Raw genomic sequence first — 49494 nt, 5'->3', positions numbered from 1 at the left:
CCATCCCTCATCGTCACCGCCGTGCCCGTAGCGGCCCGTGATTTCGCGAGCGTTTCTCAAATGAGGCATGCACCCCGTTTCGCGAGCACTATTGGTGAGTCTCGTCGGGATCTGGCTCCCGGATGCCCCAGGTCCTAAGGTGGAGTGGTGCGGTTTACTCGGTCTGCGCTTGATTCGTTCCGCGGCGGGAGCTTGCCGGACCTGCTCGGGGACCAGACGCGACTTCTGTTCGTCGGCATTAATCCCGGTCTGCGCGCGGTCGCGGTGCAGGCGCATTTCGGCGGCGGCGGGAGCAACCGCTTTTATCCTGCTCTCTACCGGGCGGGCATCGTCGATCGGCGGATAGATGCGTCCGCGGGCTTCCTTCCCGAAGACCTCACGCATCTGCATGAGCGTGGCCTCGGCATCACCTCTCTCGTTGCGGGAGCGTCGGCGCGCGCGGACGAACTCACCGCAGAGCAACTCACCACTGGAGTCGAAGCGCTGTCCGAGCGCGTCGAACGCATCGCTCCGGCAGTGGTGGCGGTATTGGGAATCACAGCCTACCGGACTGCTTTCGTCCGGCCGCAGGCGAGGGTCGGACGTCAGCCGGATCCTCTCGGCGGCGCCGCCGTCTGGGTGGTCCCGAACCCGAGTGGCTTGAACAAACACGCGAGCCTCGCTGACCTCGCAAACGCCTACGGAGAAGTCGCAATCGCAGCCGGCATCGAACTCTTCACAGCATCAGACTGACCCGCGCGCCTGCTCACGTCTGATCGTTGATTCTTTTCGACGTCACAAGCCGTCAACGATGCCGTCGACGACGGTGCCGAACTTCCCTGACGGTCCACCTGCCTTGACGAGCACGCTAAGCCCGATCACGGAGGCAAGCAGTTGACTGGCGGCAGTGTCGGCAACCCGATCCACGGCGAATTCTCCAGACTCTTGTCCCTGGGCGATTGCTTGCCGAAACACGGCTTCGATCTGTGTGAAGAGGTCGTCCGCGATGCGATTCACGTCGACGTCGGCGGGGCCGAGCTCCGCGGCAGCATTGACCATGACGCACCCCCGCTGGTGCTCGCCTATGCCGGCAAGGACAGTCATCGCCGCTTTGAGGCGGGGCCCGATCGGCCCAGGCGCTGAGAGCAGGTCGGTCAGGTACTCGAGTCGTCGCTCGCTGTAGCGCCGAAGGGCACGCACGAACAGCGCGTGTTTGCTCTCAAACGTGTTGTAGAGACTGCCTTTGCCGATCCCCAGCTCACTGGCTAACTCCTGCGGCGTCGTTCCGGCGTACCCCTGACGCCAGAACAGGTCCATCGCCTTGTCGACGGCCGTCTCCGTCTCAAACTGCATCGGTCTACCCATGGGAACAGAGTAGCTTGCATGGTATTGTACTTCAAGGTCAATAACCGCTTATGGGGCCACATCGGGTTCCGCTACCTCCTTCAGGAAGGCATTCCTTTGTCCGCTCAACTGCCTTTGGCACACGCCGCCCCTGCGACACGCGCCCGAACGCGTGTCCCCTTGAACACCCTCGCCATCCCACTGGGCCTGGCAGGCCTCGCCCAAGTCTGGACCGTGGCGGCTTCCGCGCTCGGGCTCCCGTTCGAACTCGGACAAGCGTTCTGGCTGATCGCTGCGATCGCCTGGATCTGGACCCTCGCGGTGCACGTGCATCGCGGCACGCGCACCGATCATTCTCTCTCTCATCAGCTCACGCACTTCGCTCAGGGCCCGCTTGCGGCAGTGCTTCCCATCGCCGCGATGCTGCTCGGAGGGGGACTTCACCGCACGTTCCCGCTTGCCGGAACCGTGCTGACATTGATCTCCATTGCCGCCGCTGCCGCGTTCGCCGCATGGATTCTCAGCTTCTGGATGCGCGGGGAGATGCCACTCGAATCCGTTCACGGTGGCTACTTCCTGCCCATCAGTGCAGCCGGTTTAGTCGGTGCACTCACCGCCGCAGAGACGGGCCTTGACTGGCTCGCCGTCGGAAGCTTCGCCGTCGGCATCTTCTTCTGGCTGGTGATCTCCGTGTTCTTCTTTCTCCGGCTCGCGCTCCGTCCAACCCTGCCTGCCCCACTCGTCCCGACTCTCGCGATCATGATCGCTCCCCCGGCCGTCGCGTCAGCAGCGTGGCTTACGATCTCTGGCGGTCGACCCGATCATCTGTTCGAGGGGCTGACGGCGATGACGGCGTTCATGGTGTTGATCCAGGTGATGCTGTTGCCGCGCTACCGCACACTGCCGTTCTCGCTCGGCTTCTGGTCATTCACCTTCCCCGTGGCGAGTGTCGCTGCGCTGGCAATTACCTGGTTGCACCTACTCCAACCGTTTGCCTGGCAAGCCATCACAATTGGAGTGCTCGCCGCCGTTACGATCCTCGTCGTGTTGATCGCGGCGAAATCCATCCTCCTGCACATCGCCACGACCCGCGCGGAACGGCGGCAGCGGTCCGACACCCCTCACCAATCCGTTTAACAAGAAAGAAGAAGGAAATGGAATTCCTGACCACCCTCATTACAAACGTTCCCGACGGAACAGCAGACGCGACCGTAAACGACACCAGATCACGGGAGGCGCTCAGGGCCGCAGAACTGGCCGAGCAAGGCCACCTTCTCCGGCTGTGGAGGCCTCCTGTCGAGCCGGGTGAGTGGCGAACGCTTGGCCTCTGGAGAGCGGACACTGAGACAGAATTGAGGGGCATTCTCGCCACCCTCCCCCTGCACAAATGGATGACGGTGGAAATCACTCCCCTCAATCCCCACCCCAACGACCCGGCAAACAAGAAGTCCTGACAGCCACAAGCCATCCAAAGACCAAGGAACGAACGTAGCGGAAAGCCATGGCCGCACTAACAACAGGTTCAACAGGATCCTTGAAATCCGATTCTTCACCGTGGATCATCGTGGGCCAAGTGGCTGCGGCTCTTGCAGTCGGAATGGGTATCGGTCGGTTCGTCTACACGCCGATTCTCCCCCTGATGGTTGCCCAGGCACACATGACCTCCCAGCTCGGGGGCCTCGTGGCAACTGGCAACTACGTCGGCTACCTTGCCGGCGCAATGGCCGGCATCTTCGTTCCGCGGCTCCTCCATTCAAAGGTCACGCTGCGAATATCACTCGTCGTCGTTGTCTTGACCCTCGCGGGCATGCCGGTCACCGAGCACGGCGCCGTATGGTTTGTGTTGCGACTCATCGCAGGAATCGCCAGCGCGCTGGTGTTCATGGTCGCGGTAAGTTCAATGCTCACGCACCTACGAGCGCATGGTTACCACCTCGCCGGTTGGGCCTTTGGTGGTGTGGGGGCTGGAATTGCCCTCTCCGGAATTCTCGTGCTGGTCCTGCGTGCCGTTTCTAACTGGACTGCTGCCTGGATAGCCTCAGCCATCCTTGCAGCCATCCTTTCGGCCCTGGCCTGGCCGATGAAAACCCAACCGCCTACCGCCCAACCGGACGGCGCCGCGAAACTGACCTACCCACGCAGCCATCGCTGGTTCTCCGCCTTAATGGTGAGCTACTCGCTGGAAGGAATCGGCTACATCATCGCCGGCACCTTCCTCGTCGCAGCGATCGACCAATCCATCCCCGGCTGGATCGGCAGCGGAGCCTGGGTGCTCGTCGGCCTCGCGGCCCTGCCATCCTCCGCGCTATGGGCCTGGCTGGCCCACCGGTTCGCCCGGCCGGTGCTCCTGCTCGCCGCACTCATCATCCAAGCAATCGGTATCGCTCTCCCAGCACTGTTCGGCGGAGTGGTGCCAGCGATCATCTCAGCCATCCTGTTCGGAGCAACGTTCCTTGGCATCGGAACAATCGCCCTCGCTATCGGAGCGCACCTGCGATTCCCGCGCTCAGTTGCCCTGCTCACCACTGGCTACAGCGTAGGCCAAATACTCGGCCCGCTGCTCGTCACTCCAGTCCTGAACCACGGCTACCACGATGCCCTTCTCATCGGCGCGGCCACCGTCAGTATCGCCGCCCTCGCGGCAATCCTTCTCGGGCTCCGTTTCCCACACAAGGTTGAGCCACTTGATGCAGTTGACGAAGACTGAACTTCATTCAAACCCCGGACCCATGCGAAGTTTGGTGACCGACCGGTTCCCAAAGTTGCACTCTGGACCGGTCTGCGCCGGTTTACGGAGAGGGGATGGTCCGGGCTGCTGCCGGGACGGGCCATTCGTATTTCTCCTTGAAGACCTCAAGGTGCATCCAGGACTCGATCTTGACCACATCGTCATCCTGCCTGAGCTGGTCGATTAGATGGCGGAGCGTCGCCGCGGAGTCAGCGGCCAGCGTGGCGACTAGATCGAACCGACCTATGGTCCGGGCGAGGAACTCGATGCCCGGCAGGCTGGCCATGACATCAAGGACGGAGGCCGTGTCCCCCCGCAGGTTCACGCCAAGCCCCGTCGCGACGTTGCGGGTTCTGCCCCGCCGGTTGTGGGCGGCTCCAATGCGGATCACGTGGTTGTCCAGCAGATAGTTGACGCGGTTCCGCACTGCGCTGGGAGAAAGCCCCAGGAGCGGAGCCAGATCCTTGTAGCTCATACGGCCGTCCTGCTCGAGCTGGCGCATCAGCCGTAGATCGACATCGTCGACCTTGACGTTCTCCGGCAGCGCATGCCTCGGCATGAAGATGCCCTTGACCACGTCAACATAGACCAGGGTGTTCACCGTCAAGACCCCCGGCAGGGAGCGGATCCGCCCAATCGTGGCATAAAGGTCCACCTGGTTCGGGAGCCGGATTTCGACCACAAGGTTGTGGATGCCGCCCACTCCCAGCACCAGCACGACCTCCGGCCAGGAAGAAAGCGCCTCAACGACGGGGTCCGACGGTCCGTCTGTCTGGATCGACACGTGCGAGATCGAGTGAAGGCCCAGGAAGTCCGGGTGCGTTGCGGAGACGACGCGAAGTGATCCATCCCCCATGAGCGCATCGACCCGGGCCGTGATCGCGGCCCGCGATACCCCGATCTTGTGCGCCATGGCGGAGTAACTGGCGCGCCCGTCGTCCTGCAACAGGGAGAAGATCTGTTCGTCGATGTCGACCATGGCGCACCCTCCGGAACCGCGAGCGGAATATCTTGAAGAATCTTATCTCAGTCGAGGTGACGAAAAACGAGCAACTATCTGTATATTCAGGCTCAACAGTCACAGTTCTGTCGCATCGCCCAACAAAAGAATCACCAGGTCTCTGAAGTAACAATTCGATTGCTTGCCACGGACTCAACATGGGGCTACCGTCATCTCATCCGCATCTGGTGTGATCTGCACCACGAACTCGAAAGCGAGATGGCCTTGAAGAAAACTGCCAGCCTCCTGGGCACAGCAATCCTCGCACTGTCACTCTCCGCCTGCGGAGGAGGATCCGGTCCCGCAGGCACCACCTCCACGGCCGCAGCGGTAGAGGCCGCACCGAGCGGGCTCATCAACGCCGGCCAGCTGAAGGTCTGCATTGACCCCGAGTACGCCCCGCTGGAGTACTTCAGCAACGGATCCAGCGGAGAAATCATCGGCTTCGACGCCGACGGCGCCCGCGCCCTCGCATCCTACTGGGGCCTCAGCCCGACCTTCCAGCAGACAGCCTTCGACGGTCTTATGCCTGCCCTGCAGGCAAAGCGCTGCGACATCTTATGGTCCGGCCTCTACACGAGCGAGGCCCGCCTTCAGGTTGCGGACGGCGCCAAGTACCTGAACACGGGGCCCGGCCTCATCGTCAGTGCCAAGAACAAGGACAGCATCAAGGTTGCAGACGATCTGTGCGGCAAAACCGTGGCGGCTCAGAACGGCAGCGCCAACGCAGCCACCGTCCGGGCGCTGGGCGAGAAGTGCGTGCAGGGCGGCAAGGACAACATCAACGTCACCGAATACCCCAAGGTTGCCGAGACAGTCCTAGCCGTAACCAACGGCAAGTCCGACGCCCTGGTGGAAACCGACGTCGCGATCGCGGACATCGTGTCCAAGAGCAACTCTGCATTGGTCCCCGTCGAGGGGATCTTCCCCACCGACACCACGTTCGGTGTGTTCACCCTCAAGGGCGGCCCGCTCAGCGAGCCGGTAGCCAAGGCCGTCAAGGCGCTCATCAGTAACGGCACGCTAACCGATCTCGCTAAGAAGTACGGCCTCAACCCCGACAAACTGGTCAAGGGCTAGCCCAGACGTTGAAGGTGAGGCGCCATGCAGTTTGATCCAGCCATATTCTGGCAGCAACTCTTTTCCCTGGAGTACGTGCAGGGCGCAGGCATCGCCCTGGGGCTGGCTGCGCTCTCCCAGGTCCTTGCCATCCTGATCGGCTTCGCCGTCGCTGTCGGCCGCATCAGCAGGAAGAAGACGGCACGGGCCGTCTCCGGCTCCTACGTCTGGTTCTTCCGGGCAATTCCCACCCTGCTGGTGCTGCTGATCGTCTGGAATGCGGGCCCGCAGCTGATTCCGGCTCTGACAGAAAGCTGGTACACACCGTTCCTGGCGGCACTCATCGCGCTGTCCGTCGTCGAGGGCGCGTACATGGCGGAGATTCTGCGCTCGGCACTGCTGAGCGTGGATGAGGGGCAGCCCCTCGCCGCCCGGGCCCTGGGTATGACGCCGAGCCAGGTCATGGTCAAAGTCATCATTCCCCAGGCCACCCGCATCGCGATCCCGCCCACGGGCAACGAGTTCATCGGCCTGGTCAAGTACACCTCCCTGGCCAGTGTCATCTCGCTGCGAGAGCTGCTCACCACGGCGCAGGTGGGCGTCTCGGTGACGTTCCGCTACGCCGAATACTACGCGGCCGCCATCATCTACTATCTCGTCATCGTCTCCGTCCTGATGGTCCTGCAGAGCTACTTCGAGCGGAAATTCCGCTGGACCACCAAGGCGGCCAAAGTAGTCCGGACGCGCCCGGGGAAGGAAGAGGTCATATTGTGAGTGACTCGACTGAGCAGCCAATCCTGCGGGTCAAGAACCTGCAGAAAAGCTACGGCCACAACCCCGTCCTCAAGGGCGTCGATTTCGAGATCCAGCGCGGCCAGGTCAAGGCCGTCCTGGGCCCCTCCGGCTCCGGCAAGTCCACCATGCTCCGCCTGATGGCGCTGCTCGAGACCGCCGATGATGGCGAGATCTATCTGGAGTCCAAGCGCATCGGAGTGGCGGAACGCAAGGGTCATTTTGTGCCGCTCTCCGAACGCGCCATGGCGCACCAACGCGCCGACATCGGCATGGTGTTCCAGAAGTTCAACCTGTTCCCGCATCTGAACGCGCTGCACAACGTGATGGTCGGCATGACCACCGTCCGCAAGACGCACAAAAAGGAAGCCGAAAAGACCGCGCACGAAATGCTGGCCCGCGTGGGCCTGGCCAACCGGGCGCACGCCTTTCCCTCCGAACTCTCCGGCGGACAGCAGCAGCGCGTTGCGATTGCCCGGGCCTTGGTCATGAACCCGAAGGTCCTGCTCTTCGATGAGCCGACGTCGGCCCTGGACCCCGAGCTGGTAGGCGAGGTCCTGGAGGTAATGGAGAGCCTGGCCCGCGAGGGCATGACGATGGTCGTGGTGACGCACGAGGTCAAGTTCGCCCAGCGCGTCGCTTCCGAGGTGCTCATGTTCGACGGCGGCTACATCATCGAGCAGTCGGCTCCGGAACAGTTCTTCGGCAACCCGCAACACGAGCGGACCAGGAAGTTCCTCAGCCACGTCCACTAGCCATCCCGGACGGGCGCGGGGGGTCGAACCCTTCCCCGTCGCTGGCCGCAAGGCCGCGAGGCAGCTTCTGCGCGCCCAAACACGCCCCCTGAACCACCACTCTGACCCCGGAGAAAGCGACATGAAATTCGGACAGGCAGCAGTCAAACTCCTTGAGCACTACGGCGTCGACACGGTCTTCGGGATCCCCGGGGTCCATACGATCGAGCTGTACCGCGGGCTCGACGAGACCGGAATCAGCTCCATCCCGGCCAGGCACGAGCAGGGATCCGGTTTCATGGCGGACGGCTACGCCCGCGTCAGCGGCAAGCCCGGTGTCTGCCTCCTCATCTCCGGCCCCGGGGTGCTTAACGCCCTGACCCCGATGGCTCAGGCCTGGCACGATTCCGTGCCGATGCTGGTGCTCGCCTCCACGACCGAGACGGCGCTGCTGGGCCGGAATCGGGGCCCCCTGCATGACATCCCGGACCAGGCCGGGCTCGTGGGCAAGCTGACATCGCCCTCCGTGACAGTGACGGATCCTGAGCAATACGCCCAGGTGCTGGCCGAAATCTGGCAGGGCTTCCGGACCGGACGGCCGCGGCCGGCGCACATCGCGATCCCCATCGACATCCTGGCCAAGGAGGTCGGGACGATCGCGCCCGTGCTCCTGCCCGCTCCGGCGCCGGGCTGGACTCCGGCCCAAATCCGCGAGGCGGCCGGGCTGCTGCGCACCGCCTCGCGCCCGGTCATCCTCGCCGGCGGCGGCGCCCTGCTGGCCGCGGACCAACTGATCCGTCTGGCCGAACGATTCGACGCCCCGGTCGTCGCCACGACCAACGCCAAGGGCATCATCCCCGAAGGGCACCCACTATCCGCCTCCAACACGCTGCCCTTCACCGGAACGCAGGCTGAACTGCGCGAAGCCGACGTCGTCGTGGCCATCGGCACCGAATTCTCCGAGACCGAGACCATCTACACCGGCAGCCCCGTCCGAATCGGGGGCCGCATCATCCGCATCGACGTGGACCCCGCCCAGCTCGACGCCCCCTTCACCGCCACCGTGGGCCTGGTCGGGCGCGCCGAGACCGTAGTGGCCGCGCTGCTCGACGCGACGGCGGATCTGCCGCCCGCCGCCCACGACGGCGCCGCGAGGGCCGCCGCCATGCGCTCGGCGATCCAATGGACTGAGGCCTCCCGGGCGCACATGCCCTGGCTGGACGCCTTGGCCGCGGCAACACCGCAGGACACCATCACCGTGCTGGACTCCACCCAGCTGGCCTACACGGCGCAACAGTACGTTCCGCATTCCACCCCCGGCACCTGGATCGCCAGCTACGGCCTGGGCACCTTGGGCGCGGCCATCCCGATGGCCGTCGGTGCCCGGATCGCGGCGCCCGACAAGCACGTCCTCGCCATAGCCGGCGACGGCGGCTCCCTCTTCACACTGACTGAACTGGCCAGCGCCGTGGACCGCAGATCCCAGCTGACCGTGGTCCTGTGGGACAACGCCGGCTACGGCGAAATCCGGGACTCCTTCGACCGAGCCCACGCGACCCGGGTCGATACGGAGGTCACCGCCGTCGACCACGTCAGGATCGCCGAGGGCTTCGGCGCCCGCTCCTCGCGGGTCGAGGACCCCGAGGCCTTCGGCCGGGCCCTGAAGGAAAGTTACGAGCACGACGGCGTCAGCGTCATCGTCGCTACCGCCCCTGACATGCCAGCCGGCGTCCGCCGCTAGCCTCAGCCACCCCTACAAAGCGAGGTCTACGACATGCGAAAGCTTCACCATCTGGAAGCATCCCCGCTGGATGCCGTCAGCACCATTTTCACGGGCGCCACGGTCCGCACGATGGATCCGAAGCTGGGCAGCGCCGAGGCGTTCCTGGTCCGCGGCTCGCATGTGGCCGCGGTCGGCACCGAGGCGGAGTGTCGTGCAGAGGCCCGCCGGCTGTGCCCGGCCGAACCCGCAGTAGTGAGCCTGTCGGGGAAGGTGGTGGTTCCGGGCTTCATCGACCCGCACGCCCACCCGCTCATGTACGGGCAAATGATGAGCTGGGTGGACTGCGGCCCCGCGAAGGCCGCGAACATCCCCGAGATCGTGGCTTTGCTGAGCGAGGCCGCTCAGCGTCTGCCCGGCACTGCCCCCGTGCGCGGCTACGGCTACGAGCACAGAAATCTGGCGGAGGGCCGGCACCCGCGCAAGGAGGAACTGGATCAGGTCGCCACGGACCGCGAGGTCTATCTCATGAACGCCAGTGGGCACGGCGGCGTCGTGAATAGCTACACGCTCGCCCTGCATGGCGTGGACCGGGACACCCCCAACCCTGCGGGCGGCGAGTTCTTCCGGGACGCCGACGGCGAACTCACGGGTGAGCTCTCGGATGCTGCCTGCAACATTTTGACGGGCGTCGACGGCGTCAAGGTGGGCCACCACGGCCCGAACTTCCACCTCGAGGATGAGCCTGAGGAGCACCTGCGCCAGCTGCGCGCCGCCCAGGAGAAGTTCCTGCAGGGCGGAGTCACGAGCATCGGCGACTGCCAGGTGACCCGGCGCGAGCTGGACATGTACCTGCGCCTGTCCGCCCGGAACGAGCTCAAGACCCGGGTCAGCATGTACCTGCTGTCCAACCTGCTCGAACAGACCATCGAGATCGGCATCCATGGTGCCTTCGGCAACTCCCACCTGGCCGTGGGCGGCATCAAATTCTACGCCGACGGAACGCTTGGCGGCTGGACGGCGTATTTCCCCGACGGGTATGTGGGCGACCCGTGCCGCACCGGGCAGCTCTACCATGAGCCGGGCGAGTACACCGAACTGATCACCCGGGCGCATTCCGTGGGCCTCCAGACCGCGACGCACGCGCAATCCCCCACCGCAATCGGCATGGTTCTCGATGCGATCGAAGCCGCGCAGGCGGCCTTCCCCACGGAAGCCCGGCACCGGATCGAGCACTGCGGCCTGCCCAGCCCGGAGCAGATTGTGCGGATGAAGCAGCTGGGCGTCTACCCCGTCAACCAGCCGCAGCACTACTTCAACTGGGGCGAAGGCGTGACCGAGGCGATCGGCACCCCCGGGGAACGCTTCAACCCGCTGGGCGAGTTCGTGGCTGCCGGCGTGCCGGTCACGCTCAGCTCCGACGCGCCCGTGGCCGAGCCCAAGCCACTCGAGGCCATCCAGGCGGCGGTGACCCGGGTGACCCGGCAGGGCCACCGGCTCGGGGCGGATAATCTGCGGATCACGCCGGAACAGGCCTTAGCCGCCCACACGATCAACGGAGCCCGGGCCCTGGGCCGCGAGGACGAGCTTGGCAGCATCACCCCCGGCAAGCGCGCGGACTTTGTGGTCCTCAGCGCCGATCCACTGGCCGTGGCGGCAGGGGACATCTCCAGGATCGCCGTCCTGGAGACCTGGGTCGACGGCGCCCGAGCCTACGCCATGTAATTCCCGTCAAACGCGGGCGGCGCGGATCTGACGAGCGCGGGCAAAGCCGCGCCATCGCTGTGAACTTCCATGGATTTGCCTGTGAAGTGTCCGCCCACCCTTGCGCGAGACTGGTTGCCTGCGGCAAGCTGTTGAGCACTTGATGAATCGATCTACTGGGGGTTTATCGGCTTAACCAGGGGTCCGGCGGCGACGTCGCCGCCTGGGCAGGAGCCGCAGAACGGGAGGACACGTATGGCAGGCTTGTTTGAACTGTTCGTTGACGCGCAGTCGTATGTCAGATTCCGGCTCACAGCACCCGACGGAACGGTGATGGCCGTTTCCAGGGCTTTTGACGACAAGTCCGCAGCTGTGGCGGGCATTGCCGCGGTGCGTGAGTACGCCGGCATGGGACACATAGCCGACCTTTGCCCGGCCGACCGATCGAACCCTGCACCGCCGCATTCCGAGTCCGGGCAGCCTGCCCAGGCATACAGGTCAGTGCCGGCAGGTGAAACTGCCACCCGGAACAGGGCACTCCGCGGGGACGCAACCAGACTCCCCTGGTCCGGCGCCGCCTGACCGGGGGCACAGACACCGCCGCCTGCCCGCCGGTGCTTGGGGCACCGCTCGCGTCTTCCGCAGGAACCGGCTTCCGGGTAAGACAGGTATCAGGCGTCCCCGAGACGGGGACCATTTGAACGGGCGAAAGGTGATTGCGATGACCGAACATCAGGAACTGGCCGCGGCACCCATGACGGCCGCACAGGCCGGGCTCATCGTACGCCTGGCGGCGCAACTGCGGGTGGACTCCATCCGGTGCAGCACACAGGCCGGTTCCGGCCATCCCACCTCATCATTGTCGGCAGCAGACCTCATGGCGGTCCTGCTCGAACGGCACCTCCGCTACGACTGGGACGAGCCGTCGCTGACGACCAACGACCACCTCATTTTTTCCAAGGGCCATGCCTCCCCGCTGCTGTACTCCATGTACCGGGCGGTCGGCGTAGTCGAGGAGGACGAACTGATCCATACCTACCGGCAGTTCGGCGGCCGGCTGCAAGGCCACCCCACACCGGTCCTGCCCTGGGTCAATGTGGCGACAGGCTCATTGGGCCAAGGCCTGCCGGACGCGGTCGGGGTGGCACTGGCCGGCCGGTATCTGGACCGGCTGCCCTACCGGACCTGGGTCCTGTGCGGGGACAGCGAACTGGCCGAAGGATCCATGTGGGAAGCCCTGGACAAGGCCGCGTACTACAAGCTGGGCAACCTCACCGCCATCGTGGACGTCAACCGCCTGGGCCAGGACGGCCCCACCGAACTCCAATGGGACATGGACCGCTACGCCCGGCGGGTAGAGGCTTTCGGCGCCCATCCCCTCGTCATCGACGGCCATGACCTTACCGCCATCGACGACGCGCTCACCCGCGCATGCTCCCACGCCGAACAGCCAACGGTCATTCTCGCCAAAACCATCAAAGGCAAAGGCGTTCCCGAGATCGAAGACCAGAACGGCTGGCACGGCAAAGCGCTCCCGAAGGACATGGCCGAACGCGCCGTGGCAGCCCTCGGCGGCCCCGGTAACCTGCGGATCACCACGGCCCGCCCCGAACCGGGCACGCCTGCGGTCACTCCCAATCCGCGGGCTGCCGTCAGCCTGCCCCGATGGGAGGTGGGTGAGGAGGTGGCGACCCGGGCCGCCTTCGGCGCCGCCGTGTCCGCGCTGGCCGCCCGCCCCGAAATCGTTGTTCTGGACGGCGAAGTCGGAAACTCGACCCACGCCGGCGAATTCCAAGACGCGGCCCCGGAACGATACTTCGAAATGTTCATCGCTGAACAGCAACTCATCGCCTCCGCGATCGGGCTCTCGGTCCGCGGCTACATCGCGTTCGCCGCGAGTTTCGCGGCTTTCCTGATCTCCCGGCCCCTCGACTTCATCCGGATGGCAGGAGTCTCCCAGGTCAGCATCCGGCTCGTCGGCACACATGCCGGTGTCGAAATCGGCCAGGACGGCCCCTCGCAAATGGCGCTGGAGGACATCGCCGCCATGCGGGCCGTGCACACCTCCAGAGTGCTCTACCCGGCCGATGCCCCCTCCACCGCCCAACTCGTGAAGACCATGGCCGACACCCCGGGAATCTCCTACCTTCGCGCCACCCGCGGCGCCTACCCGGTCATCTACGGGCCCGACGAAAAATTCCCGCTCGGCGGCTGCAAAGTCCACCACGCCGGACCCAACGACGCCGTGACACTTATCGGCGCCGGGGTGACCCTGCACGAATGCCTCACCGCCGCGGATCAACTCGCCGAAGACGGGATCAACGCCCGCGTCATCGACCTCTACTCCATCAAACCTATTGACGCGGACACCCTGCGCCGGACCTGCCAGGCGACCGGGGGCAGGATCGTCGTCGCCGAGGACCACTACCCCGAAGGCGGCATCGGCTCCGCCGTCCTCGAAGCCCTCGCGGGCACGGACACCCCCGAACTCCACGCCGTCTTGCTAGCCGTCAAAGCACTCCCCACCTCCGGCAAACCCCAGGAACTGCTCGACGCCGCCGGCATCTCCGCCCGCCACATCACCGAAGCCGCCCGCAGCCTCCTACGACCCTGAACCTGCTAACTCCCACTCCGATCATCAAGATTGCACTGCTCCGCGGCCCCGGCCTGCGTCTCAGGCGTGGGCGCGTGCTCGAACCGGTCCGATGACCAGGCTCGGTTCGGCTCGGAGGAAGTCTCCGATGCGTTCGGCCTGGGCCCTCAGTTCGTCCTGCTGTGGCGTTGTCAGGGGCCGGAATAGTTCTGCCGTGATTTCGACTCTGCGCCCGGACCGAACTTGGTGCCACAGCCCGCCGACCACGCCGTCAATCAGCACGACCGGAAAATTTCCGGCCTGTCCCCTGGACAGCCCCCGGCGGGTGGCCTCCCCGGCGAAGAGCCGATCGCGGGGTTGGGAGCCCACGATGAAGGCGTCGAAGTACGGAAGCAGCCGGACGCAGGACGGGTCCCTCGAAGCCTTCCGGACATCCCCTGCGACTATCCAGGCCGGGCCTCCGTCGATCGTTGCCGGCCCCAGCTCGCCGGACAGGGAGTCGAACAGCTCTGTGGCCCAGTGCCGGTCCGCGGAGAGCCACCGCGCGAAGTGCGCCGGAGTCCCGGGTCCGTATGAGAAGAGGTAGGCGCGCACCAACCATGCGAGGGCCGAATGCTGCCTGCGCCAGCGCTGCGCGCCAACGCGGCCACATCCCGTTGAACGCGGGCATGACCGGCTCACTCGCCCACGCCCCCGTTCGTGCGACGATGGCGTCGCCGAGTTCTGCCGCGGTCAGCTCAGCCGCCCGGAGCGCATCGGCTATCGCTAAAATGACGTCGTCCGTCTGCTCGGGAGTCAGAAATCGATGCCGGATCGCTGCAGGGGCAGGAATTGCGCCCAGAGCCGCTGTCCAGAGGGGTAGGTCTTCGGCCGGTAGCAGGTGCACGGTGCCGCGGGGCCCGTAAGTCTTAACCAGGCTTCGCTCTTCCCACACGGCGCGTCGGACCTCCTCCTGCGACAGGCTCAGCGAACGTATCCCGACGGACAGCTCCGCGGCGGAGAAGACCTGGGCGTGCGCCCCGCACATGGCCATGACGATTTCCGCCGGGCGGCCGTGCCCGGCGGGCGGGACAAGCCCGTTCCGCTCCAAGCGCCGGGCGCAAACCTGGGCCCACGAAAAGGCCTCTGGCTGCCGGATGCTCATCCCCGCAGTGTCCCTTCTACTCGTATCCGACACAATGGATGATGCCACCTAGACACCCGTGCCCGTGGACCGGCAGCCGGACGAAGTTTGCCGCCCTCCCGCAGGCCCTCACCGCCGGGCATCAAGTCGTGAATGCGCCGCGACAGCGTGGCCCCGTCCGGCAGGGAACCATTGCCTGGCCAGATGATGATTACTGTTTCAGTTGGCAGGGGCCACGCCGATGCCTTAGTGGCGTGTCCGGACAAGGTTGTTCAGCGAATGTGGGCGCGGGCGCCGGAATAGGAGCGTTCGCCTTGTAGGTCATCGAAGTCGATCCGGCCCAGGGCATGGGCGTTGGAGGAGACTGTGACCACCCGGGCAGGAGCGCTCTGCTGCAACCGGGCGTTGGGCGCGCGTGCTCAGATGGTGATCGCGATTTTCCCGCGGGCCTTGCCGGCGTCGAAGTAGCGCATTGCGTCGGGAACCCGTTCCAGCGGATAGATACGGTCGATGGCAGGGACAAGGGTTCCCTTTTCCAGGAGTCCGGCGAGGTGTTCGAGGTCCGCTGAGCCCTCCGCTCCAATGACCATGGTCAGCCTCTGACGGATGAACGGGGACAGTGCCAGGGCCCGGAATTGCCTGTCCATACTGCCCGTCCAGGACCCACCTTCCTCGCCGCCGGTTATGACGGCCGTGCCGGTAGGGGTGAGCGCCCGGCGGAGGCGCGACAGGGTGGGGTTCCCTGCGATATCCACGATCAGGTCGTAGTGCTCAGTGCCGTCGGCGAAGTCCTGCTTGGAGTAGTCGATGACCTGATCGGCGCCAAGGGAGCGCACCAGGTCAACCTTGGCTGCACTGCAGACGCCGGTGACCACGGCCCCTGCGGCCTTGGCGAGCTGCACGGCGTAGCTGCCGACTCCACCCGAGGCCCCAAGGATCAGCACCTTCTGCCCCGGTGTTACTCGGCCGGCAGCGCGGAGCGCTTGCAGGGCAGTGCAGCCGGAAACCGGAACTACCGAGGCCTGTTCGAAACTGATGTTCGCCGGTTTGCGGGCGAGCTGGCTTTCGCGGGCCGTGGCGTACTCAGCGAAGGAGCCCTTCCCGACGCCGAAGACTTGGTCCCCGGCTGTGAACCGGGTGACTGCCGCTCCGACAGCCGTGACGGTGCCGGCCAAGTCCAGCCCCGGCACAGGGTTTTTGGGGACGCGGATGCCGTAGGCCAGACGTAGCGCGTAGGGCAAGCCCGTGGTCACATGCCAGGTCCCCCGGTCCAGCCCTGCTGCGTGGACCCGAACGAGCACTTCGTCCTCTGCAATCTTCGGCTTGGGAATCTGCGCCATGCGCAGGACATCGGCGGAGCCGTAGGCCTCCTGCACGATGGCCCGCATCGTGACCTCCGCCGCGGGCGAGCCGCCCGGACGAGGAGTCTCCTTAGCTTGCTGACCAGAGGTCATGGCCGTTCCTTTCAAACATTTGGAGTATGCAGCCCACTCATTCGTACGCTGTACTAAAGAGAGTATCGTACAATGTACTAAACCGCCATGGCCGAAGGAGATCCAGTGCCAACCACTACGCCGCCCCTCCCCCGGAAGCGCCTTCCGCTCAGCCGGGAGAAGGTGCTCGAGTGCGCTCTGGATCTCGCCGACGAGTCGGGAATTGCCGCGCTGACCATCCGCTCGCTGGCCCAGAGCATGGGAACCAAGCCCATGTCGCTGTACTACTACGTTGCAAACAAGGACGAGATCCTGGACGGCATCGTGGACCTCGTTTTCAGCGAAATAGAGCTGCCCTCCCCCGCCGGCGAGTGGCGGGAGGAAATGAACCGGAGGGCGCACGGGGTGCGTGCAGCGCTCAAACGCCACCCGTGGGCGGTCGGGCTGCTCGAAAGCCGCGCCTCCCCGGGCGCAGGGACCCTGCGCCACCACGAAGCAACCCTGGGCACCTTGAGGGCAGCGGGCCTTTCGGTTCAGCTGACAGCCCACGCCTACGCCCTGCTCGACAGCTACATCTACGGATTCGCCCTCCAGGAAGCCGCCCTGCCGTTTGACGGCAGGGACACCGCCGCCGAGATCACAACACCGATCGTTCAGCGGTTTTCGACCGGCGAATACCCACACATGGTGGAGATTGCCATGGAACACGTCCTCAAGCCCGGCTACGACTTCGGGGATGAGTTCGACTTCGGCCTGAACCTAATTCTTGACGGTCTCAGTCGGTTGGTTCCCTTCACCGACGGCGGCCCGGAGCGTCATTAGCGCAGTCCCCGACCGCAGAGCATCCGCCCCGCACGTCACTGCAGACCCTGACATCAAGGACGCGCATAGGCAACAGTCGGCCCCGGAGGAGTCCTCGTTCTCGGCGCCGCTGGCCCGCACTCGTGCGATAACGCCGTCGAGGTCAGCCCGCCGACCGGCTCACACTGATGCGGCCTCCCACGCGAACCCGTCCGGATCGGTGAACGGGCCTGCATCGCTGCCGATCGCGAGTCGGTGCGATCCGGTGCCGTCGGGAGAGACGCCGGCGTCCTTGGCGAGCGCGCGGCGCCCGTAAAGCCCCAGCTTGACGGGACTCGACGGCATGGCGAACTCGACGTACTTGCCGAAGCTCTTCCCCACGGCGAGGCCGTGGTCGACGTAGAACCGTTTGCTCGCAGCAACGTCCGTGGCCGCCATCAGGAGCACGATCTGGTCGACCTGCCGGGTAGCCGGACCGGTGTCCTTCTTCGCCGACGTCGCGACCTTCCAGATCGCGCCATCCGGAGCTTGCACGACGCCGCCGTAGCCCCACAGCGACTTCGCGGCCGGCTTCAGCGTCGTGGCGCCAGCCTCCACGGCAGTGTCGATCAGGCTGCTGACGGTGGACGGCTGCGACACTATGAGCGACAGCGTGAACCCACGGAACCCGGTCGTCGGGGCATCCGAGGCTCGCACGCGCACCCGCGTGCCCAATCCGAAGGCGGCAGCGTAGAAGGCGGAGGCGACCGTGGGGTCAGGTACTTCGAGAGTGACTGATTCGATGGAGGTCATGGCAGGTCCTTCAGTGAGGTGGGCAGGTCGTGGTGTTGACTCTATGCTGCGGCCTCCCCGATCGCTCCTCCGATCCTGATCGACCCGTTCCGCACCCTCAGCTACCCCTGCGTCTGGGGTGGCCTCGCCATGATCGGGCTAAGGTGCACTCCCAACAGGAGCCAGCCGCCCTCCTGCTGCCCGGAAACACCGGACGGTACGGCAATCAGCGACACCCTGAAATTCCCGTCATTGCGGTGGCCCTGATACGTAGTCCGCTGGTGCTGGATGCCGATCCCCACTGCGACCCGGTCATGGATGCGCCACCCCAACTCGGCCAGCTCAAAGCTTTCGTTGACCAGGCCATTGGCAAAACGTTCCATCCACTGATCCCGCCGCAGCACAAAGCCCAACGGTCCCACCCCGGTGAAATCCGGTGCCAGCACCGCGTCGAGCTGTTCAACGTTCCCGTCGGCTTCAGACCGTGATACTGCTGCCACGAGGCTGTCCAGCTGCTCTTGAATCGTGCCCATCATCAATTCCTTTCCCTTCCAGCCGGAGGCTACAGCCTCCGGACCACTCCGTCCTTCCCGTAACCAAGCGTTCAACGGGACGCCAATACGTTAAGGCTAGAAATCGAACCGTTAGATGTCAATCGATTAGATGTCTAACGTTCTGGTAGTCTGTGACCATGAAACCGACGCAGGAGCCGCTGGGTATCACCCTCACCGCCGCCGCCCGGGATGCAAGCAGGGCCTTCGATGCTGCGCTGCAGTCCGCCGGGGGATCCCGACCGGTCTGGCTGGTGCTGATGGCGCTCAAACAGCACGCCACGGCCAACCAGCGCGAAATCGCTGAAAAGGTGGGCATCCAGGGCGCGACCCTGACCCACCACCTCAACGCGATGGAATCGTCAGGGCTGCTGATCCGCCGTCGCGACCCGCGTAACCGCCGAGTGCACATCGTGGAGCTGACCGAGGCCGGCCACTCCATGTTCTTCCAGCTCCTGGGCACCGTTACCGCTTTCGACAAACGGCTGCGCACCGGACTGGACGAGGCCGACATTGCCACCTTGCGGCGACTGCTGGCAGTCCTGCAGCATAACGTGGGCAGCTCCGCCGAAAGCCAACAGGAGCCGGCGCTAAATGGCTAGGATTCCCCGGCTGACCCCGACCGGGCGCCAGGCCGTGCTGGTCGTGCACATCGCCGGCGGCGTCGGCTGGATGGGGCTCGATGCCGACCTGCTCATTCTGGCAGCCACCGGCCTGACCACTGATGCCGGCCGGACTGCGGCGTCCTGCTACACAGCGATCGGGCTGGTCGTGCCGCCCGCCGTGCTGACGCTGAGCCTGATGCTTGCCAGCGGGCTCATCCTGGGGCTGGTCACCAAATGGGGGTTGCTCCGATACTGCTGGGTGCTGGTAAAGCTCGCCCTGGGGCTGGTGCTGACCGGGCTGTCACAACCTCGAACACGAAGACATGGCGATCATGGCCAAGTTGGAAACGCATCGGTGACACTTTCGGATCTGTCTCCGGGAATCGGCGCGTCGCGTCCCATGAATCGGGTGGCTGCTGGCCGACATGGCGGCTAAATCGCAGCTTTGAGTGGCGGTTCTGCTGTCACGGTTGGGATCAGTCGATACAAATTTCTCATCTCCTGATGCCGAGGGTGGCGATGAGGCCTTCGTGCAGCTCGCAACACCGGGGCTGACGCCCATTCCGGTGAAAACGTCGTTGGAGATATCCGTGCTTTCTCTTCCCGTCTGGGCCGCCCCCTCTGTCGGCGGGCAGTGAGATCATGCAGGCATGGCATCCATACAGCGCATCCGCCCCGAGGGGCTCATCTCGAGCCCGGCCTTCAGCCACGTCGCTATCGTGCCGCCCGGCGCGACCACCATCTACGTCGGCGGTCAGAACGCCGTCGCCGTCGACGGCTCACTCGTCGGAGAGGGCGACGTGGCCGTGCAGTCTGCCCGCGCCCTCGAGAACGCGAGGACCGCGCTCGCCGCGGCCGGCGCGACCCTCGGCGACGTCGTGCACTGGACGGTGCTCTTCGTCGACGGCGTCGACCTCGCAGCGGGGTACGGGGCGATCGCGTCGGAACTCGCATCCGATGAACCGGCCCTGGTGACTGCGGCGCGTGTCGCTGGGCTGGGCGTGCCCGGGGCGCTCGTCGAGATCAGCGCGGTCGCCGCCGTGCTGCCATGAAAGTTCGGCCGTCACCCGAACGCCGGGGGCGTTGATGCCGTCGTCCGTCGCGTTGGTGCGCGGGATCAACGTGGGCGGCAACAACCTGATTCGCATGCCGGACCTCGTTGAGTGCTTCCGCGACGCCGGATATGGGAACGTGCGTACCTACGTCCAGAGCGGCAACGTCCTGTTCGCGCCGGATCACGCGGGCGGGCCGGAGCTCGAGGACGCGCTCGAGCGCATGCTCGAGGAGCGGTTCAATATCCCGGAGATGACCGTGCGCAGCTGGCGCACGACCACGCGCATATTCGAGATGCTCGAGCGCGGGGGCTGAAGCAACGGCATTGCACCAGATGTCCAGTTCGCTGGCAATCCGATTCGCAGCGCGCGGCCGCGGCCTCACCATGGCTATGACCGCCGTCGACGTCCTCATCTACACGCGGCACAAAGGCGACAACTACTGGACACCCAGCCGCTTCCGTACCCGCGGCTGGTGACTGGACCTGCAGACCGCACCACCGTCGCCCATGAGTGCCTTCCAGCCGCAGTCCAATCCCGTTAGGGTTGGCGCTATTAACCCGTGCTCTCAACAACCCCTCGCCACCACAGGAGGAACTCATGAACAGCGTCACCTGCGATCTCACCATTTCCCTCGACGGATTCCTCGCCGGCCCGAATCAGAGCCTGGCCAACCCATTGGGCGAGGGCGGAGAGGACCTGCACCGGTGGATGTTCGAAGAACCCGAGGCCAACGCGGCGGCGATCGAGGGCATCCTCTCGTCGCGCGCCTACATCATGGGACGCAACATGTTCGCCGGCCCCGGGCAAGGGGCGTGGGATGAGGACTGGCGCGGCTGGTGGGGTGACGAACCGCCCTACCACGCCCCCGTGTTTGTTCTCACGCATTATCCACGCCCTCCCGTGGAGATGGAGGGCGGCACGACGTTCAATTTCGTGACCGACGGGATCGAGTCGGCACTGGCCCAGGCGCGGGAGGCCGCGGCCGGCGAGGACGTCGCCATAGCCGGAGGCGCAGAGACCGTCCGCCAGTACCTTTCGGCAGGGCTGATCGACGAGTTGCGGCTCCACATCGCACCGCTCATCCTCGGAGCCGGCGAGCGGCTCCTGGACGGCGTCGAAAACTTCAAGTTTGAACCGACGGAAGTGAGCGGCACCCGGCTGGTGACGCACGTGCGCTATCGGGTGATCCGCTAAGCAAACTTCGCAGTATGGAGCAGCACGTTCCGCCCCGGCGGTGACGCTTGCGCGTTGGCCCTCACGGTACCGCCCGGACATTCATCGCACCACCGACTGCAGCGTCGACGTCGATGTCTTGTCAATCGGCACAACACCCGTGTTGCACATCGCTTTCAAATCAAAGCCTGAGTCTCGGCCGTACGACCGCTACTCCCCGAATGCCTCCCCTTCCTGACCAAAAACTTCACTGGTGCTATGGAGAACCCAGGGAAGTCTTGATCCAGCGGCGCAATTGTTAACCCAGCAGCACACCATCGGAACCAAACCGCTGAAGCAGACGGCAACAAGCGAAAGACGCGGGAGCAGGAGGAGCCATGAATCAAGCAGAAGCCCTGGAAGAAGCGCCGGTTTCGGCGGTACCATTTCTGGTCACCATAGCTGCCTGACATGAAGCGGATATCAGCATGTCGGGCTCTTAACGGGACCTCACGCGAAGGCACGCAGGTCAAAGTGTCGAGCGGAATCAGTTGCCCGACAACGGGGCGGTGGACTCCATCCGCCATTCAGCAGACATGGACCTCCGGCAACTGCACTCAAGACGAAAGCGGCCAAATCTGGCCCGACTGTCGTGACTGAAAGCCTGCTTCAATGACCCTGTATAGCGGGCAGTGCCTGTGAAAGTTTGGGGCTTGTCTCGTTCCTGCTTCGTCATAAATAGCCAAGAAGCATCTTCGCAGGTGTCATTCTGATCCTCCGTCGTCGCTGAGCGGGCCCTCCGCGCAACCAGGGCGCTGCGCGCCGGCCGCCCTCGCAAGTTTCGTTCGGCGCTCCTGCCTGGCTTTCCCCACGAAATTTCCGTGGATCGGCCGGTTCCCCAACTTGCACTCCGGCCCCTCGGCGCTCGGGCCCATCCAGCTTCTTGGGACCACTCCAGGGGCCACCTATCGAGGGATTCCCCAGGATCGACTCACGTCGGACCGCTGCCCGGCGGACCGCTGAGCACGGTTGGGATGTACTCGAGCAGCTGGAGCCGTCGGTCGAAGGTCCTGCTGTCCACCATCTCGAGCGAGACGTCCGGATAGCCGTCGTAGATCCGCTCCCGCCCGGTGCGGCCGGTGATCACCGGGAAGACGACCACCCGGAACCTGTCCACGAGGCCAGCGGTCAGCAGCGACCGACAGAGGCGGAGGCTCCCGAGGGTGCTCAAGGGCCCGGTCACGGTCCGTTTCATCTCCGTCACGGCCTCGACCGCGTCCCCGGTGACCAGCTCCGAGTTCGGCCAAGTCAGGGGCGCCGGCAGGGTGGAGGAGAAGACGACCTTGGGCACGGCGGCAAGGCCGGTCAGGCTGGTCCCCTCATCCTCGGAGAATCCCGAGCCCCCGGCCGCGGCCTCCTCTGACATGCTGGACATCAGCCGATATGTGTTCGCCCCCAGAAGGAAGGTGTAGCCCTTCTCCCCTCCTGCTCAAGCCAAGCCAGGTATTCCGGCCCCTCCAGACCTCACCAGCCGGGCCATCCCTCGGCCGAGGCATACCCGTCCAGGGAGATGATCAGGTCGACCATCAGCTCCGCTGATGACGCCCCTGCAGTTGTCCCGCCCATGGCCGTCTCCTCGATTTGATCGACGTCAGTGTCCGCTGGGCCCCTCGGCCAGGCACAGCCGGTTCCCGTCCGGGTCTAACCAAGCCACGCCCCACCCCAAGTCCCTGGCCAGCACCCCGCTGTACAGGTGCGCCATCGACGCCGGTGCCGGCAATGCTATCCCTGGAGCTATCAGACGTTCAAGGGGCCGCGTTGACTCGGGGAAAAGGGCGCCCGGCTTGATGATCCGAACCCCCTCACGGTTCCGGGCCAGTCCGAGGTCCGGCGCGGATCAAGCAAGCGCCGGTCCGAGACCTGAGGTTTTTTCGCCGCGGCAGACGTGCCGATCTGTGCTGACTCATTGTCCGCCTGGGCGTGGCGGACCAGAGACGCCCTACTACACCTCCGTTCGGCGGCGCAGCCGGCTGGTTTGCTCCGGGTCCATGGCTGCAGCACATGCTGCCGCGGCCAGGCCGAACGATCCGTCAAGGACCGCCTTGTCCGCACCCGCCGAAGCACCAAAGGCGGCGAACTCTGCGGTGTGGTGCGCGGCGCCCCGCACGTCGTACCCGACCATCGGGTGAATGCTCGGCACGAGCTGAGAGACGTTTCCCATGTCCGTGGAGGCCACCGGCTCGGCGCTGAACGCAACGTCCCTGCCCTTGGCCGTCATCGCAGCCCGGTAGGCTTCCGACAAGAACACGTCCTGACGAAGTTCTGCGTAGTCGTTGCCCGTGGGCGTGACCTGAAGGGTGCTGCCGCTCGCATGGGCACCGGCTTCAAGGCAGCGCCTCACTTTGTCCTGGATCAGCCGGAGGTTTTCGATGCATGCGGCCCGCATTTCAATGTTGGCCCGGGCACGCTCTGGGATGACGTTGACGGCACTCCCGCCTTCCGTCACGATCAGAGACACGATCGAACCCGCAGGCAGTTGCTGCCGCGCCAAGGCAATCGCCGTCTGCGCGACTACGAGCGCATCGAGGGCATTGACACCTTCCGAAGGAGCCGCCGCGGCATGAGCAGAACGACCCTCGAACAGCACGTCCCACATGCACATGGCCAGGGACGAACCACCCACCACGTCCGTTGCCGCAGCGTGCACCATCATTGCCAGCGATACGTCGTCAAAAAAGCCCTCGTCTATCAAGTCCACTTTGCCGCCGGTGGTCTCTTCCGCGGGCGTTCCGAGCACTTTGACGGTGAGGCCCAGTTCATCGGCCACGGCCGCCAGCGCCAGCGCTGCCCCCACTGCGCTGGCCGCGTTCACGTTGTGCCCGCAGGCATGACCGATGGCGGGCAACGCGTCATACTCAACGCAGAGTGCCACCACAAGCTCGCCGGATCCGAAACGCGCGCTGAATGCCGTGGGCTGCGCAGGCTGCGGGGCATCGAAGCTGAACCCGGCCATCCGCAGTACACGGCACACCCGCTTGGCGGCACGGAACTCGTGGCCGCCAAGCTCCGGATCCGCATGGATGGCGTGGCTCAGGTCCAGAATCTCCGGCTTCCAGCGCTTCAGGGCGGCCTCGAGGGCGGTTTCGATGTCGCCCCGGGATACAGGAACGACGGCGGCCCCTCGCCTGTCGCTGTTGAGTCCAGTGATCATGCCGCCACCTCGGCAGCTTGGCGCTTGGGATAGCCTGCACTCGCGGCGGCGGCAATCAAAGCCGTCACTGCCAGGGCGCCCCAGATGGACAATAGTCCGGTCTCTGTGATGTGCCCGGACTCGGCCGAGGCTGAGGAGATGAGCTTGACCACCGCAGCCCCCACGGCGATGCCGACGGACAATGCCAACTCATTGAGCCCTGCCGCCGTCGAGGTCTCCTCCACGGGGACGCCTTCGACGGACAGCGCGCGGGTTCCCGCCTGGTACATCCCCAGGCTCAGGTTGAACATGGCGAAGCCGACGCAGTAGCCCGGGAGCGATCCGTGGGCAACCACCATCACCAGGAAGCCGCCGGCCAGCAGGACACCCGCGAAGACGAGGGTGGCGCGTTCGCCGAACTTTCTGAGTGCCTTGGCCGTCAGCAGTGAGGAAGCCAAGGAAAGAACCGAGGCCAGCGCAAGGACAATCGCGATCATCAGCGGGCTAAGGCCAAATCCGTAACCGGTCTTATCCGGGTTGGAATGCAGGAAAATGCCGTTGGTACCGAAGTAGCTGATGGACGCGAAGCCGAAGAAGAATGTGGCGAGCGAGATAGACCGGATCCGCGGATTCGCCAGCATCCGCAGGTCCATGAACCTGCGACCCCCGGTGGCGCTGAAGTCCCGCTTGGCCCAGTACGCCAGAAGGGCAAGCCCCGCCATTCCGGCCGCCAGGGTCCGGGCGTCGAGCCAACCCCATTCCGGCGCCATCGAGAGCGCCACAACAAAACCAATCAGCCCGAGCGAGCAAGCCGCGAGCGGCGCCAGGGCGATGCCCTCACGAGTCGGGATCCCGGCGTCGGGCAGTACAAACGAGCAGGCGAAGGCGACCACGGCGAACGGTACCGCCACCCAGAAGCCGAGTGTCGGGTCGGTGACGCCGATGATGCCGGCGAGAAGCCCGCCGGCTCCCACCATGATCATGAGCATGCCGATCATGACGCTCACGCCGGTGCGCGTGTGGGCCGGGGTGCTGACCCGCAGGATTCCCATCATGAGCGGGATGAAGCCCACCACGCAGGTGAGCATGACCACGCCCACCGTCACCGTCCACAGCGACGGCCACATTGCCATCTGGACCACGCCGACCGTCACAACACCGGTGGACCAGCGCAGCACCAGCCGGTATCCGTAGCTGTCGCCGAGCCTTGAAATGATCGGGGTGAGGACGGCGAAGCTGACGTTGGAGATGAGGAAGATGCCGTTGATGGTGGGGTCGTCAATCTCGAAGACGGGTCCCAGCGCAGGCAGGATGGGATTCAGGTATCCCTGTGTGACCCCGCTGAGCGACTCAATGAGTGCCATTGCCAGGATCACTCCCGCAATGGTCCTGCGCGTTGTGACCGCCACCGCAGGAGGTGCTGTCTTGCTTGCCATATGATTCCTTCTGGTCCAGGGCGGATTCGCCGGTGGTGATGCGAGTCACAACGCTATGCCCCTCGTTTACACTGACTTTGAGATTGTTCGAAACCCACTTGAGGCAGCAAATATTGAACGAATCAGCCATGATCTCAGAGCTTGACCTTGAAATCGTGAATGCCCTCCAGATCAACCCACGGGCGGAATGGAGCCGGATTGCGGACGCCTTGGGCCTGTCCGGGCCCACGGTGGCAAGGCGCTGGAACGCCCTAGCCGAGCAAGGCCAGGCATGGATCACGCCCGCTCCCGGGCAGCGCTACCTCAGTGCCGGCTGGTCCGCATTCATCCACCTGTCGTCTTTGCCCAGCGAGGGTGAGGCGCTCATCGAGCGGCTGTGCGCCGAGCCGGCGTTCGGCACCGTCTCGCTGGTCACTGGCTCGCACGACCTCTTTGTGGACTGCTTTGCGTCGAGCCACGACGAACTGATGGATATAGTCACCGGTTCCTTCCCGGGGCTGCCCGGCGTCACGCATCGCGAGGTTGTTTTCGTCACCAAGCTGTACCGGCAGGCATCAGAATGGCGCAGCGGGACGCTGGAACCCGCACGCGCCCGGCTCGTGTCAGCGGAACCACTGCCTGAGCAGCCTGCGTACTCACCGGACCGGCTGGATGCGGCACTGTTGGAAGAGCTCGCCAAGGACGGGCGCGCCACTTGGGCGGAGCTGGGTGCCGCATGCGGCGTATCTCCCCAAACAGCACGACGACGCGTGGAACGGTTCCTGGCCACAGGTTACATAGCGCTGCGCTGCGATACGTCGACGGCGGCCCAACAGGGACTGCGGGAAGTCACCTTGGTCCTGAACGTCCCCGCGCACTACGTTGACGACGTCGGCCGCTACTTCGCGGCACTCAGCAACTGCCGCCTCAGCGCCCAGGTTCTCGGCGCACAGAACCTGCTGGTTACCCTGTGGGTCCGTGACTACCTAAAAGTTCAGGCCTACGAGCGCGAACTGGCCGATCGGGCTCCGGGAAGTGCGGTCATCTCCCGACAGGCTGTAGTCCGGACATTCAAGCGCTTGGGCCACGTCCTGGATGAATCAGGATGCAGCCGCAGCGTGGTGCCGCTGCCGCTGTGGACGGAAAGTCTTTAGCCGAAGTCAAAATAAGGATTTCCGCTCGAGACGAGGCGGCGAAGCCACCGGCAGGATCGAGCCATGACTACCTCCATTTTCTTGAACCTGCACGTCTGCGACCTGGAGGCGTCCAAGGCTTTCTACACGGCGCTCGGCTACGCCATCAACCCGAATTTCACCGATGAAACGGCTGCCCATGACCCGCAAAAAAAAGACCCAAGAACCAAACTGAAAGTCATGTCACACAGACCTCGCGGCTGCATGAACGCGTGTCGACAGAAATAGGCAAGGTGAGGGTCACCGATGAGCGACGGCATAATACGCACGAGGGGTGTGGACACACCACCTTTAGCCGGACAAAGCGAAACCAACCTCTCCCCCCAGGCCACCAGTAAACAACGAAGGGGTGGCCACCTTCCTGTGCCGAGCCTACAGGATCAACCTTCACTAGGCGGCCATCGCCGGAGTCGCCGCGTCCTACCGGGAACTTTTCAGCGAAGGAGGCACGAAGTCTCTCCCCACATGATCAGCGAGGCGGCGGAGGCCACCGAAGGCTACCCGTTCCTCATTCAGCTCGTTGGCTACTACCTTTGGATGGAAGCTGATAAGGCCGACTGGACCTTGGGCCAAAACAGCGTTCGCACCGCCGTCGTAGCCGCGCAGCGACGCAACGCCCTAGTGGTCGTCGAGTCCGCGCTGTCGGACATCTCCGACAAAGACCGTGAGTTCCTTGATGCCATGGCCGGGCAGGACGGCCCATCGACAGCTATTCAGATCGGGCAAGCCATCAAGTCCAAGCCCAACGTGGTCTCGAAGTACCGGAACAGACTCATAGCAGCCGGCCTGATCGAATCAGCCGGCTATGGCAAGGTCGACTTCGTCGTCCTGGCCTTCGTCAATACCTTCGAGGATAATTGCCAAGCTTGCAGCGGCGATCTGTCGGCACGGCTATTACGGGGCCCGGCCGTGAGACCGGCTCCCCGACAATCCCGTTCGCATCGGGCTGATTGTTGATCGGCGGATCCGTTGAGCCGTTGAGCCGTTTGAGGCAACGGTGAATGTCTAGACCCCGCCTGACCGTTGCCATATCGTTGGGGAACCGATCACAGTCGAGCGGCGGAGCTCCGCACCGGAGGTACATGATGGGCATTATCTCGTCTGGTTTTCACGGAAAACGGCAGACCGGCAATCCAGCGTTACCACCCGGCCAATACGAGACGGCCAGCTTTCCCGTACTGACGGCAGGCCCTGCGCCCTACGTCGCCACGGCAGACTGGGAATTCTTCATTAGAACCGAAGCCGGCGAGCGCCACGCGTGGTCCTGGGACGCATTCATGGCGCTACCGCAGGTTGATATCCGGACCGATATTCACTGCGTTACCAGTTGGTCCAAGCTGGGCACCTCGTGGCGCGGAGTATCTCTGGACACTTTGTTCGAGGATGTGGAAACAACGTCCGACTACACGACGGCCCACTCCTACGGCGGATATACGACCAATGTCCCGCTACAGGACCTTCGCGACGGCCAGGCATGGGTGGCTTGGGAATTCGACGGTGAGCCACTCGAACGGGCCCACGGCGGACCTGCCCGGCTCCTCGTGCCGCATCTGTACTTTTGGAAGAGCGCCAAGTGGATCAACGGCATCGAGCTGACGCAGGACGATCTTCCCGGCTTCTGGGAATCCAACGGGTACCACATCCACGGCGACCCCTGGCGTGAAGAGCGGTACTCATGAGGCCGGCCCCATGAGCACCCTGTGGCGCGTCGCCGACGTCGTCAGCGGCGTTCCGGAAACGGAAACTTCCAGGACCATCGGGCTGCGCGTGGACGGCTTGATGGGCAACCTCGCCGGCCAGCACATCGACATCCGACTTACGGCAGACGACGGTTACACGGCAGTGCGCTCCTACTCCGTGGCGACGGCCAGCATGGACGAAATCATTGAGATCACCGTTGACGAATTGGCCAACGGGGAGGTCTCCCCCTATCTGGTCAGGGACTTGGCGGTCGGCGACCAGCTGGAGATCCGCGGCCCAGTGGGCGGCTGGTTCGTCTGGCGGCCGACGGACACGAACCCGGTTCAGCTGATCGCAGGAGGGTCCGGCATCGTGCCGCTCATGTCCATGATTCGGGCGCATGAGGCGTCCGAGAATCCGTCACCGTTCCGGCTGCTGTACTCACTCAAGTCACCCGAGGCGGGGTTCTATCGGGAGGAGTTGCTCACCTTGGGCCAGCAATCCCCCAAGCTCACCGTCGACTACGTCTACACACGCAGCGTGCCACAGGGCTGGCCAACTGCGCCAAAACGGCTCACGGCAGAAACACTGCTGGCGAATATCCTGCCGCCGGACGCCACCCCCGACACCTTCATCTGTGGTCAGACAATATTTGTCGAAACGGTCGCGGAATGGCTCGTGGAATCGGGCTATCCCGCTGCCTCGATCAAGACCGAACGCTTCGGCGGAACGGGAGGAACCCGGTGACTGGCAACAACGGCTCCGCTTCTCCAGGCGCTGAGGACCCGCGCCTCGAGGATCAGGACATCGCCGGAATCGCGGGCAATCCAATACCCCACCTCGACGGAAACGCGGCAGCAGGAGCACTGTGGGAAGTGTTCCGCATCGACATCATCGCGGCGATCGGACGATGCAAGCACTGCGGCGCCGTACGGGCTTTCGGTGAGGCGTCTGTCTATACCGATGCCCCCGGAATCGTTGTGCGCTGCAAATCATGCGACGGCGTCCTCCTGCGCCTCGTGGAAACTCCTACCAGCTACTGGCTCGATGTGAGCGGACTCAGCTATCTGCAGATCGACCGAGAGGGCTAGGATACGACCTGAAAATCATCGGCTGGTCCACTGTCGTGAACTTCGGCACCACCTTTGCCGGCGAAATCCTAAGCGGCACAACCTCACGTCGTCTTGGCCAACGCAGTCATGAACCGCTCAAACCCGGCGGCGGTGCTGATGGCCCAGGCGGCGTTGACGAGCCCGATGCGGCTGAAGGCCCGCGGGAAATTCCCCAACAGGTCGTTGCTGTCGGGGGCGACTTCTTGGGCGAGCAGCCCCAGATCCGTGGCGTGTCCGGCGGCGCGGACACCTTGGTCACCCACTCAGGCCCGGAACTGCACTGATTGCGATCTTTCGGGCCACGGCGTTGAGGCAGCCGTATTAAGGGAGGGTGCCACCTGGCGCGGTGCCGGCGTAGGCTGCTCTGAGCAACGCTGCGAGGTTTTCCTCCGTCACGGGGCGGGGGTTGGAGGCGGGAATGACGGGAAGGATGAGCTGTACTGCTTCGGCTAAGTTTTCCTCGGCCAGGCCGAGATCTTTCAGCGCCGTGGGGCCGTCCAGTTTGTCCCGGAGCGTGTTCAGGCCCTCCAGGGCGTTGTCGGTGCCGAGCGCGGCTGCGATCCTGACCGCCGCGTCGTTGGCGGCCGGTGCGTTGAATGCCAGAACGTGCGGGAGAACGACGGCGTGGGTTTGGGCGTGGGGAAGGTTCCATCTGCCGCCGAGCACGTGGCAGATCTTGTGGTGCATCCCGGATCCTGCGGACGCGAAGGCAACGGCGGCCAGGTAGGCCCCGTACAGGGCCTGTTCCCTGCCGGTGAGATCGTTCGGGTTGCTGCTGATAATAGGAAGTCCATTGTTGAGGGCGCGGATGCCTTCGGTTGCCAGTGCCTGGTTGATGGGGTCGGTGCGGGGCGCCCACATGGAGTCGATGCAGTGGGCCAGGGCGTTCAGGCCCGAGGTTGTGCTCAGGTCCTTGGGCAGGGACAGGGAGAGCTCGGCATCGTAGATGACGGTTACGGGCAGCACGCGGTCATCGACGCCGGTGGTTTTGTGGGAGGCTTCGGTCAGTCCCCAGACGTTGGTCGCCTCTGAACCGGCGTAGGTCGTCGGCACGGCGATGATCGGCAGGCCGGTCGTCAGTGCGATGGCTTTGGCCAGCCCTGTGGCGGAGCCGCCGCCGACGCTGACGAGTAGGTCGATGCCGTTCCGGATCGCCGCGTTTCGGGCCGTGTCGGCCTTGTGAAGGGGGACGTGCGGGGCGACGTCGTCATGGCTCAACGTCACGTTGATGCCGGCGGTGATCTTTTCGGTTTCTGGCCGTTCCCTGGCGGAGGCGATGACCATGATTTTTTGGGCGGTGAGGCGTTTGACCTCGGCGGTGAGGTGTTCGGCTGCCCTTCCGGCGCCGAACAGCACCCGCTGGCCCAGGGTGGTGTGCTCGAAAGTCAGTCCCACGGTCCTTGTCCTTAGTGCTTGTAGACGCGGTCGACGGCGGCGAGGTGCTCGGGCCGGATGGGCGCGGCGTGCTGCTGGTAGTCCGGGTGGCGGCGTATCCAGCTCTTGATGTAGGGACAGACGGGGATGATGGTCAGCCCGGCGGCGATGGCGTCGTCCAATGCATGCTTGGCCAGGACTGCGGCGAGGCCCTTGCCTGCGTGGGCGTCGCTGACCTCGGTGTGGTAGAAAATGCGTTCCCTGTCGTCCGGGCCGCTGGCGGGCACGTACTCGGTCTTTCCTATGGCGGTCTCCCCTTCGACGAGCTCGTAGCAGTGGTTGTCGGGGGCGTGCTGGACGGTGATGCTTTTTTCCGGTTCCATGGGACTCCTGATGGTCGGTTGCTAGCCTCGGGGCCGCAGCTGGGCGTTGGGCAGGACGGGTGCGGGCAGCGGGGCGGGGGTTCCTTGGGGGAACGGACCGAACCGCGGGTACGGGGCCCCATCGGGGTAGGCGCCGTCGCTGGGCGGGGAGGCGGGTTCCGCACCTATTTCTGTCTGCCACGCTGCCCGGTAGGCGACGACTTCCTCGTGCGTCCGTCCGATGAAGTTCCACCACATGACGATCTGCTCCCCCAAAGGTTCTCCACCGAGAATGAGCACCCTTACTGCGGTGTCCCGGGCTTCCAGGAGCAGACGGGACTGCCCGGTGGGCAGGTACGCCAGGTGGTCAACGGGCAGGGGTGAACCGTTGAGAAGCACGTTTCCCGTGTCGAGCAGAATGCAGTGCTCGAAGGATGGGTCGAGGTCCAGATCCAGGGTCCCGCCGGAGCGGATCGTGGCCTCGGCCGCCATCAGGGGCGGCGTGTAGGTTTCCACCGGGGAGGTGGATCCTGCCAGGGAGCCGAGGAAGACCTTCAGTTCCGCCTCCCCAAGGCGCACCGGCTCAGGCGCATAGTGCTCGAACGTGGGGGCCATGTGGCGGGTGGAATCCGGCAATGCGAACCACAGCTGCGCTCCGTGCAGGACCGTTGTGGAAGGGGTGGAGAGCTCCTGGTGGGATATTCCCCGGCCGGCGACCATGAGGTTGACTTCCCCCGGTCGGACGGTGGCGGTGTACCCGGCGGAGTCGCGGTGCTCAATTTCTCCGGTGAACAGCCAGCTGACGGTGGCCAGGCCGGTGTGCGGGTGCCGTGCCACCTTCATGCCGCCGGAGGAGGAGGCCAGGTCCGGGCCATAGTGGTCCAGGAAGCACCAGGAACCGATGAGGCTGCGCTTTTTCTGGGGCAGGGTCCGGCGCACGGGCATGGCGCGGGGCCCGCCCAGGGGAACTACACGCGGGGGCAGGAATTCGATGCCTTCGGGCTGCCCGTCCTCTCCACAGAGTATTTCCTGGGGGACGGTTTCCAGGTTGCTCATGCCTGGCTCCCCACGGGTTCCCGGCCGGGGCCGGCGGCCCCGGCGGAGGACCGGGGGTGGACGGGGTGGACGGGGTGGCGGCTGAGGATGGAGATCCGGTTGAAGGCGTTCATGGTGACCGCTGCCCACTGCAGGGCCGAATACTGGGCGTCGGTCAATGCTGCCCGCGCTGCATTCATCCCGGCGTGGAGGCTGTCGTGTCCGGGCAGTCCGGTGATGGCTTCGCCGATGGTGAGTGCGGCGCGCTCGGTCTGGGTAAACAGGGCAGTATCCCGCCAGGCGGGGAGCACCGCGAGCTGCTGGTCGCTGACGCCGGCGTCACGGGCGAGCCGGACGTGCAGGTCCAGGCAGAAGGCGCAGCCATTCAGCTGGGAGATCCGCACGTTGACCAGTTCTATGACCGATCTGGGCAGGCCCGCCTGCTCGCCGGCGTCTGCGACCTTGAGTGCGAGCCCGTTCAGGGCGCGCCAGCTGGCCGGGTCGGACTTATCGAGAAAGAAATTACTGCCTGGCATGCCGCTCCTTGTCATCACCCGGCCGGGATTGCTCGCCGGCCTCATCCAACCTCACCACATTGCCTTGGATGAGGCTCCGGAAAGCGGGTGGGGTTAGCTGGCGGGGAGAACGAAGGCCGAGTCGACCGTGATGGTGACCTTGTCGCCGACGAGGACTCCGCCGGCCTCGAGGGCGGCGTTCCAGGTGATGCCGAATTCCTTGCGGGAGATCTGCGCGGAGGCGGAGAACCCGGCGCGGGTCGCGCCGAAGGGGTCAACGGCCACGCCACCGAACTCGACGTCGAAGGTCACCGGCCTGGTGGTTTCCTTGATGGTCAGGTCACCGCTGAGGCTGAAGTTCTCCGGTGCTCCCCGGACCTCGGTTGCCGTGAAGGTCATGTTCGGGAACTGCTCAACGTTGAAGAAGTCCGGCCCCTTGACGTGGGCGTCGCGGTCGTTGTTGTTGGAGTCGAACGAGGCGGTTTTCACGGTGGCCTCCACGGACGAGGTGCCGAGGGTATCGCCGACGACGAGCGTGGCGTCTGCCTCGGTGAACTGACCGCGGACCTTGCTAATGCCGGCGTGCCGGACGGAGAAGCCTACTTCCGTGTGTGCCTGGTCGAGCGTCCAAGTGCCGGGGGTGAGTTCAATCGTGGTCATGGTCTGTCTCCTTGGCTGGTAGTCGCAAGTAGAGGATTTACATGCGTATGCATATAACTATCGCCGCCTCCGTTTGCGCTTGTCAACTGAGAAGATTCTTTACGGCAAATAGCTTGCTGGAAAACTACCTATTGTCTGCCCTCCCCAGGGCGGACGATCCGTGGAGGAGCTTGAATTCGCGATCCCCACCAAGGTATAGCTACGACCATGACGGCGACTTCCCGCCGGAAGGCCGGGCACTGAAGGATGCCATCGAAGCCCCCGACGGCATCCCCTTCGTATCCCCCGAGTACAACCGGTCTGTTCCCGGCGCGCTGAAGAATGCCATCGACTGGGGGCCTCGTCGCCGGGGACACATCGGCGACCCACCGCCGGACGCCCAGAAACTCTCCCGCTGGACGGGATCGGGTCCGCCCGACCCCGGGATGCAGGACGGTGCCCGGACGAGACAAGCGTGCCGCCGAGGCGCCGTTCCAGCTTCCGAACTAAGGGGCGGACGAGTTCCTACAAGGTGGCGTTGGCTTCGCGCAATTCGGCCATAGCTTCGGCGACCATCGTCGCCCTGTCAGCCCCGAGGACGTCGATATAGGTTTTGCGGACGATGTCGGCAACCAGGTTCTGGAGTTCGTCGGCCAGCTTAACACCAGCCGCGGTCAGTTCGAGATAGACCACCCTGCGGTCGTCGGCGCAGGGGTTTCGGACGACCAGGTCGCGTTTGGCCAGGCGGTCGGCGATCTTGGTAAATCCGCCCGTGCTGAAGGCCGCCTCACGGGCCAGCGCCGCCATGGGCATCCTGCGCTCCGGGCTGCGGGTGAGGCGCAGCAGCGTTTCGGCTTCGGCCGGATCCAGGGAGAAAGCGTCAGCCACCGCCCGGTGCAGCTTCCTGTTCGTGATCTGGAAGCCTTCGATGACCAGACCCCACTGCGTGACCGGATCAAGGCCCCGGCCGGCCTCCGCTTCCGCGTACTGCGTCATGAACATTCCTTTCCGCCCCCTATGATACTGCGCCAGAGAAGCTGCTTCCGTGGAACCTGCTTGCTCAGCACTATCTTGCCGCATTGACGAATTTATCTTCCTAGGAAATAATTTTCTCGATAGATGCATTTGCATATACATCACCGGCAGGGGCTTCCTGACCGGATCAGTCCGAACAGGAGGGGTCAACATGACCGCGAATACCTCAGGCTTGCACCACGTCACGGCCATCGCCGGCGATCCGCAGGCCAACATCGACTTTTACGTAAAGGGCCTGGGCCTGCGCCTGGTGAAGAAGACGGTCAACTTCGATGACCCGTCCACCTACCACCTGTACTACGGCGACGAGGCCGGCCAGCCCGGCACCCTGATGACGTTTTTCCCGTGGCGGGGCATCGCTCCGGGCCGCATCGGGGCAGGACAGTCGACCTCCACCGCGTTCTCCGTCCCGGAGGGCACGCTGGGCTGGTGGCAGAGCCACTTCAAGGGACTGGGCGTCGAATCCACCATCATCCGTGAATCCGCCGACGAAGAGCGCCTCTCCCTGCGGGACCCGGACGGGCTGCAGCTGGATCTGGTCGCCTCCTCCACCATCGATCCCCGGAACCCCTGGGATTCCGCCTCCGTGCCCGCCGAGTACGCCGTGCGCGGCCAGCACTCCTCCGTGCTCACTGTGGCCAACCCGGACAAGACCGTGGCCGTGCTGACCGAAGACCTCGGCCTGCACCTGGTCGGAACCTCCGGTAACCGCACCCGACTGGCGGCCGGCAACGGCCGCCCCGGAAACATCATCGACGTTATCGCCGACCCCAAAGCCCAGCCCGGCCTCATTGCAGGCGGCACCGTGCACCACATTGCCTTCCGGGTCCCTGACGTCGCCACGCAGGAAAAGTGGCGCCAGGAACTGGCCGGCCGCGGTTTCCACGTCACGGACATCCTGGACCGCCAGTACTTCACCTCCATCTACTTCCGTGAACCCGGCGGCGTGCTTTACGAAATCGCGACCGACACCCCCGGCTTCGACGTCGACGAACCGCTCCTGGAACTCGGCCGCTCCCTGAAGCTGCCGCCGTGGCTCGAGCCCTCCCGCGAGGCCATCGAACATTCCGTGGCCCGCATCGAACTGCCGGCCGAGAACAACCCCGCCCTGGCCCGACGGTAGGTCGCCAATGAGCACCCAAACCACCACGGTCACCGGCTGGCCGCACCTCTTCAGCCCCGGCGAGGCAGAGGCCCCGGTGCTGCTCATGCTGCACGGCACCGGCGGCAACGAACACGAGATCGCCTCCCTCGCCGCCGAACTTCAACCGGGCGCCGGCGTCCTCGCACCCCGGGGGCAGGTGCAGGAGCACGGCATGCTCCGCTGGTTCCGGCGCCACGGCGAAGGGCTCTTTGACGTCGACGACGTCATCGCAAGGGCAACAGATCTGGCCGCCTTCCTGGACGCCGCCCGAGAACACTACGGACTCGGCAACAGGCCCGTGATAGCAGTCGGGTTCTCCAACGGCGCCAACATTGCCCTGGCCACAGCCATCCTGCACCCCCAGACCCTGGATCGGGTCATCGCATTCTCCGGTATGTACCCCTTTGGGGACCGGGAAACCTCGGCTGACCTCACTGGCGGCAGGCTGCTGATCGTGAACGGCGAGACCGACCCCATGGCCCCGCTCCCCAGCGTCAGGACACTCATCGCCGCCCTGCAGCAAAACGGTGCCGACGTAAAACAGGTCCTGCGTCCCGGCGGACACGGCATCGCGCACACCGATCTCGACGCCGCAAGGCAGTGGCTGGCAGAAGCCAGCAGATAAACGAAAATCTCGACCGGCCGAACGTTGCAACGGAAGAACTCCCTTCCGTTGCAACGTCATCCCACATATCCCGTGCCGCTGGGCGCTTCCTGCCGAGTCTGTCGTTTACAGACTCGGCAGGCTCCGCCGCACAGGGGCAGGGGCTGCCGCTGGGTGTCGTTGTGCAAGGTAGCTGCCTTAGGCAACAGTCTTAGGCGTGGTGCTTGCCCACAATCAACGCCATTCCCCGCTATGGCTGCAGCGGCTTGTTGCAGGATCTGCAGGGCCTTCTGCCGCCGGTTGTCTGCGCGATAATGAGAAGCCCAGCCGGGTTGTCATCCCAGGCGCCGCCAAAAGCGATGCACCAAGCTGGGTGGAAGACTTCTCCTACTTCGTGCACGTGGACCTGACCCTGACCAACCCGGGGCGAGCCGTCACTGCGGCGGGACTCCGGTTCCACACGTTGAGCGGGCCGAGATCATTGGCCCTTCCGGTGGGCTCTTGCTGCTGAGCGCCAGCTGCGCTTCGTGCTGAGGGCGTGTGGAGATGTTACCCGCTGCCCCGCTGTCGACGCCCTGGCCCCGCTCGAAGTGCCTCCTGACTAGGCGGTCATGCCGCAGAATGCATACGAGTTCCCTCCGCCCTTGAGTGCCAGATGGGTTGAGGTTCCGCCTGCGGTGTTGACCACGTATACGTCTCGCGTCCGGTTCCCGTGAGGCCCATATGCTTCATCGCTGAAGATGTTCGGCCGGCAGTTTTTCACTCGTCACCATCGCGGTCACTCACCTGGAGTAGTGGTACTTTCAGCGGAACGAACAGTAGCCCGACAAGAGCAGAAGGGGATTCAGTGAAACGTGACGGTTCTGATCTGGCGCCGGAGGACCATGGCGATACACCGGTGCTACCCCAAGCTGGGGATTCGTTTCACGCGTTAACTGACCGGTCCCAAGCTTTCCTTAGCGCGCTACTGACCGAGCACTTCGTGCTGGAGTCTGCCAGGGGAATAACGGTTGCCGAGTCCAGCAGCAGAGCTTCGCTGTACTTGATGACATTGTCGAGTTCCCTGGTCGCATATGGTTTCCTTGCCCAGTCTTCTGTCGCCTTCCATTTTCTCGCTGTCGTCATTCCTGTGGTCGTAGTTCTGGGCCTCTTCACCTACGAGCGGCTGGTCCAGACGTCACTGGAAGACGTCGCCGCTTTGAACTCCATGCAGCGCATTCGCCGGTATTACGCTCGCATCCTCCCAGGGGCCGATGAATTCTTTCCGGTTCCACACGGACAACACGCACTGAATGAGCTACTCGAGATCGGAAGTCGAGGGTCTTGGCGGGGCGTCTTCTTCACGATGTCCACGGCCATAGCTGTGGTGAATTCCATCGTGGCGGGTGCCGGCGTGGCGCTTATCAGTTACACCACTGTCCCTAGTGACACTGCCGCCATCGTGGTCGGCGCAATTTTCGGCGTTCTCCTCCTTGTGGTGCACGCTCTCTATCAAGTGCACCGCTACAACAAGATGATTCGCATTATTCTGGCGGGGCACCGCCCCCACCGTTAGTGCAGTTGCTCATCTGGCCCCCATCGATGACCTGACGGATCTCCGTATTCCGGGAGTGACCTTTGCCAACGGCGTCATTATCGAAACCGGCACCGACTCCTACCGCCCCGCTCACACCATGGCCCCAAAAAGCAGCCTGCTAGACCCCGCTTGTGAGGTCACGCAAGATCCGGTCCGCATGTTGGGAGGGCCCCATCGCCGACCGCTTGTCTTATGGTGCGCTTGGCAACTTCCATTCGATGGGCCGAAGTCTAGAAGGGTGGCGCGGCGTGGAGGGCAATATCCGGGGTCCGCGATATCCACTCGAGGAATTTAACGTCGAGGCCGTCCCTGGTCGGAGCGGCAAGGTAAGGTCCGGCATCCGCACGAGTGCCTGGAAGCAATGGCAGTACGCGCACGGTGCGCCAGCAGGTGTTGCCGGCCCGAGCTCGGACGATCAGTCCGTCAGCAAGCGGGCTTATCCGAACTGTCACTTCGGAGCCAGCCCATTCTGGGGTGGGTGCAGCCGCCCAGTCCGACCAGCCGTCCCGTGCTACGACTGTGCTGACGTTTGGTACTCCGTCGGAGATCTCCACTCCGGCCTTAAGCCACGTGGTCTCGCTGACTACAAGGGCGACACCCGCTTGGTCGTATTCACCCTGGAGAGTGCTGGTATCGAAGCAAACCTCGATCGCCCGTGTATCGTCCCATGGTGCGAGCAGGGTGTGCGCATTTCGATGATGAAACCCGTACACCGTACTCTCCCAAAGGTCGCTACCTTTCTCGGCCGATGCGATAAGCGCGTTCCCATCTGAGCGTGTCCGTGTCGGACGCGACCACGCTCCGCTTACCCAGGAGATCGCAGGGCTTAGGGTGCTCATCTGTATGGTCCTTCTCGCAAATGGATCTTCGCTGAATCACCGGATGAAAGTCATTCCCGAATTCTTGAGGGTACGTGCGGCACCCGCTTCGATCATCCGATTTCTGATACTGCCGGGCTGTGATCGTCGGAGTGTTCCTGAGCATATCGGGGGCCGGCCCCGCCCTTCTTGAGACGTTTCCGCAGCGCCAGTAGCCACCAGATCGCCGCGAGTGCCATGAAGCCGGCGAAAACGTAGGCATTGCCGGCGAATGCGGGGAGGAAGATGAGCGCAGCTTCCACCAGCAGGAAGACGATGAGGCTGACGATCAGGAGCGGCACCCGTGCCCGGCCGAGATCGAATGTGCCTGGCTCGGCAGCGGGGATCCGGCCGCGGGCTGCAGCATTGAGAAGACCGATGGCCTGCAGCACATAGGTTGTGAAGAACGCCAGGGTCGCGATGCCCAGGAAGTAGTTGAACGCCTGCTGATTGACCAACGCTGACAGCAAAAGCAGCACGGACACGACGCCGAGCGATATAACCGCTGTGGAGGGCGTCTTCCGCTTTGGTGCGACGTGTCGAAGCGCGTGCGAGAACGGCATCATGTTGTCCCGTGACAGTGAGTACAGCAGTCGAGTTCCCACGAGCACGTTGGACAGCAGGCAGACGAGGATGTTCGTCAGGGCGATGGCAACGACAATGCGGGCGAACACTGGCCCGATCTGCCCAGAGATGATCTCTTCGATCGGGGCGGGGGAATCCGCCAGCGCGGCAGGGTTCCTGATCGCGAGCACATACACGAGGTACATGAAGAATTCAATGACGCACGACACCGCAAAGGCATAGAACATGGTGCGTGGAATTACTCGCCGCGCGTTCTTGGTCTCTTCTGCAACATCGGCAACAGCTTCGACGCCGACCAGGCCAAAGAAGGGGCCGAGTGATGCGGAGAACCAGGCAAGGATGTAGGGCGTCGACTCGTCGGGGCTGCGCCCTATGAAGAGTGAGGAGATCGGCTGCGCGTTGTCAGGGACCACGATGATCAGTACGGCGATGACTGCGGTGACGCCGACCGTCACGACGAGTTCCAGACCGACACCGATGTTGTTGATGAGGGTTGCCAGACGTACGCGGTATGCGTTGATGAGGACGCACACGGTGACGACGCAGATGGCGATCAAGATCTGTTGGGGTTGGGTGAGCTGCCAGTCGAACACGCTCCCGAAGTACCCGGCAAAAATGTATCCGAGGCTGGTCATCCCGCTGATCCAGCCGATGAGGGCGCTGACTCCGGTGAACCAGCCGAAGGTGGAGCCGTTTAGCCGGCTTGTCCACTGATAGGCATAGCCGGCGAGCGGAATCTTCGCGGCGACATCGGCGGCGATCAGCGTCCAGAGCAGGAACACAGGGATGGCGAGGAAAAGGGTCCAGATGAATGGCGACCCGGCGTTGAGGTACCCAGCGGAGAACCCGGTGAACACAGCCGTGGTGGCGCTGATCGTTGAGAAGCCGATAGCGAACGACGCGATCCGGCCGACGGAACGGTCCAGCTTCTGCTTATAGCCGAACTCCTCGAGGCGCGTGTCTTCGTCCTCGCCAACTACCCGCGGTGGTGGTGCAAGCGATGAATCCTGATGTGTTTTCGATTCGGCCATGGTGTTTCTCCTCGCGTCATTGCTGGATGGGGCCCGGAAGTCCGGTATTGGTCTAGTGAACCCAGGAGAGACGGCTGTACGGAAGGTGAAAGTTTCTATTTATTGATAAGCACGGCTGATAAGTCAGGCGGACTTTCGGGGAATCAGTCGGCTGAGCATGTGCTGCATCAATGGGCGCATGGCCGTTGAAAGACGCTCCGGGCGCCAGGCGACCGCGGTATAGCTGATTGGTCTGTCGATGATCGGAACGAACTGAATACCCGGCCGATCGTACAAACGAACCATTGAGGACGTCGTGAAGCTCAGTCCGACTCCGCGGGCTACCATCGTGGTTTCCGCTTCGTATGTTGCGGCCTCGGCCGCAATTATTGGGGGCTTGCCTTGGCGTGCGTCCGCAGCGAGCCAGTAGTCGCGCCAGCGTCCTGCGGATTGCGGTGCCACGATGATTGGTTCATCCAGGAGCTCTTCGATGCGCAGCTCGGACCTGTTCGCCAGGCGGTGAGAGCGTGGAAGGCATGCGACCCATGACTCTTCGGCGACAACCGCCATCTCTAGGCCCGGTACGTCGACGGGTGGTCGTAGTAGTGCAATGTCAGTGGCTCCGGATGCGAGACCGGCGCTTGGATCAGAGAAGTCGTACTCGACAGTTTCGATGGTGATATCGGGGAACGCACGATCTGCCCCATCGAGGAGCTGGAACAGTAGATCTGCGCCGGTGCCGATCAGATAGCCGATGCGCACGTGCGCATGGTCGACGAGCATCGCCACAGCCTCGCGTGCCAGGTCAACTTCAGCGAGGGCCTTCCGCACATAGGGCAGCCACTCTCGCCCGAGCTTCGTGAGAGCAACCGAACGAGTATCACGATCAAACAGGCGATCACCGATGGCCCGCTCGAGCTGCTGAATTGCCCCGGACAGGGCCGGCTGCGTGATGAACAGTTTCTCGGCCGCGCGCCGGTAGTTCAGCTCGCTGCCCAGCACCTCGAAGTACCGCAGCAACCGCAGGCTCACGTCGGGTAAGGACCGCATATCACCAGCTCCATTGATAAGCAGTAGTTATCTCTTCAGTGTAACTTCAACCTTCCGCTCGCTGGAACGCGGCCACAAACTGGATCACGAGTCTTCCAGATGCATGAAAGTAGGAACCCCCCAATGGCCAGTCAGAGCCGATCGATCACTCTTGAAACTCCCGCACGCCAGGAGTTCTTCGATGTGACAGCCCAGCTAGAGGACTTCGTTCGGGACAGCGGGATGTCCGATGGGATCGCGATCGCCTATTCACCCCACACCAGCTGCTGCGTGGTGATACAGGAGGAGTCCGAAGACACCACTTACTACGGCACCCAGCTGCTCCTGCAGGACACTCTGAACGTGTTCGCCAAGATCGCGCCGCCGACGCGACATGAGGGCCAGTACCTTCACCCGGGGCCGATCCACATCCGCAACGCAGGCGAGCTGCGCAACGAGCTGCCGGAATGGGGGCTCAACACCGACGGGCACATCATCTCCTCAATCCTCGGCCGTTCAGAGGTCATCCCGGTCGTCGAGGGAGAGCTTGTGCTCGGACAGTTTGGGCGCGTGTACTTCGGGGACCTCGACTCTGTTCGGGCGCGCACACGCACGGTGCACTTCCAGATTCTGGGCAGCTGACGGTGCTGGTCTATGCAGTGGACGTCGGCACCACCAATCTGAAGGTGGTGCTCTACGACGACCAGCTGCGCCGGCTTGGGATCGCTTCGGCGCCCGCCGTCTACGCTCGTGACGGCGCTCGGGTCGAGTTCGATCCGGAACAGCTGTTCGACACCGTGCTCGATCTGATCGGCCAGTGTGCGGCGAACTGCGACGATATCGCCCGACACGAGGCCGTCATTGCCATCACCGGGCAAGCTGAGTCCCTCGTGATCAACGATCAGCGGGGCACACCCGTGCGCCCGGGGATGTCCTGGCTTGACGACCGTGCCATCGCCGAAGCAGCCGAACTCGCCGAACGGTTCGGGACTGATTACGCGTTCGCGGTCACGGGTCAACCCTACCCATCTGCGACCTGGCCGGCCGCGAAGCTCCGCTGGCTTGAGCGGCACGAGCCAGAGACACTCGCCTCCGCTCGATCGGTGCTCATGATCAAGGACGATCTGATCAGGCGTTTCACCGGGACCACCGTCGGAGAGATCACTACTCGGGGTTTCACCTACTTCTGGGACGTGTCGAACGGAATGTACTGGCACGAGATGCTTGATTTCTGCTCCATTCCAGGCGGCTCTCTCCCGGAGGTGGTACCCGCCGGGACTGATGTGGGCCAGGTTTCCGAGGACGTCGTGACCCGGCTGCCGGGCGCGAGCGGGTACCGTGTCAACGTGGGGGCGCTCGATCATTTCTGCGCCATGGTCGGCACGGGTTCCTATGCTGATGGCATCGTCAGCGAGTCCGCAGGGACGGTCCTTTCCCTCTCTCTGCTGGATCACGAGTGGACGTTCAACCCGGACCGGAAAGTGTCCTTTCACTCCGGCCTCCGCCCCGGTGACACGGTCCTGTTCAACGGCGTCGACGGTGGCGGGGCAGCCCTGGAATGGTTCCGACGCCATGGCCTCGCTGACATGTCCTACGACGAGCTCGAGCAGCGACTCAGATCCCGGGAATACCGCGAACCGCCAATCTTCCTGCCCTATCTCACGGGGGTAAACCCACCGGATTACTTCCCGGATGCCAAGGGCGCGTTTCTGAATCTCGACCTTGGCCATGACCAGATCGACATGGCCTTCGCTGTCGAGGAAGGAATCGCGCACCTGCTCCGGCGCAACGTCGAGTACCTCTCGCCTGAGCCTGCACACGGGATGGTCTCGACAGGCGGCGGTGCCGCTTCCGCGTTCTGGAACCAGCTCAAGGCGGACGTCTGCGGAGTCGACGTGCTCGTCCCAGACGAGCACGAGGCAACGTGCCGCGGCGCCGCAGTGCTGGCCCTTGTCGCCAGCGGAAAGCTCAACCGGCTCGAGGACGCGAACCAGCTGCATGCACCCGCTACGGTACGGTACCGGCCCTCGCGAACGGAACAACGGCAGGCACGCTACCGGCTCTTCGCAGACTGTCTGCGCCGCCTTTACCAAAGCTGATGACAACGGAGGACACACATGAAAACGCAGACACACGATGAAAACGGAGGAGACACAATGATGTTGTGCTGTTCGTCCCCCATGGTGCCGGGGACAACACTGACCGAGAAGGCTGAACTGCTCAAGCAGTGGGGTTACGAGGGGATCGCAGTCTTTCAGCCGCTCGATACCTGGGATGACAAGACCCGCCGTGAGCTGACCTCGCTGCAGAACCGCACCGGAGTTCGGCCGGTGGAGTTCGTACTGACGGACGACGTCTACGGTAAGGCCATGTCCCCCGACGCAGCGCTCAGAGAGCAGTGCCGAGCTATGTACCGGGAAGCGGCAGCGGTCTGCGCCGAGATCGGAGCTGTTACCGAGATCGAGTTCGAATACGGCTCGCAGAACCCGCTGCCGCTCTTCGAACCTTTCCAGCAACTGAACACGCAGCAGCACGAGGAGTTCCTCGCTTTCTACCGAGAGATGCTGGACATCGTGGCCGGATCGGAGGCACATATCCTGCTGGAGCCGATCAACCGGTACGAAAGCCGGTACCTGAACCAGGTGTCAGACAACATCAGGATCATCGATGACGTGGCGCACCCCAACGCCGGTCTGCTGCCCGACCTGTTTCACATGTCGATCGAGGAAGCCGATCCGGCGCAGTCGCTGCGTGACGCCGGAGACCGGATCGTCCATGTGCATCTCGGGGACAGCAACCGTCTGCTGCCAGGCCACGGGCACCTCAACTGGTCAGAGATCTTCGCGGCGCTACGCGATGTGGGCTATGACGGATACCTCAACCTCGAATGCTCGACCGAGGGCGCTGCATCGAAGACGCTGCCCGCGACCGCAAACTATCTCCGGAAACTTGTCGAGGCGTGAAGGCCGCACTGACCGCTCCGTTCTTCGAGATCGGGCCGAAGAACTTCCTCCGTCGCGCCGAACTGGAGGCGCTTGCGCACGCCGCTGGGCGCGCGGGCAGCGAGTTCGACGTCGCAGTGGTCCTGACAGTGCCGATAGCGCTGGTCGCCCCGATCGCCGATCTTCGCACCGGCGTTCACGTCTTCGCGCAAGGCATGGACGCGGATCTGCCGGGCGACTCCGTAGGACGCGTGACCGCTGAGTCGCTCGTCGACGCCGGTGCGGCTGGAGTAATGCTCAACCACGACAGCAACCCGTTGGACAACGACAGCCTGGCCCTCACCGTTCACCGGGCCCAGGCCGTTGATCTACAGACGATCGTATGCGCGGGAACAGAAGCCGACGCCTTCCGGTACACCACCCTGGGTCCAACGGCAGTCCTCTTCGAACCACCCGAGCTCATCGGAACCGCCGGCGACGCTGTGCGAGCGTGGATTCCCGGCACCACTGCAGCCATGCGGAAGGTACACCCGGATGTGCTCGTGATGCACGCGGGCGGCGTGGCATCACCATCGATTGCTCGCGCCATCATGGCCGCCGGAGCCGACGGTACCGGCTCGACCAGCGGCGTCCTCACCGCGGACAACCCATTTGCCGCGGCACGGTCGTTCATCGCCGCCGCAAGAGCCGGATGGGACGACGCCCAAACCGACACAGCGGCGCCGACCAATCATTAACCACCAATAAGGAGAAATAGAATGGAAACCAACCTCAACGGCAAGACCGCTGTCATCACCGGAGGAGCACGCGGCATCGGCCTAGCGATCGCTCGGTCGCTGGCATCGGAAGGCGCCAACATTGCCCTGCTCGATCTGCTTGACAATGTTGCAGAAACCGCGCAGGAGATCGCTGATAAGTACCATGTACGAACTTTCGGCCAGCAACTCGATGTCACCGACCAGGACGCGACCGTCTCTGCCTTCGACGCGGTCAGTGAGCGACTCGGTGTCCCGCAGGTACTCTTGACCGCAGCGGGAATCGAAATCAACGGCGATTCGGTGGACGTTGCAGCCAATGAATGGCGCAAGGTCATCGACGTGAATTTGACTGGGACATTCTTCGCGGCTCAGTCATTCGGTCGCTGCTTACTCGCGGCCGGCTTGCCCGGGAGCGCAATACTCATCTCGTCGATGTCGGGATCCATCGTCAACGTGCCTCAATGGGCGGCGTCGTATAACGCGTCAAAGGCAGCGGTCGCTCACCTCGGTAAGTCTTTGGCGGTCGAGTGGGCGGCGGCAGGCGTCCGAGTCAACTCGATTGCCCCGGGGTATGTTCTCACTGACCTGACTCGGCAAATCATCGATCGCGAACCATCCCTGGAAGCCGACTGGATCTCTCGCATTCCTCAGGGCCGCATGGCCACACCCGAGGACCTTACAGGGCTCGTGAGTTTCCTTGCCTCGGACGCTTCCAGCTACCTGACTGGCCAGGAGATCATCATCGATGGTGGATACACCTCGATCTAGCCGGTGAGGCTGTCCAGGTGATCCATTGCCGTGCTTCGCGGCCGACAACGCGACCACCTGGACAGCGAACGGTCGCCGGTAGTCCGCACACAAGTCCAACCTCGCGTAGGACGCAGCTAATTTCTGGCCCATGCGCCAGCGTGTGGGACGTCGTCCACATGCGGGGTCAGGAGTCGACTGGCAGTCGTCCTGTGGCGGCCCAGGTTGGGCGCCGCCTGTTGGCCAGCAAAGCGCTGGCCAACAGGCGGCTCATTGTCCCCTCGAAGCCTGAGACCCCCGCAAGGAATCTGCTAGAACCACACGAGTGGGTCAGGGCAGATGCGCGAATGCTTTGCTAATTCTGTAGTTGAGGCCGATGTCGTCACGAGGCACCCACACTTCAAAGGACTCGCGGCAAGCTTCACGGCGTTTGTCTGTTCATAAGTTGAGCAATCGCCGCCGACTTCCATGTAGGCGTTTCTCAGTAAGAAACGCGCGGAAGCTGTGAATTCCACGATATGAAAATCAAATACCCTATTGTGAAAACACTGTGACTTAGCTTACTGTGGTTCTACCCCTCAACGATGAGGGCAGACTCCAAGTGATTGGTCTGAGTTCATGTACATCTCACAACCTGCAGGGCTGAAAGCGAGTTCGGCCCTTGCCGGGAGGAACACGGCGCTGATGCGCCTCCTCCTGGACAGCTCTGATCGCCCCGGCGGCGCCTTCAGACCCCGATCGCCGTGGGCAGATCCCCGCAGCTGACCGGTTCGGATTTACAGGCGGCACCGCACCGCCGCCGTGCTGACACCCACGCGATTTAGCGTTGATCCCGCTTCCTTTCCGCTGCCGCCTGCCATTTCCCGGCACGCTGACCGGCTGGACGTACGGACCCTTCCCTACCCCCTTGTATGCAGCATTTGGCATACCCAAAATCTTCATTTCCAGAGAGGCTTTTCCAATGAATCTGCTGCCGGACACAACCAGCCCCGTAGATGCAGCCGTTCCCGAGGTCACCATGGGCCACCACCGCCATGGGCACCACGACCCCATCATGCACGAGCCGCCAGTCAGCGCTGAGGCCCTGGGCCTGTCGCCGACCAGCGCCCGGCTTTATAACCAGGACCTTGCCCCGACGAAGATGGCAGGACGCAGGTGGACCGCGTACAGCATCTTCACCCTATGGGCGAATGACGTGCACAGCCTGGGAAACTACGGCTTCGCGATCGGGCTCTTCGCCCTGGGTCTCGGCGCCTGGCAGATCCTACTGGCCCTTGGTGTCGGTGCAGTGCTGCTGTTCCTCCTCCTGACCTTCTCCGGCTTCATGGGCCACAAGACAGGCGTCCCGTTCCCCGTCATGAGCCGCATCGCCTTCGGGATCCACGGCGCCCAGATTCCGGCGCTCATCCGTGGCGGCGTGGCGATTGTGTGGTTCGGCATCCAGACCTACCTGGCCTCCCTGGTCCTCAGGGTGCTGCTTATCGCCCTGGCACCGGGACTCGGGGACCTCGACAAGAATGACATCCTGGGCCTGTCCACGCTGGGCTGGGCCGCATTCGTCTCTCTCTGGGTGGTCCAGGTCATCATCGTCCGGTACGGCATGGACATGATCCGTAAGTACGAGGCGTTCGCCGGGCCCATCATCCTGGTCACCATGGCCGGCCTCGCCATCTGGATGTTCATCCAGGCAGGCGGTTCCATCGCCCTGTCCACCCACGATGCCCTCACCGGCGGCGCGATGTGGCGTGAAATATTTGCCGGCGGCGCCCTGTGGGTCTCCATTTACGCCACTTTCGTCCTGAATTTCTGCGATTTCACCCGTTCCTCCACCACTCGACGATCCATCATCAAGGGCAACTTCTGGGGCATCCCCGTGAACATGTTGTTCTTCGGCATCATCGTGGTGGTCATGACCGGAGCCCAGTTCAAGATCAACGGCGCCATCATCGGCAGCCCGTCCGACATCGTCCAGTCCATCCCCAACACGTTCCTGCTGGTGGTGGCCGCCCTCGCGCTCCTGGTGCTCACCATCGCCGTGAACCTGATGGCGAACTTTGTCGCCCCCATCTATGCCCTGACGAACCTCATGCCCAGGCGGCTCGACTTCCGCCGCGCCAGCCTGGTCAGCGCCATCATCGGCCTGGTCATCCTGCCCTGGAACCTCTACAACAATCCCGCCGTGATCGTGTACTTCCTCGGCGGCCTTGGCGCCCTGCTCGGACCGTTGTTCGGCGTCATCATGGCCGACTACTGGCTTATCCGTAAGACCCGGATCAACGTCCCCGAGCTTTACACCGAGGTCAGCAACGGATCTTACTTCTACCGCAACGGCGTCAACATGCGGGCCGTCGGCGCCTTCATCCCGGCCGCGGTCATCTCGCTCCTCATCGCCTTCATCCCGGCCCTGGCACCCGTGGCTGCGTTCTCCTGGTTCATCGGCGCCGGCATCGGAGCCATCGCCTACTTCGTCATCGCGGACCGCAACAGGAGCTTCCACGATGTCTCCGGCGAACCGATCGCCGTCCCCAGCCTCCACTGAGGCCGTCCCAACCATCCAGCAGCACAAGGAAAGAGACCATGCGCATCCTCGTCGCCAACGTCAACACCACAGCATCCATGACGGAATCCATTGCCAGACAGGCCCGCGCGGCAGCTGCCCCCGGGACGGAAATCATCGGCCTGACGCCGCGCTTCGGCGCCGACTCCTGCGAGGGCAACTTCGAAAGCTACCTCGCCGCCATCGCGGTGATGGACGCCGTCCTGTCGTATCCGGAACCGTTCGACGCCGTCATCCAGGCCGGTTACGGCGAGCACGGGCGGGAGGGGCTCCAGGAGCTCCTGGACGTCCCGGTCGTCGACATCACTGAAGCGGCCGCCAGCACGGCCATGTTCCTAGGCCACAAATACTCTGTGGTCACCACCCTGGACCGGGCCGTCCCGCTGATCGAAGACAGGCTGAAACTCGCCGGACTGGACGCCCGGTGTGCCTCAGTCCGCGCGAGCGGCCTCGGGGTGCTGGAGCTGGAGGAATTCCCGGAGCGGGCCGTGCAAGCCATCCTTGCCCAGGCCAAGCTCGCCGTGGACAAGGACAAAGCGGAGGTCATCGTCCTCGGCTGCGGAGGGATGTCCGGTCTGGATGAGCAGATCCGGACGCGCCTCGGTGTCCCCGTGGTCGACGGCGTCGCAGCCGCGGTCACGATCGCCGAATCCCTGATCCGCCTCGGCCTCTCCACCTCCAAGGTCCGAACCTACGCACCGCCCCGCCCGAAAGCAGTGACTGGCTGGCCGCTCCCGGCCAACCCCGCCAGCGCAAAGGTGAGCGTCAATGACTAAAGCAACGGAACCGCAGTATGACCTGGTCATCCGGGGCCGGCGCATCCTCACCACCGCCGGCATCGCGGCGCGTGAAGTGGGCGTCCGCGGCGGCAAGATCGTCGCGATCGAACCGCTCGGCAACAGCCTCTCCGGCGCCGAAGTGATCGAGCTCGCCGACGACGAAACCCTCATCCCCGGCCTCGTGGACACCCACGTCCACGTCAACGAGCCCG

Annotated in this window: 50 protein-coding genes and 5 pseudogenes; 36 read left to right on the top strand and 19 right to left on the bottom strand. The window is 64.0% G+C overall.

The window, feature by feature from the left end; all coding sequences use genetic code 11:
• The first annotated feature begins 147 nt into the window (after positions 1-147).
• Entirely contained in the window at positions 148-732 is a 585-nt protein-coding gene (locus ASG92_RS15275) for a mismatch-specific DNA-glycosylase (RefSeq protein ID WP_056629914.1), read from the top strand.
• Positions 733-774: 42 nt separating this feature from the next.
• On the opposite strand, the gene ASG92_RS15270 is transcribed toward ASG92_RS15275, so the two are convergent.
• Positions 775-1332 carry a TetR/AcrR family transcriptional regulator gene (locus ASG92_RS15270; protein WP_200951988.1) on the bottom strand — a complete coding sequence of 186 codons (558 nt, stop codon included), beginning with the start codon at positions 1330-1332 and terminating at the stop codon, positions 775-777.
• Positions 1333-1362: 30 nt separating this feature from the next.
• On the opposite strand from ASG92_RS15270, the gene ASG92_RS15265 reads away from it, so the two are divergent.
• The 3 genes from ASG92_RS15265 (at position 1363) to ASG92_RS15255 (ending at position 4030) form a co-directional block, all read left to right on the top strand.
• Positions 1363-2460 carry a potassium-tellurite ethidium and proflavin transporter gene (locus tag ASG92_RS15265; RefSeq protein ID WP_082579526.1) on the top strand — a complete coding sequence of 366 codons (1098 nt, stop codon included), beginning with the start codon at positions 1363-1365 and terminating at the stop codon, positions 2458-2460.
• A 17-nt stretch (positions 2461-2477) separates the two neighbouring features.
• Positions 2478-2777: a muconolactone Delta-isomerase family protein gene (locus ASG92_RS15260; RefSeq protein WP_056629889.1), complete on the top strand. Its 300-nt coding sequence runs from the start codon at positions 2478-2480 to the stop codon at positions 2775-2777.
• A gap of 80 nt (positions 2778-2857) precedes the next feature.
• Positions 2858-4030 carry a YbfB/YjiJ family MFS transporter gene (locus ASG92_RS15255; RefSeq protein ID WP_200951987.1) on the top strand — a complete coding sequence of 391 codons (1173 nt, stop codon included), beginning with the start codon at positions 2858-2860 and terminating at the stop codon, positions 4028-4030.
• An 82-nt stretch (positions 4031-4112) separates the two neighbouring features.
• Here the strand turns inward: ASG92_RS15255 and ASG92_RS15250 are convergent, their stop codons facing one another.
• Complete coding sequence (locus ASG92_RS15250) at positions 4113-5030, bottom strand: Lrp/AsnC family transcriptional regulator (protein WP_056629882.1); 918 nt, start codon at positions 5028-5030, stop codon at positions 4113-4115.
• A gap of 159 nt (positions 5031-5189) precedes the next feature.
• Here ASG92_RS15250 and ASG92_RS15245 point away from each other — a divergent pair, with 159 nt between their 5' ends.
• The 7 genes from ASG92_RS15245 (at position 5190) to ASG92_RS15215 (ending at position 13674) form a co-directional block, all read left to right on the top strand.
• The gene (locus tag ASG92_RS15245) at positions 5190-6131 is read left to right on the top strand and encodes an ABC transporter substrate-binding protein (RefSeq protein ID WP_056629878.1); all 942 of its coding nucleotides are present in this window, start codon (positions 5190-5192) and stop codon (positions 6129-6131) included.
• A 24-nt stretch (positions 6132-6155) separates the two neighbouring features.
• Positions 6156-6884, top strand: coding sequence for an amino acid ABC transporter permease (locus ASG92_RS15240; protein WP_056629875.1), 729 nt, complete (start codon positions 6156-6158; stop codon positions 6882-6884).
• Positions 6881-7657, top strand: a complete 777-nt coding sequence (locus ASG92_RS15235; RefSeq protein ID WP_056629872.1) for an amino acid ABC transporter ATP-binding protein — start codon at positions 6881-6883, stop codon at positions 7655-7657. The genes ASG92_RS15240 and ASG92_RS15235 overlap by 4 nt, the downstream gene beginning before the upstream one ends.
• Before the next feature lie 121 nt (positions 7658-7778).
• A complete protein-coding gene (locus tag ASG92_RS15230) occupies positions 7779-9377 on the top strand; it encodes a 5-guanidino-2-oxopentanoate decarboxylase (RefSeq protein ID WP_056629870.1) in 1599 nt (532 codons plus the stop codon).
• A gap of 33 nt (positions 9378-9410) precedes the next feature.
• A complete protein-coding gene (locus ASG92_RS15225) occupies positions 9411-11081 on the top strand; it encodes an amidohydrolase (RefSeq protein WP_056629866.1) in 1671 nt (556 codons plus the stop codon).
• 234 nt (positions 11082-11315) lie between these two features.
• Positions 11316-11642: a DUF1508 domain-containing protein gene (locus ASG92_RS15220; RefSeq protein ID WP_056629861.1), complete on the top strand. Its 327-nt coding sequence runs from the start codon at positions 11316-11318 to the stop codon at positions 11640-11642.
• A 139-nt stretch (positions 11643-11781) separates the two neighbouring features.
• Positions 11782-13674, top strand: a complete 1893-nt coding sequence (locus ASG92_RS15215; protein WP_157372236.1) for a transketolase — start codon at positions 11782-11784, stop codon at positions 13672-13674.
• Positions 13675-13734: 60 nt separating this feature from the next.
• On the opposite strand, the pseudogene ASG92_RS30455 reads toward ASG92_RS15215, so the two are convergent.
• Positions 13735-14680: pseudogene (locus ASG92_RS30455) on the bottom strand (winged helix DNA-binding domain-containing protein).
• 515 nt (positions 14681-15195) lie between these two features.
• On the bottom strand, positions 15196-16230 hold the full coding sequence (locus tag ASG92_RS15205) for an NAD(P)-dependent alcohol dehydrogenase (protein WP_200951985.1): 1035 nt from the start codon (positions 16228-16230) through the stop codon (positions 15196-15198).
• 105 nt (positions 16231-16335) lie between these two features.
• Here ASG92_RS15205 and ASG92_RS15200 point away from each other — a divergent pair, with 105 nt between their 5' ends.
• Entirely contained in the window at positions 16336-17031 is a 696-nt protein-coding gene (locus ASG92_RS15200; protein ID WP_240987152.1) for a TetR/AcrR family transcriptional regulator C-terminal domain-containing protein, read from the top strand.
• Positions 17032-17190: 159 nt separating this feature from the next.
• On the opposite strand, the gene ASG92_RS15195 is transcribed toward ASG92_RS15200, so the two are convergent.
• Complete coding sequence (locus tag ASG92_RS15195) at positions 17191-17802, bottom strand: hypothetical protein (RefSeq protein WP_056629850.1); 612 nt, start codon at positions 17800-17802, stop codon at positions 17191-17193.
• Between the two features lie 101 nt (positions 17803-17903).
• Positions 17904-18314 (bottom strand): nuclear transport factor 2 family protein, encoded by a 411-nt coding sequence (locus tag ASG92_RS15190; protein ID WP_162256324.1) that lies wholly within the window; start codon positions 18312-18314, stop codon positions 17904-17906.
• Between the two features lie 158 nt (positions 18315-18472).
• Here ASG92_RS15190 and ASG92_RS15185 point away from each other — a divergent pair, with 158 nt between their 5' ends.
• The 6 genes from ASG92_RS15185 to ASG92_RS15165 all read left to right on the top strand — a co-directional run bounded on the left by ASG92_RS15185 (position 18473) and on the right by ASG92_RS15165 (position 21186).
• On the top strand, positions 18473-18934 hold the full coding sequence (locus tag ASG92_RS15185) for a MarR family winged helix-turn-helix transcriptional regulator (protein ID WP_056629845.1): 462 nt from the start codon (positions 18473-18475) through the stop codon (positions 18932-18934).
• Positions 18927-19373, top strand: coding sequence for a hypothetical protein (locus ASG92_RS15180; protein ID WP_056629842.1), 447 nt, complete (start codon positions 18927-18929; stop codon positions 19371-19373). The genes ASG92_RS15185 and ASG92_RS15180 overlap by 8 nt, the downstream gene beginning before the upstream one ends.
• 214 nt (positions 19374-19587) lie before the next feature.
• Complete coding sequence (locus ASG92_RS15175) at positions 19588-19989, top strand: RidA family protein (protein WP_056629839.1); 402 nt, start codon at positions 19588-19590, stop codon at positions 19987-19989.
• 34 nt (positions 19990-20023) lie between these two features.
• On the top strand, positions 20024-20305 hold the full coding sequence (locus tag ASG92_RS15170) for a DUF1697 domain-containing protein (protein ID WP_056629837.1): 282 nt from the start codon (positions 20024-20026) through the stop codon (positions 20303-20305).
• 10 nt (positions 20306-20315) lie between these two features.
• Entirely contained in the window at positions 20316-20468 is a 153-nt protein-coding gene (locus tag ASG92_RS28355) for a hypothetical protein (RefSeq protein WP_157372235.1), read from the top strand.
• 121 nt (positions 20469-20589) lie between these two features.
• A complete protein-coding gene (locus ASG92_RS15165; RefSeq protein ID WP_056629834.1) occupies positions 20590-21186 on the top strand; it encodes a dihydrofolate reductase family protein in 597 nt (198 codons plus the stop codon).
• Positions 21187-22135: 949 nt separating this feature from the next.
• Here ASG92_RS15165 and ASG92_RS15160 read toward each other — a convergent pair.
• The 3 genes and pseudogenes from ASG92_RS15160 to ASG92_RS15150 form a co-directional block, all read right to left on the bottom strand.
• Positions 22136-22770: pseudogene (locus ASG92_RS15160) on the bottom strand (dihydrofolate reductase family protein).
• 376 nt (positions 22771-23146) lie between these two features.
• On the bottom strand, positions 23147-24355 hold the full coding sequence (locus tag ASG92_RS15155) for a M20 family metallopeptidase (protein WP_056629831.1): 1209 nt from the start codon (positions 24353-24355) through the stop codon (positions 23147-23149).
• The gene (locus ASG92_RS15150) at positions 24352-25770 is read right to left on the bottom strand and encodes an MFS transporter (RefSeq protein ID WP_056629828.1); all 1419 of its coding nucleotides are present in this window, start codon (positions 25768-25770) and stop codon (positions 24352-24354) included. The genes ASG92_RS15155 and ASG92_RS15150 overlap by 4 nt, the downstream gene beginning before the upstream one ends.
• 128 nt (positions 25771-25898) lie before the next feature.
• On the opposite strand from ASG92_RS15150, the gene ASG92_RS15145 reads away from it, so the two are divergent.
• The 6 genes and pseudogenes from ASG92_RS15145 to ASG92_RS15120 all read left to right on the top strand — a co-directional run bounded on the left by ASG92_RS15145 (position 25899) and on the right by ASG92_RS15120 (position 29713).
• A complete protein-coding gene (locus ASG92_RS15145) occupies positions 25899-26903 on the top strand; it encodes an Lrp/AsnC family transcriptional regulator (RefSeq protein WP_056629827.1) in 1005 nt (334 codons plus the stop codon).
• Between the two features lie 63 nt (positions 26904-26966).
• Positions 26967-27080, top strand: a pseudogene (locus ASG92_RS27415) (glyoxalase); the annotation flags it as partial.
• Positions 27081-27407: 327 nt separating this feature from the next.
• A complete protein-coding gene (locus ASG92_RS15135) occupies positions 27408-27899 on the top strand; it encodes a hypothetical protein (RefSeq protein WP_056629821.1) in 492 nt (163 codons plus the stop codon).
• A 128-nt stretch (positions 27900-28027) separates the two neighbouring features.
• The gene (locus tag ASG92_RS15130) at positions 28028-28621 is read left to right on the top strand and encodes a molybdopterin-dependent oxidoreductase (RefSeq protein ID WP_056629818.1); all 594 of its coding nucleotides are present in this window, start codon (positions 28028-28030) and stop codon (positions 28619-28621) included.
• A gap of 10 nt (positions 28622-28631) precedes the next feature.
• On the top strand, positions 28632-29369 hold the full coding sequence (locus tag ASG92_RS15125; RefSeq protein ID WP_056629815.1) for a ferredoxin reductase: 738 nt from the start codon (positions 28632-28634) through the stop codon (positions 29367-29369).
• Positions 29366-29713, top strand: a complete 348-nt coding sequence (locus ASG92_RS15120) for a DUF6510 family protein (RefSeq protein ID WP_240987151.1) — start codon at positions 29366-29368, stop codon at positions 29711-29713. The genes ASG92_RS15125 and ASG92_RS15120 overlap by 4 nt, the downstream gene beginning before the upstream one ends.
• Positions 29714-29796: 83 nt before the next feature.
• Here ASG92_RS15120 and ASG92_RS15115 read toward each other — a convergent pair whose 3' ends face one another.
• The 6 genes from ASG92_RS15115 to ASG92_RS15090 form a co-directional block, all read right to left on the bottom strand.
• A complete protein-coding gene (locus ASG92_RS15115) occupies positions 29797-29997 on the bottom strand; it encodes a glycoside hydrolase family 15 protein (RefSeq protein ID WP_056629812.1) in 201 nt (66 codons plus the stop codon).
• Positions 29998-30055: 58 nt separating this feature from the next.
• On the bottom strand, positions 30056-31129 hold the full coding sequence (locus tag ASG92_RS15110; RefSeq protein ID WP_056629810.1) for a maleylacetate reductase: 1074 nt from the start codon (positions 31127-31129) through the stop codon (positions 30056-30058).
• Between the two features lie 11 nt (positions 31130-31140).
• The gene (locus ASG92_RS15105) at positions 31141-31491 is read right to left on the bottom strand and encodes a GNAT family N-acetyltransferase (protein WP_056629807.1); all 351 of its coding nucleotides are present in this window, start codon (positions 31489-31491) and stop codon (positions 31141-31143) included.
• A 21-nt stretch (positions 31492-31512) separates the two neighbouring features.
• A complete protein-coding gene (locus ASG92_RS15100; protein WP_056629805.1) occupies positions 31513-32526 on the bottom strand; it encodes a pirin family protein in 1014 nt (337 codons plus the stop codon).
• Positions 32523-33041: a carboxymuconolactone decarboxylase family protein gene (locus ASG92_RS15095; RefSeq protein ID WP_157372233.1), complete on the bottom strand. Its 519-nt coding sequence runs from the start codon at positions 33039-33041 to the stop codon at positions 32523-32525. Before ASG92_RS15095 ends, ASG92_RS15100 begins: the two co-directional genes overlap by 4 nt.
• Before the next feature lie 93 nt (positions 33042-33134).
• On the bottom strand, positions 33135-33680 hold the full coding sequence (locus tag ASG92_RS15090; RefSeq protein WP_056629802.1) for a YceI family protein: 546 nt from the start codon (positions 33678-33680) through the stop codon (positions 33135-33137).
• Positions 33681-33868: 188 nt separating this feature from the next.
• Here ASG92_RS15090 and ASG92_RS29880 point away from each other — a divergent pair.
• Positions 33869-34024 (top strand): annotated as a pseudogene (locus ASG92_RS29880) (NAD(P)H-dependent oxidoreductase); the annotation flags it as partial.
• Between the two features lie 160 nt (positions 34025-34184).
• Here ASG92_RS29880 and ASG92_RS15085 read toward each other — a convergent pair.
• Positions 34185-34655, bottom strand: a complete 471-nt coding sequence (locus ASG92_RS15085) for a MarR family transcriptional regulator (protein WP_056629799.1) — start codon at positions 34653-34655, stop codon at positions 34185-34187.
• 190 nt (positions 34656-34845) lie between these two features.
• Between ASG92_RS15085 and ASG92_RS15080 the strand changes: the two genes are divergently transcribed.
• From ASG92_RS15080 to ASG92_RS15070, 3 genes are all read left to right on the top strand, one after another.
• The gene (locus ASG92_RS15080; RefSeq protein ID WP_056629798.1) at positions 34846-35817 is read left to right on the top strand and encodes a ring-cleaving dioxygenase; all 972 of its coding nucleotides are present in this window, start codon (positions 34846-34848) and stop codon (positions 35815-35817) included.
• Between the two features lie 7 nt (positions 35818-35824).
• Positions 35825-36463 carry an alpha/beta hydrolase gene (locus ASG92_RS15075; RefSeq protein ID WP_056629795.1) on the top strand — a complete coding sequence of 213 codons (639 nt, stop codon included), beginning with the start codon at positions 35825-35827 and terminating at the stop codon, positions 36461-36463.
• An 826-nt stretch (positions 36464-37289) separates the two neighbouring features.
• Entirely contained in the window at positions 37290-37997 is a 708-nt protein-coding gene (locus ASG92_RS15070; protein ID WP_056629792.1) for a hypothetical protein, read from the top strand.
• A gap of 251 nt (positions 37998-38248) precedes the next feature.
• Here the strand turns inward: ASG92_RS15070 and ASG92_RS27405 are convergent, their stop codons facing one another.
• The 3 genes from ASG92_RS27405 to ASG92_RS15060 form a co-directional block, all read right to left on the bottom strand.
• Entirely contained in the window at positions 38249-38857 is a 609-nt protein-coding gene (locus ASG92_RS27405) for a DUF1349 domain-containing protein (protein WP_082579523.1), read from the bottom strand.
• 92 nt (positions 38858-38949) lie between these two features.
• Positions 38950-40491 carry an amino acid permease gene (locus ASG92_RS15065; protein WP_056629789.1) on the bottom strand — a complete coding sequence of 514 codons (1542 nt, stop codon included), beginning with the start codon at positions 40489-40491 and terminating at the stop codon, positions 38950-38952.
• Between the two features lie 123 nt (positions 40492-40614).
• Positions 40615-41520 carry a LysR family transcriptional regulator gene (locus ASG92_RS15060; protein ID WP_200951984.1) on the bottom strand — a complete coding sequence of 302 codons (906 nt, stop codon included), beginning with the start codon at positions 41518-41520 and terminating at the stop codon, positions 40615-40617.
• Between the two features lie 123 nt (positions 41521-41643).
• Here ASG92_RS15060 and ASG92_RS15055 point away from each other — a divergent pair, with 123 nt between their 5' ends.
• The 8 genes and pseudogenes from ASG92_RS15055 to ASG92_RS15020 form a co-directional block, all read left to right on the top strand.
• A complete protein-coding gene (locus ASG92_RS15055; protein WP_056629787.1) occupies positions 41644-42141 on the top strand; it encodes a YjbQ family protein in 498 nt (165 codons plus the stop codon).
• A gap of 2 nt (positions 42142-42143) precedes the next feature.
• Positions 42144-43598 (top strand): FGGY family carbohydrate kinase, encoded by a 1455-nt coding sequence (locus ASG92_RS15050; protein WP_056629784.1) that lies wholly within the window; start codon positions 42144-42146, stop codon positions 43596-43598.
• Between the two features lie 18 nt (positions 43599-43616).
• Positions 43617-44462 carry a sugar phosphate isomerase/epimerase family protein gene (locus tag ASG92_RS15045; protein WP_082579520.1) on the top strand — a complete coding sequence of 282 codons (846 nt, stop codon included), beginning with the start codon at positions 43617-43619 and terminating at the stop codon, positions 44460-44462.
• The gene (locus ASG92_RS15040; RefSeq protein WP_056629780.1) at positions 44459-45178 is read left to right on the top strand and encodes a triose-phosphate isomerase; all 720 of its coding nucleotides are present in this window, start codon (positions 44459-44461) and stop codon (positions 45176-45178) included. The genes ASG92_RS15045 and ASG92_RS15040 overlap by 4 nt, the downstream gene beginning before the upstream one ends.
• 21 nt (positions 45179-45199) lie before the next feature.
• Positions 45200-45967 carry an SDR family oxidoreductase gene (locus ASG92_RS15035; protein ID WP_056629776.1) on the top strand — a complete coding sequence of 256 codons (768 nt, stop codon included), beginning with the start codon at positions 45200-45202 and terminating at the stop codon, positions 45965-45967.
• A gap of 1033 nt (positions 45968-47000) precedes the next feature.
• The gene (locus tag ASG92_RS15030) at positions 47001-48485 is read left to right on the top strand and encodes an NCS1 family nucleobase:cation symporter-1 (protein WP_240987153.1); all 1485 of its coding nucleotides are present in this window, start codon (positions 47001-47003) and stop codon (positions 48483-48485) included.
• 38 nt (positions 48486-48523) lie between these two features.
• A complete protein-coding gene (locus ASG92_RS15025) occupies positions 48524-49279 on the top strand; it encodes an aspartate/glutamate racemase family protein (RefSeq protein WP_056629773.1) in 756 nt (251 codons plus the stop codon).
• Positions 49272-49494 (top strand): annotated as a pseudogene (locus ASG92_RS15020) (allantoinase); the annotation flags it as partial. The gene ASG92_RS15025 and the pseudogene ASG92_RS15020, both read left to right, overlap by 8 nt.

Source organism: Arthrobacter sp. Soil736 (assembly GCF_001428005.1).
Lineage (GTDB): Bacteria > Actinomycetota > Actinomycetes > Actinomycetales > Micrococcaceae > Arthrobacter.
Note: the sequence above shows the minus strand (reverse complement) of the source record. Positions and strands in the feature narration are given on the sequence as shown.

Bases quoted from the DNA above. Each gene is read 5' to 3' on its own strand.
- ASG92_RS15055 (WP_056629787.1), top strand. From the start codon at position 41,644: ATGGCCAGTCAGAGCCGATCGATCACTCTTGAAACTCCCGCACGCCAG.
- ASG92_RS15220 (WP_056629861.1), top strand. From the start codon at position 11,316: ATGGCAGGCTTGTTTGAACTGTTCGTTGACGCGCAGTCGTATGTCAGA.
- ASG92_RS15260 (WP_056629889.1), top strand. From the start codon at position 2,478: ATGGAATTCCTGACCACCCTCATTACAAACGTTCCCGACGGAACAGCA.
- ASG92_RS15145 (WP_056629827.1), top strand. From the start codon at position 25,899: ATGATCTCAGAGCTTGACCTTGAAATCGTGAATGCCCTCCAGATCAAC.
- ASG92_RS15125 (WP_056629815.1), top strand. From the start codon at position 28,632: ATGAGCACCCTGTGGCGCGTCGCCGACGTCGTCAGCGGCGTTCCGGAA.
- ASG92_RS15155 (WP_056629831.1), bottom strand. From the start codon at position 24,355: ATGATCACTGGACTCAACAGCGACAGGCGAGGGGCCGCCGTCGTTCCT.
- ASG92_RS15185 (WP_056629845.1), top strand. From the start codon at position 18,473: ATGAAACCGACGCAGGAGCCGCTGGGTATCACCCTCACCGCCGCCGCC.
- ASG92_RS27405 (WP_082579523.1), bottom strand. From the start codon at position 38,857: ATGAGCACCCTAAGCCCTGCGATCTCCTGGGTAAGCGGAGCGTGGTCG.
- ASG92_RS15265 (WP_082579526.1), top strand. From the start codon at position 1,363: ATGGTATTGTACTTCAAGGTCAATAACCGCTTATGGGGCCACATCGGG.
- ASG92_RS15025 (WP_056629773.1), top strand. From the start codon at position 48,524: ATGCGCATCCTCGTCGCCAACGTCAACACCACAGCATCCATGACGGAA.
- ASG92_RS15035 (WP_056629776.1), top strand. From the start codon at position 45,200: ATGGAAACCAACCTCAACGGCAAGACCGCTGTCATCACCGGAGGAGCA.
- ASG92_RS15060 (WP_200951984.1), bottom strand. From the start codon at position 41,520: ATGCGGTCCTTACCCGACGTGAGCCTGCGGTTGCTGCGGTACTTCGAG.
- ASG92_RS15165 (WP_056629834.1), top strand. From the start codon at position 20,590: ATGAACAGCGTCACCTGCGATCTCACCATTTCCCTCGACGGATTCCTC.
- ASG92_RS15215 (WP_157372236.1), top strand. From the start codon at position 11,782: ATGACCGAACATCAGGAACTGGCCGCGGCACCCATGACGGCCGCACAG.
- ASG92_RS15225 (WP_056629866.1), top strand. From the start codon at position 9,411: ATGCGAAAGCTTCACCATCTGGAAGCATCCCCGCTGGATGCCGTCAGC.
- ASG92_RS15270 (WP_200951988.1), bottom strand. From the start codon at position 1,332: ATGCAGTTTGAGACGGAGACGGCCGTCGACAAGGCGATGGACCTGTTC.
- ASG92_RS15240 (WP_056629875.1), top strand. From the start codon at position 6,156: ATGCAGTTTGATCCAGCCATATTCTGGCAGCAACTCTTTTCCCTGGAG.
- ASG92_RS15205 (WP_200951985.1), bottom strand. From the start codon at position 16,230: ATGACCTCTGGTCAGCAAGCTAAGGAGACTCCTCGTCCGGGCGGCTCG.
- ASG92_RS15100 (WP_056629805.1), bottom strand. From the start codon at position 32,526: ATGAGCAACCTGGAAACCGTCCCCCAGGAAATACTCTGTGGAGAGGAC.
- ASG92_RS15190 (WP_162256324.1), bottom strand. From the start codon at position 18,314: ATGGGCACGATTCAAGAGCAGCTGGACAGCCTCGTGGCAGCAGTATCA.
- ASG92_RS15080 (WP_056629798.1), top strand. From the start codon at position 34,846: ATGACCGCGAATACCTCAGGCTTGCACCACGTCACGGCCATCGCCGGC.
- ASG92_RS15090 (WP_056629802.1), bottom strand. From the start codon at position 33,680: ATGACCACGATTGAACTCACCCCCGGCACTTGGACGCTCGACCAGGCA.
- ASG92_RS15045 (WP_082579520.1), top strand. From the start codon at position 43,617: ATGAAAACGCAGACACACGATGAAAACGGAGGAGACACAATGATGTTG.
- ASG92_RS15095 (WP_157372233.1), bottom strand. From the start codon at position 33,041: ATGCCAGGCAGTAATTTCTTTCTCGATAAGTCCGACCCGGCCAGCTGG.
- ASG92_RS15250 (WP_056629882.1), bottom strand. From the start codon at position 5,030: ATGGTCGACATCGACGAACAGATCTTCTCCCTGTTGCAGGACGACGGG.
- ASG92_RS15180 (WP_056629842.1), top strand. From the start codon at position 18,927: ATGGCTAGGATTCCCCGGCTGACCCCGACCGGGCGCCAGGCCGTGCTG.
- ASG92_RS15135 (WP_056629821.1), top strand. From the start codon at position 27,408: ATGATCAGCGAGGCGGCGGAGGCCACCGAAGGCTACCCGTTCCTCATT.
- ASG92_RS15105 (WP_056629807.1), bottom strand. From the start codon at position 31,491: ATGGAACCGGAAAAAAGCATCACCGTCCAGCACGCCCCCGACAACCAC.
- ASG92_RS15195 (WP_056629850.1), bottom strand. From the start codon at position 17,802: ATGACCTCCATCGAATCAGTCACTCTCGAAGTACCTGACCCCACGGTC.
- ASG92_RS15130 (WP_056629818.1), top strand. From the start codon at position 28,028: ATGGGCATTATCTCGTCTGGTTTTCACGGAAAACGGCAGACCGGCAAT.
- ASG92_RS15075 (WP_056629795.1), top strand. From the start codon at position 35,825: ATGAGCACCCAAACCACCACGGTCACCGGCTGGCCGCACCTCTTCAGC.
- ASG92_RS15150 (WP_056629828.1), bottom strand. From the start codon at position 25,770: ATGGCAAGCAAGACAGCACCTCCTGCGGTGGCGGTCACAACGCGCAGG.
- ASG92_RS15175 (WP_056629839.1), top strand. From the start codon at position 19,588: ATGGCATCCATACAGCGCATCCGCCCCGAGGGGCTCATCTCGAGCCCG.
- ASG92_RS15030 (WP_240987153.1), top strand. From the start codon at position 47,001: ATGCACGAGCCGCCAGTCAGCGCTGAGGCCCTGGGCCTGTCGCCGACC.
- ASG92_RS15065 (WP_056629789.1), bottom strand. From the start codon at position 40,491: ATGGCCGAATCGAAAACACATCAGGATTCATCGCTTGCACCACCACCG.
- ASG92_RS15085 (WP_056629799.1), bottom strand. From the start codon at position 34,655: ATGACGCAGTACGCGGAAGCGGAGGCCGGCCGGGGCCTTGATCCGGTC.
- ASG92_RS15170 (WP_056629837.1), top strand. From the start codon at position 20,024: ATGCCGTCGTCCGTCGCGTTGGTGCGCGGGATCAACGTGGGCGGCAAC.
- ASG92_RS15230 (WP_056629870.1), top strand. From the start codon at position 7,779: ATGAAATTCGGACAGGCAGCAGTCAAACTCCTTGAGCACTACGGCGTC.